General features: G+C 65.2%; 45 protein-coding genes and 1 pseudogene (1 of these 46 running past the window's edge). 26 read left to right on the forward strand and 20 right to left on the reverse strand.

Annotation, left to right across the window (positions count from 1 at the left end; all coding sequences use genetic code 11):
- On the reverse strand, positions 1–163 hold the beginning of the coding sequence (locus tag ACKUB9_RS16595) for a hypothetical protein (RefSeq protein WP_407523789.1). 167 nt of this gene lie to the left of the window's left edge; only the first 163 of its 330 coding nucleotides appear in the window; its start codon is at positions 161–163; its stop codon lies off the left edge, out of view.
- A gap of 1,360 nt (positions 164–1,523) precedes the next feature.
- On the opposite strand from ACKUB9_RS16595, the gene ACKUB9_RS16600 reads away from it, so the two are divergent.
- Positions 1,524–1,796, forward strand: a complete 273-nt coding sequence (locus tag ACKUB9_RS16600) for a hypothetical protein (RefSeq protein WP_407523791.1) — start codon at positions 1,524–1,526, stop codon at positions 1,794–1,796.
- 120 nt (positions 1,797–1,916) lie between these two features.
- Here ACKUB9_RS16600 and ACKUB9_RS16605 read toward each other — a convergent pair whose 3' ends face one another.
- Positions 1,917–3,161 (reverse strand): hypothetical protein, encoded by a 1,245-nt coding sequence (locus tag ACKUB9_RS16605; RefSeq protein ID WP_407523793.1) that lies wholly within the window; start codon positions 3,159–3,161, stop codon positions 1,917–1,919.
- On the opposite strand from ACKUB9_RS16605, the gene ACKUB9_RS16610 reads away from it, so the two are divergent.
- Complete coding sequence (locus ACKUB9_RS16610) at positions 3,147–3,434, forward strand: hypothetical protein (RefSeq protein ID WP_407523795.1); 288 nt, start codon at positions 3,147–3,149, stop codon at positions 3,432–3,434. The two genes, ACKUB9_RS16605 and ACKUB9_RS16610, sit on opposite strands and share 15 nt — an antisense overlap.
- Before the next feature lie 480 nt (positions 3,435–3,914).
- Here the strand turns inward: ACKUB9_RS16610 and ACKUB9_RS16615 are convergent, their stop codons facing one another.
- Positions 3,915–4,976 carry an IS630 family transposase gene (locus ACKUB9_RS16615; RefSeq protein ID WP_407523797.1) on the reverse strand — a complete coding sequence of 354 codons (1,062 nt, stop codon included), beginning with the start codon at positions 4,974–4,976 and terminating at the stop codon, positions 3,915–3,917.
- A gap of 553 nt (positions 4,977–5,529) precedes the next feature.
- On the opposite strand from ACKUB9_RS16615, the gene ACKUB9_RS16620 reads away from it, so the two are divergent.
- From ACKUB9_RS16620 to ACKUB9_RS16640, 5 genes are all read left to right on the forward strand, one after another.
- Positions 5,530–5,877, forward strand: coding sequence for a hypothetical protein (locus ACKUB9_RS16620; protein WP_407523799.1), 348 nt, complete (start codon positions 5,530–5,532; stop codon positions 5,875–5,877).
- Positions 5,878–6,281: 404 nt separating this feature from the next.
- Positions 6,282–6,665, forward strand: a complete 384-nt coding sequence (locus ACKUB9_RS16625) for a hypothetical protein (protein ID WP_407523801.1) — start codon at positions 6,282–6,284, stop codon at positions 6,663–6,665.
- Between the two features lie 164 nt (positions 6,666–6,829).
- Positions 6,830–7,165: a hypothetical protein gene (locus ACKUB9_RS16630; protein ID WP_407523803.1), complete on the forward strand. Its 336-nt coding sequence runs from the start codon at positions 6,830–6,832 to the stop codon at positions 7,163–7,165.
- Between the two features lie 153 nt (positions 7,166–7,318).
- Entirely contained in the window at positions 7,319–7,762 is a 444-nt protein-coding gene (locus ACKUB9_RS16635) for a hypothetical protein (protein WP_407523805.1), read from the forward strand.
- A 141-nt stretch (positions 7,763–7,903) separates the two neighbouring features.
- Positions 7,904–8,443: a hypothetical protein gene (locus ACKUB9_RS16640; RefSeq protein ID WP_407523807.1), complete on the forward strand. Its 540-nt coding sequence runs from the start codon at positions 7,904–7,906 to the stop codon at positions 8,441–8,443.
- A gap of 80 nt (positions 8,444–8,523) precedes the next feature.
- Here ACKUB9_RS16640 and ACKUB9_RS16645 read toward each other — a convergent pair whose 3' ends face one another.
- The 4 genes from ACKUB9_RS16645 to ACKUB9_RS16660 form a co-directional block, all read right to left on the reverse strand.
- Complete coding sequence (locus tag ACKUB9_RS16645) at positions 8,524–9,075, reverse strand: hypothetical protein (RefSeq protein ID WP_407523809.1); 552 nt, start codon at positions 9,073–9,075, stop codon at positions 8,524–8,526.
- Positions 9,076–9,216: 141 nt separating this feature from the next.
- Positions 9,217–9,651, reverse strand: a complete 435-nt coding sequence (locus ACKUB9_RS16650; RefSeq protein WP_407523811.1) for a hypothetical protein — start codon at positions 9,649–9,651, stop codon at positions 9,217–9,219.
- Positions 9,652–9,765: 114 nt separating this feature from the next.
- Positions 9,766–11,070, reverse strand: a complete 1,305-nt coding sequence (locus ACKUB9_RS16655; RefSeq protein WP_410823529.1) for a pilus assembly protein TadG-related protein — start codon at positions 11,068–11,070, stop codon at positions 9,766–9,768.
- Between the two features lie 654 nt (positions 11,071–11,724).
- Entirely contained in the window at positions 11,725–11,868 is a 144-nt protein-coding gene (locus tag ACKUB9_RS16660; RefSeq protein WP_407523815.1) for a hypothetical protein, read from the reverse strand.
- Between the two features lie 361 nt (positions 11,869–12,229).
- On the opposite strand from ACKUB9_RS16660, the gene ACKUB9_RS16665 reads away from it, so the two are divergent.
- The 5 genes from ACKUB9_RS16665 (at position 12,230) to ACKUB9_RS16685 (ending at position 19,956) form a co-directional block, all read left to right on the forward strand.
- Entirely contained in the window at positions 12,230–14,260 is a 2,031-nt protein-coding gene (locus ACKUB9_RS16665; protein WP_407523817.1) for a GAF domain-containing protein, read from the forward strand.
- 18 nt (positions 14,261–14,278) lie between these two features.
- On the forward strand, positions 14,279–14,656 hold the full coding sequence (locus ACKUB9_RS16670) for a response regulator (RefSeq protein WP_407523819.1): 378 nt from the start codon (positions 14,279–14,281) through the stop codon (positions 14,654–14,656).
- A gap of 276 nt (positions 14,657–14,932) precedes the next feature.
- Complete coding sequence (locus tag ACKUB9_RS16675) at positions 14,933–15,250, forward strand: DUF6894 family protein (protein ID WP_407523821.1); 318 nt, start codon at positions 14,933–14,935, stop codon at positions 15,248–15,250.
- A gap of 654 nt (positions 15,251–15,904) precedes the next feature.
- Complete coding sequence (locus ACKUB9_RS16680) at positions 15,905–18,940, forward strand: ATP-binding protein (RefSeq protein WP_407523823.1); 3,036 nt, start codon at positions 15,905–15,907, stop codon at positions 18,938–18,940.
- A gap of 380 nt (positions 18,941–19,320) precedes the next feature.
- The gene (locus ACKUB9_RS16685; RefSeq protein ID WP_407523825.1) at positions 19,321–19,956 is read left to right on the forward strand and encodes an NAD(P)-dependent oxidoreductase; all 636 of its coding nucleotides are present in this window, start codon (positions 19,321–19,323) and stop codon (positions 19,954–19,956) included.
- A gap of 12 nt (positions 19,957–19,968) precedes the next feature.
- On the opposite strand, the gene ACKUB9_RS16690 is transcribed toward ACKUB9_RS16685, so the two are convergent.
- The 6 genes from ACKUB9_RS16690 to ACKUB9_RS16715 form a co-directional block, all read right to left on the reverse strand.
- Positions 19,969–20,235, reverse strand: coding sequence for a hypothetical protein (locus ACKUB9_RS16690; protein WP_407523827.1), 267 nt, complete (start codon positions 20,233–20,235; stop codon positions 19,969–19,971).
- Between the two features lie 148 nt (positions 20,236–20,383).
- Positions 20,384–20,707 carry a hypothetical protein gene (locus ACKUB9_RS16695; RefSeq protein ID WP_407523829.1) on the reverse strand — a complete coding sequence of 108 codons (324 nt, stop codon included), beginning with the start codon at positions 20,705–20,707 and terminating at the stop codon, positions 20,384–20,386.
- Between the two features lie 49 nt (positions 20,708–20,756).
- Positions 20,757–22,514, reverse strand: coding sequence for a methyl-accepting chemotaxis protein (locus ACKUB9_RS16700; protein WP_407523831.1), 1,758 nt, complete (start codon positions 22,512–22,514; stop codon positions 20,757–20,759).
- A gap of 340 nt (positions 22,515–22,854) precedes the next feature.
- Positions 22,855–23,583, reverse strand: coding sequence for a glutathione S-transferase N-terminal domain-containing protein (locus tag ACKUB9_RS16705; RefSeq protein ID WP_407523833.1), 729 nt, complete (start codon positions 23,581–23,583; stop codon positions 22,855–22,857).
- Positions 23,584–23,658: 75 nt separating this feature from the next.
- Complete coding sequence (locus ACKUB9_RS16710; RefSeq protein ID WP_407523835.1) at positions 23,659–23,880, reverse strand: hypothetical protein; 222 nt, start codon at positions 23,878–23,880, stop codon at positions 23,659–23,661.
- 161 nt (positions 23,881–24,041) lie between these two features.
- Entirely contained in the window at positions 24,042–24,269 is a 228-nt protein-coding gene (locus ACKUB9_RS16715; RefSeq protein WP_407523837.1) for a hypothetical protein, read from the reverse strand.
- Between the two features lie 32 nt (positions 24,270–24,301).
- On the opposite strand from ACKUB9_RS16715, the gene ACKUB9_RS16720 reads away from it, so the two are divergent.
- Positions 24,302–24,598, forward strand: a complete 297-nt coding sequence (locus tag ACKUB9_RS16720) for a hypothetical protein (protein WP_407523839.1) — start codon at positions 24,302–24,304, stop codon at positions 24,596–24,598.
- A gap of 584 nt (positions 24,599–25,182) precedes the next feature.
- Here the strand turns inward: ACKUB9_RS16720 and ACKUB9_RS16725 are convergent.
- The 5 genes from ACKUB9_RS16725 to ACKUB9_RS16745 all read right to left on the reverse strand — a co-directional run bounded on the left by ACKUB9_RS16725 (position 25,183) and on the right by ACKUB9_RS16745 (position 29,345).
- A complete protein-coding gene (locus ACKUB9_RS16725) occupies positions 25,183–26,049 on the reverse strand; it encodes a Crp/Fnr family transcriptional regulator (RefSeq protein WP_407523841.1) in 867 nt (288 codons plus the stop codon).
- A gap of 337 nt (positions 26,050–26,386) precedes the next feature.
- Positions 26,387–27,910 (reverse strand): sensor histidine kinase, encoded by a 1,524-nt coding sequence (locus ACKUB9_RS16730; RefSeq protein WP_407523843.1) that lies wholly within the window; start codon positions 27,908–27,910, stop codon positions 26,387–26,389.
- Positions 27,911–28,073: 163 nt separating this feature from the next.
- The gene (locus ACKUB9_RS16735; RefSeq protein WP_407523845.1) at positions 28,074–28,694 is read right to left on the reverse strand and encodes a recombinase family protein; all 621 of its coding nucleotides are present in this window, start codon (positions 28,692–28,694) and stop codon (positions 28,074–28,076) included.
- Positions 28,695–28,704: 10 nt separating this feature from the next.
- Entirely contained in the window at positions 28,705–29,091 is a 387-nt protein-coding gene (locus ACKUB9_RS16740) for a type II toxin-antitoxin system VapC family toxin (protein ID WP_407523847.1), read from the reverse strand.
- Complete coding sequence (locus tag ACKUB9_RS16745; protein WP_407523849.1) at positions 29,088–29,345, reverse strand: AbrB/MazE/SpoVT family DNA-binding domain-containing protein; 258 nt, start codon at positions 29,343–29,345, stop codon at positions 29,088–29,090. The genes ACKUB9_RS16740 and ACKUB9_RS16745 overlap by 4 nt, the downstream gene beginning before the upstream one ends.
- A gap of 593 nt (positions 29,346–29,938) precedes the next feature.
- On the opposite strand from ACKUB9_RS16745, the gene ACKUB9_RS16750 reads away from it, so the two are divergent.
- The 5 genes and pseudogenes from ACKUB9_RS16750 to ACKUB9_RS16770 all read left to right on the forward strand — a co-directional run bounded on the left by ACKUB9_RS16750 (position 29,939) and on the right by ACKUB9_RS16770 (position 36,033).
- Positions 29,939–30,430, forward strand: coding sequence for a Ros/MucR family transcriptional regulator (locus ACKUB9_RS16750; RefSeq protein ID WP_407523889.1), 492 nt, complete (start codon positions 29,939–29,941; stop codon positions 30,428–30,430).
- A 15-nt stretch (positions 30,431–30,445) separates the two neighbouring features.
- Positions 30,446–30,634: pseudogene (locus tag ACKUB9_RS16755) on the forward strand (NAD(P)H-binding protein); the annotation flags it as partial.
- A 571-nt stretch (positions 30,635–31,205) separates the two neighbouring features.
- Positions 31,206–32,399, forward strand: a complete 1,194-nt coding sequence (locus ACKUB9_RS16760; RefSeq protein ID WP_407523851.1) for a sensor histidine kinase — start codon at positions 31,206–31,208, stop codon at positions 32,397–32,399.
- 146 nt (positions 32,400–32,545) lie between these two features.
- Positions 32,546–34,777 (forward strand): ATP-binding protein, encoded by a 2,232-nt coding sequence (locus tag ACKUB9_RS16765; protein ID WP_407523853.1) that lies wholly within the window; start codon positions 32,546–32,548, stop codon positions 34,775–34,777.
- Positions 34,778–34,926: 149 nt separating this feature from the next.
- Positions 34,927–36,033 carry a sensor domain-containing phosphodiesterase gene (locus ACKUB9_RS16770; RefSeq protein WP_407523855.1) on the forward strand — a complete coding sequence of 369 codons (1,107 nt, stop codon included), beginning with the start codon at positions 34,927–34,929 and terminating at the stop codon, positions 36,031–36,033.
- A 20-nt stretch (positions 36,034–36,053) separates the two neighbouring features.
- Here ACKUB9_RS16770 and ACKUB9_RS16775 read toward each other — a convergent pair whose 3' ends face one another.
- Positions 36,054–36,449, reverse strand: a complete 396-nt coding sequence (locus ACKUB9_RS16775) for a response regulator (RefSeq protein WP_407523857.1) — start codon at positions 36,447–36,449, stop codon at positions 36,054–36,056.
- A gap of 480 nt (positions 36,450–36,929) precedes the next feature.
- Between ACKUB9_RS16775 and ACKUB9_RS16780 the strand changes: the two genes are divergently transcribed.
- From ACKUB9_RS16780 to istB, 5 genes are all read left to right on the forward strand, one after another.
- Entirely contained in the window at positions 36,930–37,199 is a 270-nt protein-coding gene (locus ACKUB9_RS16780; RefSeq protein WP_407523859.1) for a hypothetical protein, read from the forward strand.
- Between the two features lie 2,024 nt (positions 37,200–39,223).
- Positions 39,224–39,397 (forward strand): hypothetical protein, encoded by a 174-nt coding sequence (locus tag ACKUB9_RS16785; protein ID WP_407523861.1) that lies wholly within the window; start codon positions 39,224–39,226, stop codon positions 39,395–39,397.
- Positions 39,394–40,221 carry a hypothetical protein gene (locus ACKUB9_RS16790; RefSeq protein WP_407523863.1) on the forward strand — a complete coding sequence of 276 codons (828 nt, stop codon included), beginning with the start codon at positions 39,394–39,396 and terminating at the stop codon, positions 40,219–40,221. Before ACKUB9_RS16785 ends, ACKUB9_RS16790 begins: the two co-directional genes overlap by 4 nt.
- 753 nt (positions 40,222–40,974) lie before the next feature.
- Positions 40,975–42,486 carry an IS21 family transposase gene (gene istA / locus ACKUB9_RS16795; protein WP_432760179.1) on the forward strand — a complete coding sequence of 504 codons (1,512 nt, stop codon included), beginning with the start codon at positions 40,975–40,977 and terminating at the stop codon, positions 42,484–42,486.
- The gene (gene istB, locus ACKUB9_RS16800) at positions 42,486–43,292 is read left to right on the forward strand and encodes an IS21-like element helper ATPase IstB (RefSeq protein ID WP_290366021.1); all 807 of its coding nucleotides are present in this window, start codon (positions 42,486–42,488) and stop codon (positions 43,290–43,292) included. The genes istA and istB overlap by 1 nt, the downstream gene beginning before the upstream one ends.
- A 179-nt stretch (positions 43,293–43,471) precedes the next feature.
- On the opposite strand, the gene tnpC is transcribed toward istB, so the two are convergent.
- Positions 43,472–44,752 (reverse strand): IS66 family transposase, encoded by a 1,281-nt coding sequence (tnpC, locus tag ACKUB9_RS16805; protein WP_407523868.1) that lies wholly within the window; start codon positions 44,750–44,752, stop codon positions 43,472–43,474.
- 211 nt (positions 44,753–44,963) lie between these two features.
- Here tnpC and ACKUB9_RS16810 point away from each other — a divergent pair, with 211 nt between their 5' ends.
- The 3 genes from ACKUB9_RS16810 to ACKUB9_RS16820 all read left to right on the forward strand — a co-directional run bounded on the left by ACKUB9_RS16810 (position 44,964) and on the right by ACKUB9_RS16820 (position 48,865).
- Complete coding sequence (locus tag ACKUB9_RS16810) at positions 44,964–45,605, forward strand: sigma-70 family RNA polymerase sigma factor (RefSeq protein ID WP_407523870.1); 642 nt, start codon at positions 44,964–44,966, stop codon at positions 45,603–45,605.
- A 298-nt stretch (positions 45,606–45,903) separates the two neighbouring features.
- Positions 45,904–46,797, forward strand: coding sequence for a cache domain-containing protein (locus ACKUB9_RS16815; protein ID WP_407523872.1), 894 nt, complete (start codon positions 45,904–45,906; stop codon positions 46,795–46,797).
- A complete protein-coding gene (locus tag ACKUB9_RS16820; RefSeq protein ID WP_407523874.1) occupies positions 46,775–48,865 on the forward strand; it encodes a recombinase family protein in 2,091 nt (696 codons plus the stop codon). Before ACKUB9_RS16815 ends, ACKUB9_RS16820 begins: the two co-directional genes overlap by 23 nt.
- The last annotated feature ends 99 nt before the right edge of the window (positions 48,866–48,964 follow it).

Consider the following 48,964-nt stretch of genomic DNA (forward strand, 5'->3'; position numbering starts at 1 on the left):
CTCCCGCGACTTCGCGCTCGTAGGTGGCCCGGACGTTGAGGAGCGGCAGGTGAGCCTCGCGGCGAAGGGCGTTGCGCTTGAGGACCTCCTCGAAGATGGCGGCCCGGTCGACGGGCTGCGGGGTCGCGGCGACCCGGATCTGCTGATGGTCGGAGACGCCCACGGCTACCTCGTGCAAAGCTACACCCCGGAGTCCAGCACGCGCCGGGATTTCCGCAACTTGTTTCGAGCGCCGGGCGAGCGGGTCTACCGTTACCATCACGTCCTCGCCTTCGCGGCGACGGAGGAAGCCTCCGTTGCGCGGCCGGACTCAGCGGCCACCCGGACGATGGGTCCGATCATAATAACCTTAGGTTGCGCAGCATTTCGAGCCCTTTGCGTGCTGGCCTTCGGCCCGGACCATCGCACAGAGTCCATCCTCTTGTGGGGACAGCACTACTCCAAACTACAGGCTCCAACGGTGGGTCAATGAACAAAATCTTATGATCGTGGAAGAACTGGAGCTCGTAAACGCTTTCATGGGGTACTTCACTCGTCATGCGGTTGTTAGATTTGGAGTCAGGCCGGCCTGGATCGACTGGGTCCATCATTGAAGATCAAGCGATTTGCTTGCAAGATATCCCGGCCGGCCGCATCATCTACGTCAGGTTTACCCCTAATCTCTGCTACTTGAAGTTCTGTCAATATCTACGCGACCCGCATTTCGCGACAGTCCGTCGCGGTCCAGAGTCCACGTAGAACCTCGAGGTCGGCGATTTAGAGGCTCGGGCGAACTCGGATGCAACTGATACACTCGCGGCTGCCCACGGCCCTGTGAATGGATTTAAAGGGCGTCGTGGGAGGGGGCGTCAGCGGCTTTTCGCGAACTCGCTCGACCCTGGGGTGTCGAAGCGCTCCACGGCTGTCCTGGTCCATCTGACGCGATTTGGCGCCCTGCTGCGGGTGGGCCTGATCGCGACTGACACTTCATCTCCTACCAGTAGCTGCTCGCTCATGGCGGGTATGGCGATCCTGGCGGCTCTGAAGGCCTGCTCTCGGGCATGCGTGGGCAGCCGACGCTGCGGTGGGTGCCCTCCGCCTACCGCTTCGCCTTCTCGGCGGCGCGGCGACGCCGACCCCGGTCGCGCACGGCGCCGCGTCCCTGCTCGACCCGGTTCCGCTTGGTGGATACCTCAGTCGGAACCTCCGTAGGCGCCCAAAGTGCTCCAGATGGTTGGTGTGCCGGATCTTCGCCTCTTCGGCGGCGATCAGCTCGGCGACAAGCCGCGGCGTCGGCAGGTGGGAACGGACTGCAAGGTGGTCTCGCTGCGCCAAGTGGTCGAGGTATGCCTGGATGCCCTGCAGCGCGACCAAGTAGTCCGGGCTCATCGGTGATGGCGCGACCACTCCCACGCAGTAACCGCTGCCGAACCAGGGTATGGCGCCTCACGGAAATTTTGGAGCCAAGCTCGCTATCCGTGTACACACTCATTCGGTGGCCGCTGAGACGGCCGCTCCATTGCAAAATCTTAGGGATACTTACAGTGAATTTGTACTATGTGACCGCTTTGTCTCCGGACAATGAGGACATCAAGTCCTACGTCATCGCCGAGGATGAAGACAGCGCGCTCCTGCACTGGAGCGACAAGTTCTTCTTCGGGGACGGAGTCGAGACGGTCAATGATCTCCGTTCCGTCTTCGACGATACAATCGAGGTTGAGCTTCTCCGCGCGGCACCGGGCGAAGCGGTCGGTTTGATTCGAGACCGGCTCATCGAGCAGATCTGCCGGGCGGCGATCATCTCGACGAAGTTCTAGTCCGCCGGAAGGGGTTTGCGGCGATCCCCATCCAGAGCTCGACGTCCTTGACGAGCCTGCCCCCGAAGGGCCGACCAATCCGTCTCACAACGACGGTCGGCCTCGAAGGCGTGGTCGAGCCTATGGCGAGTATGGTGACCCTGCCGGCTCTGACGGCATGCTCTCGGCTTTGCGCGGGCGGCCGACACCGCGGTGCGTGCCCTCGGCCTGCCGCTTGGCCTTCTCGGCGGCGCGGCGAAGCCGACCCCGTTCGCGCTCGGCCACCTTCTTCTCCTCGCTCCTCTCTCGCAACGAGCGGGCGTCAGGAGTGATCGTCGCAGGCGGCGGGGAGGTGCCCAGGCGGGTCGCATCCATGATCCCTGCCTCCTCGACCGCGATCAGCTCGATCCGATCCGTGATGCCGGTCGCCAGGAGCTTGTCGCGCAGCGCTGCGGCCTGGAGCTCATCGTAGACGTAGACGTCGTAGTTGCCGCCGTAGTCGGCGTTCCGGACGGCGCCGCGTAGCACGAACTGCAGGACGTCCTCGTACTCGCGGGTGTGCTTGATCGCCTCGCGGTCAAGGCCGAGCACCTGGAGGATCGGCTCATCGTCCTGCTGCGCCTTGCTGCTGTAGATCAGACAGCAGGAGGTGTGGTGGCGCAGCGCGTTGCTCCCGGCCTGCTTGGGTTCGACCCATTGACCACCGAGGCGGTGCCGGAAGTAGGGGCGCGCCGCCTTGTTCGCCGACCAGTAGCCCTCGAACCCGACGCGCGCGAGGTGCTCGGAGATCCGCACGAGGCAGAGGCTGCCCGCGTCCGTCTCCCACCAGTCGGTCGAGCCCGGATGCCGGGTGAAGAAGTGGACCCTGATGCGCGGCTTCGCGCGGGGTTCTCCCGCACCAACGTCGACGAACTCGAAGCGCAGGGCGCCACCGTGAAGGTGGCGGCTCGCATGGTAGAGCAAGCTGGAGCGGAAGCTGGCGCCCGTGATGGTCACCGAGGCGCAGCCCGCGAGCTCCATCGGCGTCCAGGCCGACCACCAGCGCACCGGGCGCTTGGGGTGGCGAGCTTCCTCCCAGTCGGCGACGTCGACGTAGACCTCGCGGGTCGGGCACTGCGCGGTGGCGTGGAAGGAGGCCAGCTTGGAGTCGCCCGCGGTGATCTCGCGACGGGTGAGCGCCTCGACGTCCGGATGCGGTGCCGCCTGCCACCATCCTGGGTGCTCGGAGGGTAGGAGCACGTAGTGGCGCTCGAGCGAGCTCCAAGTCGTGGTCGCCGAGAACCTGCCCGAGACCACGGCGGCCTCCGGCACCTCGTCGATGCCGACGTGCCAGCCTCGGAGAAGTACGGGATCGAGGCCGAGGAGCATCTCGTGGGTGACCAGCACGATCGCGTGGTCGGTGGGGCCATAGCTCGCGAGGGCATCCCGAATGCGGCGCTCAACGGTGCCGATCGTCGGCTGGCGCGAATGGATGGCGGTGACCGGGATCCCGAGGTCGCGCGCCCGAGCCGATGCCCGAAGTTCTTCCGCGTGCTCGTCGAGGAGCTGCGTGCGAGGCGCAGCGAGGAGATGACGCCCGACGACGTCGAGCGAGGTGGCGCGGAGCAGGGTGGTTTTGCCGCATCCAGGCGGCCCAGAGAGTATTCGGCAAGAGAGTAGTAGAAATTGCGTCCGTTGCATATCTTAGGAAAGAAATAGAGGATGGAATATTCGAGTGTAGTTGATCGAGATCAAGCAGATCAATTCGTTACGTCGGAGAGGTGAACTGGCGAAGCACCTGCCGAAGCAGAGCGGTGCGACCGCTTGCGGGAGCGACCGCTCGCTTCGGCCGCCGGGGTGGTCGGCGAGCAGCCGAACGCCACGGCGTCGGCGCCTGCGGCGAGGAGGTGAAAGGGCAGGGGAGATCACCGGGGGCGATGGCGCAGGTATTGATGAGGCCGCTCGCTCCTCGCGCTGACGCGCGCTCGCGACCGGCTGCCACTCGTGGTTGGTTCGAGGTCGCACACCTGCGGCGAGCGCCCTCTCTCCAACCACTTCGTGGCGAGAAGTGGAGGGCTTGTGGTTCCTGGTTCGACCTCGCGCCTCGAGCACTCATCTCTACCCTATGACGCCGAAGGCGTGATCCCCTAGTGCACTGACTCAAACAGATGGTGCAGCCTGGCTGGTGAGGATTGCGGCCGCGGGCTTGGTCCAGACGAAGGGTCTGGGCCGCTCGTTGTGCTCGGCGATGTAGCGGTTGATCGCTGCCTGCAGATCGACGATCCCCGTGAACGTGCCGCGGCGCAGCCGCCGACGCGAGAGCGCCGAGAAGAAGCCCTCGACCGCGTTGAGCCAGGAGGCGGAGGTCGGGGTGAAGTGAAACACCCAGCGTGGATGGCGGGCCAGCCAGGCCTGCACCTTGGGGTGGGTGTGCGTGCGGTAGTTGTCGAGTACCACATGGATGACCTTGCCGGCGGGCACCGCCGCCTCGACGGCGTTGAGGAAGCGCAGGAACTCCTCGTGGCGGTGGCGCTGCATGCACCGGCCGATCACCGTGCCTTCCAGCACGTTCAGCGCCGCAAACAGCGTCGTGGTGCCGTGGCGAATGTAGTCGTGGGTACGCGTGGCCGGTCGTCCAGGTGTGAGCGGGCGGTCGGGTCGAGTGCGCTCGAGCGCCTGAATCTGAGACTTCTCGTCCACAGACAGCACCACCGCATGGCGGGGCGGATCCAGGTAGAGGCCCACGATGTCCTCCACCTTCTCGGCGAAGGCCGGGTCGGTCGAGCGCTTGAAGGTGCGCACCCGGTGCGGCTGCAGGCGATGCTCCTGCCAGATGCGCTGGACCGAGCGCAGCGAGATGCCGGCTGCCGCGGCGACGGCGCGACCGGTCCAGTGGGTGACCTCGCCGGGCGGCTCGGAGCAGGTGAGCGCCAGCACCTCGGCGACGGTGCTGGTGGCATGGGGTGGCTTGCCGGGCGGGCGGGTCTTGTCGCGCAGCAAGCCCTCGACACCCTCCTCGGCGTAGCGCTGCTGCCAGCGCCAGACGGCGGTTCGGCTGACGCCGGCTTGGTGGGCAACTTCGAGGACGGGCAGGCGGTCGCCCGAGAGCAGAACGATGCGAGCACGCTGGATGTGCTTGAACGAGCGGGCGCGGTCCTGGCTGATTGCGCGCAGCCGCTCCTTCTCAGCTTCAGTGAGGATTACGCAGACAGTCTGAGCCATGCCCCACACTCGCATGGCTCAGCCTCATGGTGAACCTTCCGAATGCGTCACTGCACTAGAGACGCAACGGATGGAGTTTCCAAACCCGAGCCCGCTCCCGAGCTCTGGCGCCTAAGCTCACCCCGACGGTCTCCTTCGGTCATTGACAGTTGCAGAACGAACACGGTCGACGCGTTCGGCAATGGGTGCGTGGCTGAAGCGATTATCGCTTGACTTCCGCGATCGTAGTCCATACCTCGGGGGAGTGCCGCCGGCATCCCAATCATTGCGGGATGCTCAAGTGTACCCCAAGTGATGATTAGAGGCTTTGCGATAGAGCGACACGGCAGCTCATTCGTGCCGCGCGTGTTGTGGCCGTAGTCCTAAGCAGCTAAGGAGCGCCATCGACGACGGCCGGCGCCATGCCTGTGGCTGCATATTCCAACTATTCGGTAGAACGATCAAGGGTGAGCCTTCATACTGGCTGACCCAGATTGTCGCCAGACATTTGCTAGACAGCCAGCCAAGAAGTTTCTTGGATTGAATTAACCATTTGAATGCAGAGATTTTTGTCATGAGTCACATCATTAATTTCGAGACTTTCACCAACTATCGTCGTGAGCGTGCGATCTCCCGCCTGTCGGGTGCTCCCCGGGCCTTGGTCGAGGCGGTCAGGACTGGCCACACCAACTATGTTGCGGCGCATCTGGAGGCCGTGGCTGCCATGCAAAGTGCGCTCGATCTTCTCGACGCGCGTACGTTCCTCACCGCTGACGACCAGCGCTATCGAGACCAATTGATGGCTGATTTGGAGACGCGACGAGCGGAGTATGGTGGCGCGGAGGGCCGGCTCAACGATGTCTTGGATGAATATCTCGAGGCCTTCGAGAAGCTGACCTCGCAAGGCTTGGTTTTCCACTAGCCTAAGTTTCGCCCCAGGACCCGCTTACGGCCTGCTCAACCACATGCCTTTTCATAGATCAGCGGCAACGGTCGACCCTCGACCGATGGTGTTCGGCTGCGGGGCCCCGATCGTCATCGGCTAAATTGGTCGGCTGTGGCCACGAATGAGGTTGCACGCTCAGTACGTTGAGGGCGGTGCCGAAGTGGTTGCCCAAAGATATTAGGGTCGAGAGGCAGGCTGCGGTATCAAGAGATCACCCGAGGCGGACGACCCGCACCGGGTGGTTGAGAGGGTTTGATAAGGAACTTGCCGATCTTCAACAGCGTCGAACAAAAATTTTGACGCTTCGACGTTCATCCCCATATCTAGAGAAAGCCGGCTCCAAGAGATTGCTGAGGGCCGCACGCATTGAAAGAAGCAACATGAAGTTCTATCAGACCTGGTCCCACGATTGGGAAGGCGACGACGCCACGCAGTGCATTGCCGCGAACAGTCATGAGGAGGCTATCGACATCCTGATCGAGGCGTCGGCTCGCGGGTATGTGTCCAGCTGGGAAAGCAGTGTGGAAGGTATCGTGGATGACGATGATGCCCAGACGCTTCTCGAAGAACGCGACTGGCTCTGGGTCTACGATGATCGAGGCGATCCGGTTGAGCATGTGGCGGTGTACGAGCTGCGCATGCCGTCCAAGCCGGAGTACGTCGATTACTGTGATCGGCGGGTCATCGAGCTCGACGTCGAAGAGGTTCTCAAGCGGCGGGGTGTGATCGCTCCCGATTTCGACCTCGACGGCTGCCGAGGATGATCAGGATGTGGACGGCTGACTAAAGCGTCGATCTACATCAGGTGGTCAGGCAGGTTCGCGAGGGGCCTGCCGATCTCCAACATCAGACCGACCAGCTTTTTTGACCTCTCGACGACATGTCTCGTATATTGAGGGTGATCGACTTAGTACCCAAGGAATGCATTTTGACCAACCATACTGACGTGGACCTTATCGAGGCCAGCATTGCGATCGGCGAGATGCTTTCTGCCGATGAACACGTTGAAATGACCCAGCTCAATCAGGAATGCAGGGACACTCACGTCCGCCTGAGCATGGTGGAGGAGATTGAGTGCGAGCTCGTCGCGGTTCTCGGCAAGCGGGCGAAGCACGACAAGGAGCTGCGCTATATCTTGGATCTCGTCGACACGACCGCGAGGGCGCTTCGAGACGAGCTCGAGGCGACGAACGAAGCTATCGGCGAGATCATCAAGCGGGTGATCGACCGCGCGCTTGATATGCAGTCCGTCCAGAACCCGTAGCTCAGATTCCTTCGCTTTACCACGAAGGGCCGATCGAAGCGGACGACTACCGTCGGGTGATCAGGCAGGTTCAGTGAAGAGCCTGCCGATATTCGACGGTGTCTTCGATTAGGCGTATTTAATTATCGCATAAATTTACCAATGAGTATCAACATGACCGGCGTTTATGAAATGTGGACTTGGGACATCGAGGGCGACTCCACTTGCCGAATCGTTCGAGCCGAGAGCCATCAAGATGCTCTTGATAGTGTCATCGAGTACATGCTTGAATTCGATGAAGATATTTCTGTCATCGATGACCTTAAAACTCTTGAGTACGTTCTCGAAGAAATGACGTGGCTCCGTCTGTCTGATGGCTGGTGTAATACTGCGAAGTCCGTTGAGGTCTACGAGCTTGATGCACCGTTGGATTTTGATCCCAGTGAATTTTATCGCAAGAAGAGTTGCATGACGCTTGAAGTTGATATTGAGGCGAGTCTCAGGCGCAGGAAAGTGATTGCTGACCGCTTGGTCAGCGATGAGTGCGATGACGAAGAGGATTATGGGACTCTGAATAGTGTTGAGATGGCCGGGCGCGGCAGCCGGTGGAGATGTTGAGTGGTTCCACTCGCATCTCACATCATGCGGGCGCGCCTCGGATTCCTCAGTGACTTCTCACATCGGAAGTCACGAAACGGAAACGCGAAATCAGTCTTTTATCGCTACGTCCAAATATTATCTACCTGTTGAAGGTCAATTATGCCCACCAATTACGATCAAACTGTCGTTCAACCTTTCATTCCTCTGGAGTTGACGACACCGCTTGAACTCTGGATCTTGATGAAGATTTTTAACTTTGAATATTGTTCGGGCGAAAGCGAGATTTATCTCTTCACGCAAGAGTTCGTCAGCTATGACATCGATACTTCGGACGGCGAGCTCATGGAACTTCTGAAGGAAGATGACTCGCCTCTTGCTGTCACGATGCGCAAGGAATTCGAGGAAGCTGGATCTCCTGAAGATTGGGACCTTGGATCTGTTTCTTACGTTGACGTGTTTCAGGCGATTATCAATCGCCATCCCGATAAGCTGCCGTACGTGCACCTTGAGACTGCGCATACGTGCTCGAGAATGTGTCCGGGTGAATTTGGCGGCTCTGCGGAGATTATCACTGCGACGCAGGTGCAGTTCATCAACACCGCCCGATGGCTGCGTGAAGCGATTTCCTTGGTGGATCGCGGTCTCCCGCTCCAACCAACCCCCGGCGGCGAACTGGTCGGAGAATCTGCCCGCCATTAAACGCCAACATGAACTCGTGAGGCAAGCTCTGCACTACGGTGCAATGGAGCTCGGAGGCGCCGAGGGCCTCCGGGGACAGCCTACCAGCAGGCCCGCGGCAGACGCCGCTTCCACCGCTCGCCTGCCCGCAACGTCGGTTCCGCCTTGCTGCGCACCTTAACGGTACGCGGCTTGGTCGACGGTGCTAGAGCTTGCGCCGCGACTGGCACTGCTGGGGGTTGGAATTGGCTGACAGGCTCTCGAGGCCAGGAGATCGTCTGAGCCGTCGGCTTCTCACTCGCCTCACGCTTCGGCTTGGCCTTCATCCGCTCCGAAACGCGACGCACCCGCTGGAGGCGCGGTTCGCGCACGGGCGCCGGCTCAGGTTCGACGGTGATCGGCTCGGCCACCAGCAGGCTCGGCAGGACGCGGCGCGCCTCGACCTTCTCGACCGACTGTTTGGCAGGGGAGGGGGCAGCGGTGCTCACCGGATCGTCCGCGAGCTGAGCCAGCTCTTGGCTCAGACCTGTGCCGGCCCAGAGCACCGACGGTGGGGGAGAAGACGACTTCGTGGCCTCGTGAAGGTTCAGGCCGGATCGGCCACGTCCTTTGACCTCGACGGTGAACGACCGCCGCACGCGATTGCGTGTCATCGTTGTCCTGGATGGTTGGATAGCTGGGTCAGCTCGCACCAATTTGCGGCTGCATACAAGGTAGGCGTGGCGCTGTGGCCTGTCCAGATCTGCTGGGTAGTTTTCGGTGCCGTGTTCGAGGCAGGAGTGTCGCGACGCACCTCAGTTCGCGGGGTACGGCCCGCGGAACAGGTCGCCCATCGCCTTTCGTCGGAACAGTGTGAACCAGCGTCGGCGCTGGTGCTCGGCTCGATCGTGGAGCATGTGGCAGCGTTGGCAGAGGGCCGCGAGGTTGGCGTCCGAATTGTCGGACGTGTCGTGGTTCCGGTGAGCGGTTGCCAGGACGACCCTGGTCGTGCGGACGCGGTCGAGGAGATCCTCGGTCATCAATCGCCCCCGAAGACGGCGTCCCCTGCCGTCACGCCAGCATTCGAATTCCGGGTCGAACCAACGCCCGTCTCCGAGGTGATGAACTCGCCGAAGATGCGGGCGCCCACACCCCTCGCACCTGCCGCCCGCGCGCCGGAACCGAATGACAACCGACAACTCGCGCCAGTCGATCGGGTAGAAGTAGCGGTGCTCCGGTCGGATCGGCATCCGGGCTCCACGATGTGACCGTCGCGATGAGGCGGGAGAGTAGCCGAACGAACGGTAAAGCCAAGCTTACTCTCGACCGCTCCAGGACGGCGTTCGAACGCGATGCTCATCCTGTCACTTGGCCAGGGAGATGGCGCCTACCCGTGGACCAACCCCCTCCGGCACCGGCACGGTGGTGGCGCCGTAGTTGGTGTTCAGGATGAGGTTGGGTCCCTCGTAGAGGTTGATCACCTGTGCCACGATCACCGTGTAGGCCGACTGGTCCGCCACCGGCTTCTTGGCATCGATCACCAGCCGCCCGGCTGGCAGGTAGATGGTGCCGAGCATGGTGCGGGTGTTGTCGCTGACGATCCGGTACTCGCGCAGCGGCTTGGTGCCGCCCGGAAGCGGTGGCGCGGGCGGCACCAGGAGGTCCAGGGCCGCCACGACCGGGTTGGCAACTGTGCGCTCCTCGGCCATGAGCAGCCCCGCCATTGGGGCCGACGTTCGCGCGGCGAGCGAGACGGTGGTGTCCTTGTCGAACCGCAAGCCGCCCCTGTCGCCGGTAAAGAACAGCCCGACCTCGCTGCCCAACAGGCTGGCCCTCTTCTCGACCACCAGCGGCCCGTCCTTGATGATGTAGATGCCGGGATTGAGAGTGATCTGCGACTTGCCGGTGATCTTCAGGCCGCCGCAGTAGGTGCCCGGACTCAGGGTCGCGGTGACGTCCTTGATCTCGTTCTTGCCCTCGCTCGCGGATTTCGGGCTGATGTAGGCGGGAAGCATGATGCAGGGACCCGCGGTCGGCAGCACCTGATCCTTGAGCGGATCGGGGATCGGGGCACATTGCGGGATCGGCGTCGGCGTGAAGTTCGCCTTCGGGGCCTCGTAGCCGCCCGCCGAGCAGATCGACTGCGCCCTGACGGTCGCGTTGTCGCCCGCCAGCACACCCTGTCCATGCCGCGAGTTCGAGTAGATCGAGCAGTCGAGCGCGGTGACCTGCGCCTCCTTCTCCAAGTAGAGCGTGCCCTTGGCGGATGGGTCGAGCGCCAAGGCACAGAGGCGTAGCTGGTTCATCAGTTGCGCCGTTGCTCGCACGCTCACCGTCATGGAGGGCAGGCTGAGGAGCTTGCCCATGAGGCTCGGCACCGTCTCCTCTACGGCGACCTCGACGCCGCCGCGCTTCTCGGTTACGACGGCGCTCGGCCGCGACACCCGGTCGGGCGGCGTCTGCGCCTGGGTGGCAAACACCTGAAGCGCGGCACTGCGCACGGCGGCATCGTCCGTGTTGACGAGCTTGAGCATGTTGCCACCCGCCAGGGCCGCCGCGTCTGCGGCGGACTGGAGCTGGGCGCGGCGATGGAGCAGGCGGCCGTACTCAATGGCAGCCGAGACAGCGCCGACCAGCATCGGCAGGGCGATGACGAACACGATCGCCACCGCGCCGCGACGGTCGCGGAGGAAGACGGCCGCGCGCGTTCTCGCCGCGATCCCAGCCTGTCGGACATCGCGTGCTGCTGTCATTCTCGGCCGCCCGCGGCCTGCGGGTGTCCTTCAGGCATGATGGTGACAACGACCTCTCGACGGACTGTCTTAAGGTGATCTGCAAGATTGACGCGGAAGGTGTCCGACTCAGCCGCAGAAGGCTTACCTCTGTAGACCAAACTCTGATCGTAAATTCCGCCAGAACTGCTGTTCGACTGAGTTGCGCAGTGAGGAGACAGCACGATTGACTTATCACCTATTTCGACAATCCAATGCACCAGCCGCATTGAGCACGACTCGCCCTGCACAGACGTGAGCACGATATCATCATGCAGTGAGATTAGATTGGCAAGATATATGGCTTGCATCGCTTATATTTGACACTCGCGTGATTCAATACACAATAATTCATACCAGATGCAGCACTACTCACGCAGAATATTTTGATGCTCGTCATGCGCGGCGCACGCCGAAACTGTACCATCGGATCGTTCCGATCGATTGTGCAAGATCTCTGTGCAGCAGTGGCTCACGCGCGAGTTAAGATTTCGCGGAGGGGGTTAGAGATCCATGTGCTCGCCGATCAGCAGGCCGTCGTTCTTCGCCAAGCTACCCCTCACCGTGCCCCAGGATGTCGTCGCGGTCGGCCCAGAGCTTGGTGTCGCCCGTCATGATCTCGTCGACGTGGCGCTCCAGGTTCTCGTCCTTGGGCACGCCCCGTTTCACCAGCGCGGCCCGCACGGCCGCACGCATCCGCTCGACCACGTGGGGCGGAAACTCCCGAGACAGAGCTTTGTGATCCGGGCCTGCGGCCCGTGGGGCTCGTGTCAGCATGGCGATCACTCCTGATTCCATATGTCCGCCACGCGATCACATCCGCCGAGCCCACCCGCATTTGAATTTCGCGTTCGGCCCGCTTGACCCCGTAGCGGCGCGTCCTCCCTCGCAGCGGATCGGGCGGGCGCCAGAATTGTTTGAAGTACGAGGCGTCCCGACCAGACCTAACCCACATGGTTGATTGCGTGCCCCGCTTACCCTGTGCAAGGGACAGGGGTTCAACATATCGCGCCCATTCGAATTTCTGCGACCTGACGATAGGATCCAGATCGTCCCCGTGCTGCCCCCCGACGACACCGCCGCGGCGATCGCCGACCCGAACCGCCTCGCGGCTCTGGCCGAGTACGACATCCTCGACACCCCGCCCGAACCCGGCTTCGACGACATCGTCATGGTCGCAGCCGAACTCTGCAACACGCCTGTGGCGCTGGTCAGCCTCGTCGACCAGGATCGCCAGTGGTTCAAATCCCGCCTCGGCTTCGAAGCCTGTGAGACGCCGCTCGACCAGTCGGTCTGCGCGCACGCGCTGGCGCGGGCCGAGACGCTGGTCATCCCCGATCTGACGGCCGACCCGCGCACACAGGGCAACCCGCTCGTCACGGGCAACCCGCACATCCGGTTCTACGCGGGCGCACCGCTCATCGCCCCGCGCGGGCACGTTCTGGGAACCTTGTGCGTCATTGACACCGTGCCGCGGCCAGATGGCCTCGCGCCGCGGCAGCAGCAGGCGCTGGAGGCCCTGGCGCGGCAGGTTGTGGCGCTCCTCAAATTGCGTCGTGCTGTCCCAGACCGCGACGTCTCCCTCACCGTTCAGCGCGAGAGCGGAGCCGAGGTCCTGGCGCGGGCGATCCACGGCGAGGCGGAACAGGCCCGGATCCGCGCTGCGCAGGAGGCGGGTGCGATCGGCACCTTCGTGGTCGACGTGGCCACCGGTAAGGCCACCGTCTCAGCCGAGATGTGCCGGATCTTCGGCGTGCCTGTGGCTCCAACCTACCCCGCTTCCACTTTCGAGGTCGCCGTCGTGCCGGATGACCGCGCCGTGCCCTCGAATGCCGCTACCCGTCAGGACGGGAGCGCGGTCACCGACGTCGAGTACCGCATTCACCGGGTTGACGACGGCCGCCTCCGCTGGGTCAGCCGCCGCGCCAAGTTCGAGCGGAACGAAGCGGGTCGCACCGTTTGGATGATCGGCACGGTGACCGACATCACTGAGCAGCGGCTCGCGACCGATCGCGTCGGCGCACTGCTCGAACTCGGTGACCGACTGCGCGAGGTGTCTACCAGCGCGGAGGCGGTCGGCGTCGCGGCCGAGATCCTCGGGCGCACGTTGGGCGCGGGACGAGCGAGCTACGCAACCATCGACACGCGCGGCGGCAGGTTCCGGGTGGAACGCGACTGGACGACGCCGGGGGTCGCCAGCATCGCGGGCGATTACCCGCTCGACATGTTCCCGGCGACCATCCGGCGGCTGGAGAGCGGGCGTCCCCTCGTGACTGCGGACGTCCTCGCCGAGGCCGAACTCACTTCCGACGCCGCGAGCTATCGGGCGATCGGCACGCGGGGGCAGATCAAGATCCCTCTCATCATCGCGGACGACCTCGTCGGCGTCCTTTTCGTGCACGCCAGCGCTCCACGGGTCTGGAGCGCGGAGGAGATCACCTTCGCAAAGGGGTTGGCGGACCGCACCTACGCGGCGCTTGCCAAGCTGCGCGCCGAGAGCGAGCAGCAGGTTCTCAACATTGAACTCTCGCATCGCCTCAAGAATACGCTGGCGATGGTGCAGGCGATCGCCATCCAGACCCTGCGGCCCGTCAACGAGCGGGACGCAGTCGAGAGCTTCATGTCACGCCTGCTCGCGCTCTCGAAAGCTCACGACGTCCTACTCCAGCAGAGTTGGAGTGAGGCCCGGATCAGGGCGGTCGTCACGGGCGTGCTGCATGGGTTGGGCCCGCCTGATCGGCTCGACATCGACGGCCCTGACATCAGCTTCGGCCCACGGGCGACGCTGTCACTCTCCCTCCTGCTCCACGAACTCGCCACCAACGCACTGAAGTACGGTGCCCTGTCGAACACGATCGGGCGCGTCTCAGTGAGGTGGCGCGTCGAAAGGTCGAGCGACGAGGCGATCCTCGTTCTCGAATGGCGTGAGCGCGGTGGTCCTCCCGTCGCCGAGCCGAGCCGCCGAGGCTTCGGCTCCCGCCTCATCCGCTTGGGGCTCGTCGGAACGGGTGGGGTGACGATCCGTTACTCTTCATTAGGGTTCGAGGCGGTCATGACGGCCCCAGTCAGCCAAGTTGAGCAATCCTGACCCGATCGAAAGCGTAGCGTGACCTGTCGGCAGCCGGAAAAACGTCAGATCGTCTTGGTCGTCGAAGACGAGCCAATCTTGCGCATGATGGCAGTGGATCTGGTCGAGGATGCTGGTTTCGAGGCCGTGGAGGCCGCGGGTGCGGACGAGGCGATCCGCATCCTGGAGAGCCGCCTGGACATCCGTATCGTGTTCTCGGACATCGACATGCCCCGGGGGATGGATGGGATGCGCTTGGCAGCCTGTATCCGCGAGCGCTGGCCACCGATCGAGATCATCCTGACCTCGGGCTACCATGAGGCCAAGGATGTCGTGCTTCCGACCCGCGGCGTCTTCTTCGCCAAGCCCTACCGGCACAAGGACGTTGTCGCGACGCTGCACCGGATGGCATCCTAAGAGCGTAGCCGAGCGGACGCCTACAGGGTGCTCTCCTCCGTGAGCGCCTCGTCGTACAGGCGTCCAACCTTCACGCACCGCCTCCAGTCGCTCCTGTAGGCCAGCCGCGTGTTCGCTGCGCGGACGGCGAGCGCGTCGAGATCAACGGCTTGAGCGCGAGTGGCGGAACCAGCAACGGGCAGGGCTGTAACGGTCGCTTCATCCTCTTGAACAATTCTTGGCACGCCCATGCAGTTGCAGATTACATCCATTTTTATTTAGCGTGCAACTCAATCGATGGCGAAACAAATTGTCGATTTTTTATTTACCCATGTGATTTGTTCCCCATGCCGTATCCGTTATTTGGCGCTTCCTATGCCTCATTTTTACTTCGATCTCCGAACGCCCGAGGGTCGGCAGCACGATGACATCGGACTGGCTCTGGCCGACGTAGAAACCGCCTATCTGGAAGCGTACCGCGCGGTTCCGGGTGTTGCCGCTGAGCTTATGCGGGACGGCGCTGATCCCTTCCTGAACCACAGCTTCGAAATCAGGGACGCGCAGAACCGTCTCCTGATAGAGGTGCCGTTCTGGGAAGCACTCGAACAGCGTTAGATCTCACCACGGACTTCCACCGCTACTCCTCGTCCACGGCTGTATCCTTATGGATATAGTGGCAGGCGCGCTGTTCCGGCCATCACGCGAAGTGGCCTTGAGTTTTGGCGGCGAGGCATCGAGGTCTGTGTGAGGGCCGCTGTCAGTGTTGACCGAGAAGATGGAGATTGCGCTTCAAGCGCCGTCACTAGGCAGCAATCCTGTACGTTCTCCAGAGTGCGCCGGATCAGGTCATCGCGTTGAGCAACACTCTCGGCGATGAGGTCATCAACCGTGGCGAACATTTTCTCCGTCACCGTCATGGCGGCGGCATCCGGATCAGAATTCCGGATCACGTGAAGCAACTGATCGGTGAAAATTTGGAATTTCAACGGCGAGGACGCATCAACGGACAGGCTCTGCGCGTCTCGGCAGAGTGCAGTACTACTCGCGTCAGGACAACCTCGGCCTACTTTGGATGCCTCTAGCGGGCAGGTTGCAGCGGGGCACGTCGACGATGGCAATGTCGCCAGGATGTCGCGTCCTCTCCGAAGGCACGCGATCTCATCGTTCTCCTCCGGCAGGCTCATGCAAGCTTAAGCCATCTCGCCAACTATACCGCCACAAGGTCGAGGCCGATGGTGCAGCCGGAGCGATCCGCTCCCCGGGATCCCGATGTCGAACTCTCGTGCCCGCTCGCTCTCGACCTACATCGCCGCCCTCGCCCTGGCTTTGCTCCTGCCCGGGGTCGCCGTCACCGCACTGCTGCTCCAGCGCTGGGTGGCTGCCGAACAGACGCGGCTTGAGAACGACACCGCCGCCCTGAACGCCGACGCCCTGGAGCGGGTCGACCGCTTCCTCGCCAGCGAGATCGCTACCCTTCAGGCGCTCGCTACCTCGCCAGCCCTCGACAGCGGTGATCTCCAACGCTTCGACGAACAGGCCCGTGAGCTTCTCAGCCTGCACGGCACCCACGTCGTCCTGCGTGATCTGAGCGGGCAGCAGGTGGTCAACACTCGCCTGTCCTGGGGCGCGGCTCTGCCACGCCTCACGCGTGAGGTTGATCAGGCCGTGCTCGCGACGGGCAAGCCTGTCGTGTCGGATTTCCTGATCGGCGCCGTCTCCAAGGAGGCGATCGTCCGCATCGTCGTCCCGGTCAGTCGCCGAGGCGAGATCCGCTACACGCTCAGCGCAGTGCTCCCGGCCTCGCTGTTCGGCCGCTTACTCACCTCCGCCGGAGTCACCACCCCGTACTCCGGTTCCGTCACCGATCGCACCGGCCTCATCATCAGCCGCTCCGACCACGATGAGGCGACCGCGGGCAGGCGCTTGCCGGGCTTCGAGGCGATCACGGGCGAGCGCGGCACATGGTCGGGCAACAACCCGATCGGCGTGCCGGTCTTCGCCAGCTACCGCCGCTCGCCCCTGTCGGGCTGGACCATCAGCATCGGCATCGCCCGGGCCGCTCTGCACGAACCGCTCGTGGCATCTCTGCGCGTGCTGCTGCCCACCATCGCTGGTCTCGGCCTCGTGGCCGTGATCCTCTCCCTCGTCGTTGGACGCCGCATGCTTGCGGCGCAGCGCCTGCTCGCGCGATCGGCTCGGGCGCTCGGCGAGGGCGAGATCGTCGTCTCTCCTCACACCTCCATCCGCGAAGCCAACGAAGTCGGGGCGGTCCTGGCCGCCGCGTCCACGAAGCTGCGCGAGCAGGCCCACGCCCTCCAGGCCGTCAACAGCGACCTCGAACGCCGCGTCGCGGCGCGCACGCGCGAACTGGCCGAGCAGCAGGCGCTGTTGAGCGCCACGCTCGACAACATGGATCAGGGCCTGATCCTGGTCGATCCGGATCGCCGGGCCAGACTCGTCAGTCAGCGCGCCATCGCGCTGCTTGATCTCGACCCGGAGATGATGCGCCGCCAGCCCACGAGCGAGGAGATCATCGCCTACCAGATCCGCAGCGGCGAGTTCGCACAGGCCAGCGATGCCATGCGGGCGATCGTGTCTCCGGACGGCATCGACGGGCACCGCACGCATATCTACGAGCGCACGCGCCCGAACGGGACGGTGCTGGAGATCCGCACCGTGCTCCTGCCGGACGGCAGCGCGGTGCGCACCTACACCGATGTCACGGCGCGCAAGCAGATCGAGCAGGCTCTCGACGAGAGCAGGCAGCAAGCCAAACGGGCTCAGACCCAGGCGGAGGCGGCCAGTCAGGCCAAGAGCGAGTTCCTGGCGTCCATGAGCCACGAGATCCGCACACCGCTCAACGGGGTGCTCGGCTATGCCGACTTGCTGATGCACGAGGACGGGCTGAGTGAGCGGCAGCGCCGCCACGCCGAATGCATTCAGGGCGCCGGGCAGGCGCTCCTCACGGTCGTCAATGACATCCTGGACTTCTCGAAGATCGAAGCGGGCCAGATCAACCTCGATCCGCAGCCCTTCGCACCCGAGACGTTGGTCGAGGAGGCGGTCGCGATCGTGCGCGCGGCGGCGGACGCCAAGCACCTCGTTCTCGTGGTGAGGATAGACCCTGCACTTCCGGGCCTGTTGGTGGGTGATCAGGACCGGTTGCGGCAGGTGCTGCTCAACCTGCTCAACAACGCGATCAAGTTCACGGCCGTGGGTGGTGTGACGCTCGCGATCATCTGCGACACGGACGTCGAGGAGAGGTGTCGGATCCGTGTCCGTGTCACGGACACTGGGATCGGCATCGCGCAAGACAAGCAAGCGTGCCTGTTCCAACGCTTCAGCCAAGTCGACGGCTCGATCCGGCGCAGGTTCGGCGGCACGGGCCTGGGACTGGCGATCAGCAGGCGGGTGATCGAGGCGATGGGTGGGCAGATCGGCGTCGAGAGCATCCCGGGCGAGGGTTCGACCTTCTGGTTCGCACTCACCCTGCCACGAGCCGCGGGCGAGCGCACCGACGTTGTCCATGCAGACAAGGTGCAGTCTGGTCCTGTGCGGCCTGCGCGCATCCTCCTGGCTGATGACAATGCGATCAACCAGGACATCGCCCGTGCGATGCTTGAGGCAGCAGGCCACACGGTCGATGTCGTCGGCGATGGAGCCGAAGCCCTCATGGCGGTTCAGGCCCGTACCTACGATCTCGTGCTGATGGACGTGCAGATGCCGGGCATGGACGGGCTCACCGCCGCGCGGCGCATCCGTGCGCTCGACCACCCGGTCGACCGCCTGCCGATCATTGCCATGACGGCCAACGTGCTGCCGCAGCAGGTGGCGCAGTTCCTGGAGGCGGGCATGGACGACCATCTCGGCAAGCCATTCCGCCGCGAGGATCTGCACGCCACCGTCGCACGCTGGACGGACCCAAAGAAACCAGACGAGCAGAAGGCAACTCCGGTCCCGCTCGTTCAGGCCGAACCGATACTGGATAGGGCAGTGTTCGAGGAGATGCTGGAGGTCACTGGTCGCGAAGCGATGCTCGGCCTGCTGGTGCGGTTGGCGGCGGACCTGCGCTCCCGGTTCGGCGAGGCAGTCGGACGCGAGCGTCTGACCGCGGACGCGCACGCGATGATGTCGGTGGCGGGCCTGCTCGGGTTCATCGGTCTTGCTCAAGTCTGCCGCGACTTGGAGCAGGCATGCACCGCGCAGCAGGATCTTGAAAGCATCCTAATACGGCTCGCCGAAGCTCGCTGTGCGACCCTGACCGAGATAACGCGCCTAAATGGATGCTATAGCGAGCATCGATAAATTCGAGTGGCAGCGTATATTTTACTTCATGTTTGTCATGTTGTTGCAGAATTAAATGCCCAAAACGACCGCTGACGCTGTGAAAAGGTTATTGTTCATCAGCTTCATCATGGTTATCTCTACCGCTTTGTTCGCCTGCATCTCGCGCGGTAATGCCCCGAACTAGCTGGCTTTCGCGCTCGAAATCTGCACGCACGACAAATCTCACCTTGTCCGTGCCGACAATGTGATTTGCGCACCGCAAGGTGCTGGTTCACGTTCGTCCCAACTCGGACCTCACGATCGCCGCACGCCGCCACGGCGGAGGCTTAGGTTCATGCTGACATGACATGCACGCCGTTCATCAGACCGGGAATATGGGGGCAGGCCCGAGCCGCGGCATGGCCCACGTCCTGATCATCGGGGCCAGCCAGGGCATCGGGCTCGCCACCGTGCGGGCCGCCCTCAAGCAGGGTCACCATGTGCGCGCTCTTGCCCGCACGGCCTCGCGGATCCCGATCACGGACGAGCGGCTGGAGAAGGTCGTTGGCGACACCCTGCGCGAGGGCGACGTTGTGCAGGCACTGAGCGGGGTTGATGCGGTGGTCCAGGCTTTGGGCATTCCGGTGCAGGACCTGTTCCGCCCCGTGACCTTGTTCTCTGAAGCAACACAGGTGCTCGTTCAAGCCATGGAGGCCGCAGGGATCTCACGGCTGATCGCCGTGACGGGTTTCGGGGCGGGTGACAGCCGCGCGGCGATCGGTCTGCTGCAACTCCTGCCGTTTCAGATCGTGTTCGGCCGGGCCTACGACGACAAAGACGTGCAGGAGATGATGATCCGCAAGAGCCGCCTCGCCTGGACCATCGTGCGACCGGGTATCCTGACCGACAGCACGCGGGCGAGCGGGTACACGGTCCTCGACGAGCCCGCCTCGTGGAGGGGTGGGTTCATCTCCCGCTCGGCCGTAGCCGATTTCCTCGTGCGCCAGATTGAGGACCGGCAGTACGTCGGACGGACGCCTGCGCTGATCCAGTGAAGGAGCGGTTGATCAGGTGTCAGGCAGAACGCAGACCGGACCTCCGGGTGCGAGATGGGCCGCGGCCTGCTCACCACCCTGTGCCGACCAGATCACCCGGCCCTCGCTGTCGGCCAGCCACACGGCATAGTCGGGATTAGCAATCAAAGCGGACGGCAACGTGAGTGCCTCGTCAATGGCAGCCGTGCTCGTCGCAGCGTCGATCCGGATGTCGTACAGGAGAGCGAAGCCCACGCCACCCGGGTACGGGCGCGCCGCCCTCAGATGGTAGATCGCCATGCCATCCTCCCGGTTGATCGCCGCCGCGCCTTCACGGGGCCGCGAAGCAGGAGGTCGAGCCTCGACACAATCCGAGTTTCGCGCAACCCCGGACGAAGCAGTCAGCTTTCCAGACCAGGATCGTCCGAGCGCGAGCGGCTCTTCTTTCTTACACCTCGGGCAGATGAAGCATCGCCTGCGCGACGCAGCGCTCGACCCGCGTCGCGAGCCGATCGAGCGTGCGCACGAGTTCCGCCAGTGCCGTGGCCGCCTCCACCTCCGCCTCGGACAGCTTGCCCGGCACGCCGAGCGCCGCCATCGCCCTAGCCGCGATGCCTCTGGTCTCGCGCCGCAACTCCTCCGCCAGCGACGAGAGTGCCGCGAGGTGCTCGGCGCGAGCCGTGGCCAGCACATCAGTGCCGGTCTCGGCCGCGATCCGCTCCACTGCCGCCGCCAGACGGGGCAGCGGCAGTGACAGAAGCTGTGCACTCATCCTGAGGTCTCCCTCCGCTCGACGAACTCTGCAACCGCTTGCTTGCGCGTCACCGCCACGCCGCCAAGCTGCGGGTGATGTTCTCGACGCCCGAGGCAGCCGTCTGCATGCTGGCCGTGATCTCCTGTGTCACCGCGCTCTGCTGCTCGATCGCACTCGCCGCGCCCGTCACGAAGCCCTGCACGGAGCCGATCTGAGTGCTGATCGCTGCCAGCGTCTCCACCACCTCGGTCGAGACCGCCTGCATCGCGCCGATCTGCTCCGAAATCTTGCCCGTGGCCGCCGTGGTCTGATTGGCCAGCGTCTTCACCTCGCTGGCCACCACCGCGAAGCCCTTGCCCGCCTCGCCCGCTCGCATCGACTCGATCGTTGCGTTCAGCGATAGCAAGTTGATCTGCTCGGCCGTCTTGGTGATCAGTTGTACCACTCCGTCCATCGCCTCGGCCGCGCGGCGCAACTGCGCCGTCGAGCGATCGGCGGCCAGGGTGTGGCCGTGGATCAGGTCCACTGCCTGCTTGGAGCGGCTCATCGCTCCGGTGATCTCGCGCACCGAGGCGTTCATCTCCTCGGCCGCCGAGGCCACCGTCTGCACGTTCATCAAGGTTTGCTCGGCTGCCCCGATCGCCTGAGTGCGCGCGCGCATGTTTTCGGTGATGTCGGTGGCGTACTTGACCACCTTGAACGGCCGCCCGCTCATGTCGCAGATCGGGTTGTAGGTAGCCTGGATGAACACCTCGCGCCCGTTCTTGCCGAGGCGCGAGTAGATGGCCGAGTGGAACTCGCCCCGGCGCAGCTTCTGCCAGAACTCTTGGTACTCGCGGCTCGCCGCGTAGGCGCGCTCGACGAACATCTGGTGGTGCTGGCCTTGGATCTCGGCCAACCGATAGCCCATCGCGTCGAGAAAGTTGTCGTTGGCGTCGAGGATGGTGCCGTCCATGGCGAAGTGGATCACCGCCTGCGACTGGTTGATGGCCGAGATCTGACCCGCGTGGTCGGCGTTGCGCAGCTTGTCGGCAGTGACGTCGGTGGCGTACTTGACGACCTTGAACGGCTTGCCGTTGAGGTCGAGGATGGGATTGTAGCTGGCCTGAAGCCAGATCTCGCGCCCGTCCTTTCCATAACGGCGGAACTCGGCGGTCTGGTGCTGGCCCTTGTTCAGCTTCTGCCAGAAGCTGGCGTAATCCCAACCTCGCGCCTCCTCGGGATCAACGAACAGGGCGTGATGCTGGCCGACCACCTCTTCGCGATCGTAGCCGACCGTGCGCAGGAAGTTGTCGTTAACATCCAGAATGGTGCCGTCCATGGCGAAGTGGATGACAGCTTGGCTCTTGTTGATGGCCGCCACTTGCCCGTTGAGGTCAGCCCCGCGCATCTTCTGCGCCGTGATGTCGGTGGCAAATTTGACAACCTTGACGGGCGTGCCTGCGGCATCGAGCACCGGGTTGTAGGTGGCCTGGATCCAAATCTCGCGCCCTCCCTTACCGAAGCGCTTGTACTCGGCGGCTTGGAACTGGCCGCGCTGAAGCGAGGCCCAGAACTCCTTGTAGGTCGTGCTGGCGGCCTCGGCGGGATCGACGAAGAGGGCGTGGTGCTTGCCGCGTATCTCGTCAAGGTCGTAGCCGACCGCCTGAAGAAAGTTGGAATTGGCGTCTAAGATGGTGCCGTCCGTCGCGAACTCGATCGTGGCGAGCGATTTGTCGAGGGCGGCGAGCTTGGCTTCGAGTTCCTGGCGGCTCGCACTTGTCTTGCTGCGCGTTCCGGCTTCTGCGCTGGCCCTGTGTCTGACGACTGCGAACTTGCCGAACATGACTGCTCTTCCCGCTCGTGTTTCGTGCAAGAAATTGGGGCACAATTTACTAAGGAATGATTTACATTTCGCTGGCCATGCTGCATCTGCACAAGATGTCACAGACACGGATTTAGTTCTTTCCGGCGCAACCTGAGTTTGCAGTCCGGGCATTCATCGAAAAAAACAGATGTAGATAAAGTTATTGCAGGGCAATGCGAATTGATATGGACCCAAGAGCGCGGAGTCTATTGAGAGATTAATAACTATCTTCCAGTAAAATTATATTGTGAGAGAAGTAGTACGCACTGTATCGTCGACATGAAATGCACACTTATCTGCCACCTATGCAATTGTGAACCTAAAAAGATGCCTGTTTATCAGAATAACGATGCTTCGTGTACATGCGCTCAACCCAGAGCAGGGACCTGCGCTTCTGCCAGCCGCGCAGCGCATCCTCGACCGCGAACGGTAACCGGATCTGCTGGTACACTGGACAGGCCGCTGGGCGGGCGAGTGGTGCCAGCAGGCTGGCCGCCGTGATGTCGGCCCGGCCGAACCGGCCGCCGACGAGGTAGTGCCGCCCGACCACCTGCGCGTCGAACCAGTCGAGCGCCGCCTCGACCTGCCGCTCCAAACCCGGATGCGCGTCGGCCTGGGCCTCCATGGCCCGGATCATCCGCTGGCGCGTCAACGGCCAGAGCAGCCGCCCGATCAGCGCCTGCGGGCGAGAGACGCCGTCGAACTGAACCTCGCGGAGGTTCGAGGACGGATCGTGAAGCAAAGCGCTGTAGAGGTAGCGCCGCACCAGCGGACCGATCCAGCGCGTGAAACGGCCTTCGAGGTCGGGATCATGGCCCCTGATCCCGGTCCAGTCTAGGATGCGACCGCTGCCTTGGATGACATCGGTGCCCGTGTCGAGGATCGGCAGTGACGTGCCCGTCCCGAGCCGCTTGGCGAGCAGCGCATGCGGTCCGGGTGCCCACCGCACCTCCCTGTAGATCACGCCCGTGTGATCCAGGGCCCATCGTGCCCGTTCGCAGAAGTGCGAGGGTGCGAAAACAACCAGACGGACTTCACGGCGAGCCATGCAGAGGAGGTGGTCCGCCGATCTTCCTTGTCGAGGCCACCCGGCCGCTGCGTACTGCTCAGCAGGACTGATTGCTCACACTGGTGAACTGCGACCAACTTGCCACGCGAGGCGCTCGCGCCAGCCCGCGGGGAGGTCGACGCGTTTGAGGCGCATACGGGCCTCGACGCTGGCCAGCACCCGTTGCCAGTGCTCATCCGGCAGGGTCGTCAATTCGGTGAAGCCCAAGTTGCGTGTCGCCGTCCACACCACCTCCATCCATTCGAGCCCCAGATGGGTTGGCGGGCGCGGGCACATGGGCGGTCATCCCTGATTTCCGTCACAGGATGCCGCGCCCGCTTCTTCCTCGCCAGTCCGCACGGATAAAGACCGTTTTTCGGCGAGCAGAGCCGGTTCTCAGGAGCGCTCCTACGCTTCCATCTGTGTGCGGTCGATGCCGTGCCACGCCCCGAGCGTGGTCAGACTGAGTTCAAGACGATCCCGGTAGGTACGCGCATTGCCGTCAGCACCGCGTCGAGTTCGTTGAGGGCCTGCTCGGCGCGCGCCGTGTTCTGCCCATCCACGATCAGGCCAGCAAGATCATGGATAAGGGCGAGCCGGTGCACCTCGCCATTGACGATCAATCGGGCGAGAATTACGAGGCTATCCTCCCGATCCTTGGTCTGGGCTGCATCGAGCAGCGCCATTCTCATGCTCATGAACGTCTCACGGCGTGCAGGTGAGCGCGATACTGCTGCATGGACGCGAGCGCGTCGTCGATGTCATGCAGCAGGCGACGAGCAGCGTGGCTGCTCTGACCATCCTCGCGCAAGTAATCGACGAGTTGGGTCTGCACGATGCGGCGGGCCTCCCCCTCAATGACAAGGTGATCGAGCAGGTCGATCTCGTCGTCCGGCGTATTCCACACCATCGCCTGACCTATGTCTGGGCTTATTTGCCTTCATGTAGCACGCCTGTTGGTCACCCGGATACGTCGCCTGCATCGGGCATGATTGCCTCAGCGACGTCGATCTAATTGTTCAGGTTCATGACCGCGAGCACGAGCGAGAGAAGTGCAGCCGATCAATACTCCTCTGCGGGTATGGGCGCGTTGTTACCTAGTACGGTGAAGCAGGGAAATCGAGATCATCATGAGCGAGAGAGTTCATCATCGGCATCACGGCGTTGCCACAGTGGGATGACTCGCCCCGGGTTGTGTTCGTGCTATGCTTCTATCGTCATGGGGGTGACGCTGTTGCCGCACAGAGGGCGAGATGCCCACCGATGTTCCTCAACCATCGGAACCGCCCAGCGCCCGGCTTCGTGCGCCGCCCGGGCCTGCTCTGGCCGGGCCGCGTCTCCGCTTTCTCGCAGGGCGCATTCAGCAGGCCCGCACGCGGCACAGGATCACCAGGATCTCCTTTGCCTGACCAGGGTATGGAGTGCGCTGTACGAGAAGGTGCAGCTTGCCTCGGCCGAGGCTCTGCAGGGCGATCAGGCCCGGCTGCTGTACTGTGAGCATGTGCGCCGCATGGAGCCAGCCATCACGCGCGAGGAGCGTCGGATCGTGCGAGCCGTTGCGGCGGCGCGGCGCGCCCAGAGGGATTGGAACATGGACACCTACGCGCGGGCGATCGGGGTCGAAGAGGCCGCCCGCGCTCGCCTCGCCCGGCTCTGGTCGCGCCTCTGAGCCTGAGCGATCACCAAACCATCGAGCGCGATCGGCGATCGGCGTGTACCTGCTTCTCGTTCGTCCCGGCACTGGTCGGCCACTGCTTCTGGCTCGATGCAAAGGTACTTGGGCTGAAAGTTCGCAAACCTCATGAGGTGATCGAGGTCGCGGATCGTCAACCTCTTGCCTTCCAATCTGATCAGGCCGACGCGGCGAAGGGCCTGAAGCATGCGGTTCACGTGCACGACTGACACACCCACCGCATCCGCCAGATCCACTTGCGTCAAGGGAAGTTCGTAGCTGCTCCCAATGGCAAGGCCGACCACCCGCATCCGAACCAGCAATTCGCAGAAGAGATGGGCGATGTGCTGGTCGGTTGAGCGACGACCCATACCGATAAGCCACTCACGCAGGATCGCCTCGTCGACCAGCTTCATTCTGCGCAACGCGTGCTCGATGGCAGGATATTCCGTCATAAGCGCATCGAGGGTCTGGAGCGGGATCGTCGACACCTCACAGGTGGTGAGCGTCGCGACTGAGTAGTCCAGACACCCGAGAACCGACGCGTTCAGGCCGCACAGATCGCCCGGGATGAGATAGGCGATGATCGCGCGTTGGCCATCCGGCAGGATCCTGTATCGGCAGGCGAAGCCGCGCTCGATGATGACGACATGCTTGGGAACCGTGTCTTCCACCAGCAGGTTCTGATGCGCCGGAACCGGCTGCACCCGGGTTCTTGCCTGAACGAGCGCGTCCTGCTCCTCCTGCGAGAGGCAGGACCGGCTGAGGAGCTTTCGAAGGAGAGGGTTTCGCATCGCTTTGCTCGGCTGTCACAGCCAACCCGCCAACGGAGCGGGCACGCGGCAGCAAGGGGATCAGGCAAGCCGCGCGCGACTGCCTCACGGCGCTTGCGCATCTGGTTCCAGGCTCGTGCCGCTCTGCGCAGCGACCATGGCGCCCGGGTCTCAGTAGCCTCACGTTAACAGGATCAAGAAGAATCTCAATGAATGATAATCGAACTCGGCACCGATTTCGCAATTGCTACGCTACTTTCCAAATTATTGGGAGCAGAATAGGCCATTGTACATAGGCCGCTCGGATGAACGGCGAACAAGGAGGAGATGGCGGGCAAAGCATTACCGGCTGAGAGGACTACTCCGCCAGTCTGCTGATCGGTGCCGTGATGCGCATCACCAGCCCCTTGGGCTGCCAGTCATAGGCGATCTCACCGCCAAGCTGCGCGCTCGCGCTCCGTGCCATCATCCGACTGCCGAACCCCTGACGCTCCGGGGCTCCGGCCAGGGCCGGACCGCCCCGCTCCTGCCAGAGCAGCATGAGCCGGTCCTTCTCGCGGCCGATGCGGATCAGCACCTGTCCCCCTTCGACCGAGAGGGCGCCGTACTTCACCGCGTTCGTGGCCTGTTCGTGCAGGATCAGCGCGAAAGCCGCAGCCGCCCGCTCGCCGACCGGCACGTCATCCCCTGTCACCACCACACGGTCACGGCCCTCCTCGGCGTAGGGCGCCAGCAGCGTGCGCAGCAGGCCCTGGACCGTCTGGTTCCCGGTCACCGGCCCGGATCCCGGACCGTGCGGGCGCACGTACTCGTGGGCCAGCGCCAGCGCCTGAAGCCGCGCCTGGAAGTTGCCCGCGTAGGCTTCGGCCGCCGCGTGCCCGCGCGCCGTCAACGTGGCCAGCCCGCCCACCAGCGCGAAGATGTTCTTGATTCGGTGCGATAGTTCCCGGGTGAGAAGCTCGCGCGCCTCCTCGTTGGCCTTGCGCCGCGTGATGTCGCGGTGCGCCCCGATCAGGCGCAGCGCCCGGCCCTGCGCGTCCCGCTCGATGCGCGCGGTCGCGGCGATCCAGCGCACGGCGCCGTCGCTCGGTCGGATGATGCGGTACTCGGCCGCGTAATCGTCTACGCAGCCTCGCACCGCATCGAGGAAACGGCTCTCGGCCTCCCGGCGGTCCTCCGGATGGAGGCGTCGCACCCACTCCTCATGGCCCTCGCGAGCCGCCTCCGGCGGCAGGCCGTGGAGGCGCAGGTACTGCACGGAGCGGTGGCTCCAGAAGCCGTGGCGCAGGTCGATCTCGAAGCCACCGACGCCCGCGAGGTCATGCACCTGCGCCAGTTCCGCCTCTCGCCGCGCGAGGCTGGTTCTCAGGCAGCGGTTCTCAAGCTGCGTCATGACCTGCTGGGCAAGCGTGCGCAGCGCCTCGGCTTGCCGGGCATCGAGGGCCCGAGGGCCCGGACCAGCGTCGAGAACGCACAGCACACCGAGGGGCAGCCCATGCGGGGTTCGCAGCAGCGCCCCCGCGTAGAAGGTCAAATGCGGCCTGCTGACGACGAACGGGTCGGGACCGAAGCGGAGATCGCGCTCCAGGTCGGGGACGACCAGGAGGTCCGTGCTCAGGATCATCTGCTTGCGGGCGGCCGAGGGAGGTGGCGCCTCACGGATGCCCAGCCCGATCTCGGACGCGAAGAACTGGCGTGCCTCGTCGATCAGGCTGATGGCAGCCGCGGGCGTGTGGCAGACCTGGGCGGCGAGGCGGCAGAGGGCGTCGAGCGAGGGCTGCGGCGGCCTGTCGAGGATCTCGTAGGTGCGCAAGGCAGCCAGACGCTGCTGCTCCGACCACGGCGGCGCGACATCCGGCCCGGGCACAACCGTGTCCGTCATGGATCACCTCTCCGGAGATCTGCCTGAGGCTGCGTATGGCTGCGCCTGGATAGCGTGACTGGTCGCGACCTTGCAACGACACGGCTTACGGTCGAGGTCGCCGTGTCGACTTCACGATCTGAACACCAACCAGTAGGTGATCGAGTTCAGATCCTGGTCTCGCTCAGGGCGAGAGATCTGCAAGGACTTTCTCTCCGTCCGGTCGCAAGCCGCCCTTGGCATCCACGTGCCGGTACAGGGTCTGCCGCGTCACGCCGAGGATGCGGCAGAGATCAGCCACCCTCGTCTCCCGTTGGCTCATCGCGGCCTGGGCGAGCCGCACCTTGGCGGGCGTCATCTTCGGCTTACGGCCCCCGCTTCTGCCCCGCGCCCGGGCTGCGGCGAGCCCGGCCCGGGTGCGCTCGACGATCAACTCGCGCTCGAATTCCGCAAGCGCGGCGAAGATCCCGAACACCAGCCGTCCGTTGGCCGTGGTGGTGTCGAGGTGCGCGCCCTGGCCCGCCAGCACCTTCAAGCCGATCTCGCGGTGGGTGAGGTCGTGGACCGTGTTGACGAGGTGGCGCAGGTCGCGACCGAGGCGATCGAGTTTCCAGATCACCAGCGTATCGCCCTCGCGCAGCGCCTTGAGACAGGCGTCGAGCCCGGGACGGGCGTCGCGCTTGCCGGAGGCGTGATCCTCGTACAGGTGCTCGGGCCGGATCCCGGCCGCGAGCAGGGCGTCACGCTGCAAGTTGGTGGTCTGCGAGCCGTCCGCCTTGGACACACGCATGTAGCCGATCAGCATCCGCACGCTCCTACCGGATCACCTCGACCGTGACGCCGACCGCCTCGGCGATCTCGGACCAGCGCCGCTCGGCCGTGACGGCGGGCAGCCCGCGCTCCAGCGCGAGCGCCAGACAGGCCCGGTCGCCGAGAGACAGTCCCGCCGCCCGCGTCGCAGGCCGTAGCGCCGCCGAGGTGCGCGCCTGAGCGTCCGTGAACGGCACGATCTGCATACCAAGGATGGTCACTGCCTGGGCCGCCTCGGCAGGTGGGAGGCCACGGTCGACGAGCTTGGCGAGAGTTTCTGCAAGGTTCGCCACGCCGATCAGCCCTTCGGCGACGTGGGCCCGAACTTGGTCGGCACCCGGCTCATCGAACAGAAGGGCGAGCACGGCCGAAGCGTCGAGCACGCTGGTCACGAACGATCCTCGTGTGCAGCCTCGGTTCGCCGCTCGGCGAGGAACTCGTCGACGACGCCGCTCGCGTCGGGCGCGAAGCGGCGCACGAGGGCCTGGGCGCGACGGACGGCATCGTCGGCACTCTCAAGGACAAAGCGTCCACCGTCGTCCCGGATGATCAGCATGCCACCCCGACCGAGATTGAGGTGGCGCCGCACGGCGGCAGGCAGAACCAGCCTGCCATTCTCGGCCACTGCGACCTTGAAGTCCCGCATGACATGTTTCCACGATTTGCCACACTTCCGTTATGCGCCAGGGAGGGGTGATGGGCAAGCGTCACGCAAACGAGCGTTTGAGGAGCACGCCCGAGGCTGACTTCAACCTAAATGCCAAACTGTCACTTTAAACATCACTTAATCTACAGAACGAAAAACATGTCGTGGGTGCTAAAAGTGACAAACATCAGTGCGGAGGTGTTCGCCGCTCTCGCTAATCCGACGAGGCGGCAGATCATCAACATCCTCCGAGGCGAACCCGCTCGGCGATACCCGCGACTGCACCTAAGCCCTGCGTCGTCCTTTCGTATTCGCATGGAGGCGACTCCCGCCAATGATGACCATTCCAGCCGTCCCGTATGACCCAGGATGGACCCGAGCGCGGTGACCTGAAGAACGCCTGGAGCAGAGGTAATTTTCTCGCTCTGGCGAGCGCATGGCGCGCCTGCTGGACAGTGATCGGCAGATGCGCGCTCCCAGTTCGCAAGGGATTTTGCCGTGATGCTGCGGCAAGCACAGGCAACTGCACGCCGACTGTTGACGTTATAGGCAGCACGTTTCAGATGCGCGAGCGTGCAAACAAAGGGCATACGATGGACGAAAACCCTACCTCCGACTCTGACCTCACGGTGCTCACGGCCGACATCGTCTCGGCTTACGTCTCGAAGAACTCCGTGCCGACCGACGAACTCGCAACCGTCCTGAACTTGGTTCACGAGGCGCTGAGCAGCCTCGGTGCACCGCTTGCGAGCGAGCGTGAGAAGCTCACGCCTCCCGTGCTGATCAAGAAGACGGTGACGGCGGACCACATTGTCAGCCTGGAGGATGGGCGGCCGTACAAGTCGCTCAAGCGCCACCTCACCACCCGCGGCCTTACGCCCGCCGAGTACCGTCAGAAGTGGGGCCTGCCGCCCGACTACCCGATGGTGGCGGCCAACTACGCCGCCCAGCGCTCCGAACTCGCCAAGAGTATCGGTCTCGGTCAGCGCCGTGAACAGGCTGCGGCCGAGAAGCGCGCCGTCCCCGATGCCATGGTAACCAGCCCGCGGAGGGGCTCTGGACGTTCGCGGAAGGAGAAGGGCTGAGCCACGGTCAGACGAGCGCTCACCAGCGGCCACCGTGTTCGTGCCTTCGCCCGCTCCGCTTCGCGCATTCCGATCACCAATGAGAACCTCGATGTCGTCGACGGCGACGCCTTGCAGGTAGGCGACGTGGAGCATGCGCTGTGCACGGTGGATGTCGTGATCCAGACCCTGGGCGTACCGGTCCAGCAGATGTTCGGACTGTGAGCCTGTGCTCGGAGGCGACGTGGATCCTGGTCGCTACGATGGAGCGCGCGGGCGCGTCGCGGCTGATCGCGTTGACCGTCTTTGGAACCGGGGACAGCCACCAATCGGTCGGTCTCCGACGTCGCGGACTTCCTCGTCAAACAGATCTGTCGAACGACGTACCTTCGCAAGACGCCGGTCCTGATTTCTTAGACAGCACTTTCTGCTTACCAATCACATTCTTCGAGCCTGTGCCTGCGAAATCAGGTACGTGACGCCACAGCGTGACCGTGGCTCCGGCACGGCGGCTCGCACGCCAAGTACCGCTCCAGAGCCTTCCGGCTGAGCGCGAACTTGCGTGCGCGATAGCTGAGGGGCCAGTGAACCAATGGACACGCTCGGTCGTTACTGAAGGGATGTATGCCGATCTCCGCAGCCGCGAAGCACCCCGCGGTGAGAACCAGAAACCTTCCCCCCGCCTGCCCCTGATGAAGGTCGGGCGATACAGGGCAGAGACAGCCACACGGTGGCGCAGGACTGAGCGCGGAGCGTCGGTTTGACCAGACCTGACGCCGCACAAACACCTCCGACCGTGCGCGAGGCGGAGCTTGAAGCGGAGATCGCCCGGCTGCGCCGCTCCCTCGACGAGGCGGTCCGCCGTACTGCCGACGAGGTGCCCGCGGCCAAGGCAGGGCACGAACACGAACTCGCTGACGCGCGGGCGACCGTCGTGGTTGCTCAGGCACGCGTGGCCGAGTTGGAGCAGGTCAACGTTGAACTCCTCGCCAGCCGCGGGGCCCTGGCGGCCAGCGAGGCGCGTTACCGCCTCGCCGTCGAGAGCGCACGGGACTACGCCATCTTCACCACCGATCTGGCAGGCCGCATCACCGGCTGGAACGCGGGCGCCGAGCACCTGATGGGCTGGAGCGAGCAGGAGGCGCTCGGTGCTCCCGTCAATCTCATCTTCACGCCCGAGGACGATCGCGCGGCCATCGCCGAGACCGAGATGCGGCTGGCTGTCACCGAGGATCGTGCGGAGGACGACCGTTGGCACCTGAGGAAGGACGGCACCCGCTTCTGGGCCAACGGCCTGATGATGCCGTTGCGCGACGATGACGGCGGGCTGGTCGGCTTCCTCAAGATCCTGCGCGACCGCACCGCCGAGAAGCAGGCCGCCGAGCGCCAGCAGCTTCTCGTCAACGAGTTGAACCACCGGGTGAAGAACACGCTCGCCACCGTCCAGGCATTCACCACCCAGACGCTGCGCACCGCGGGATCGCTGAGCGAGGCGCGCGAGGCGATCACCGCCCGGCTGATCGCCCTGTCCAAGGCGCACGACGTGCTCACGGCCGAGAACTGGGAGGGAGCCGATCTCGCCGAGATCGTCTCGGATGCGCTGCGTCTGCACGGCGGGGATGGCCAGCGCTGCCGCTGGCAGGGCAACCCGATCCGGGTCTCGCCGCGCATCGCGTTGGCGCTCGCGATGATGCTGCACGAACTGGCCACCAACGCCATCAAGTACGGCGCGCTCTCGACCGAGACCGGCAGCGTCGCGGTCATCTGGCGCATCATCGACGAGGGTGGTGAGCCGCCCTGCGCGCGGCTGCGGCTGGCGTTGCGCTGGCAGGAGCACGGCGGGCCACCCGTGACGCCGCCCACGCGGCAGGGCTTCGGCTCGCGCCTGATCGAGCGGGGACTGGCCGGTGAACTCGGTGGTGAGGTGCGGCTGCGCTATGAGCCCGAAGGTGTGGTGTGCGACGTCGACGTTCCGCTGGAGTTCGCCTGACCTCCCGGCCCGACCACGGGCGCGCAGCGTCGCGCCTTCCTGTGCAGACCGTATCGCCCTAGTTGGCAGGTTCCGCTACCGGGAGCGGTCTGCTCCCGCCATCCCCTTCGCCCAAGGATCAAAACCCGTGCCGGGAGTGCCGCTACGTGTCACCAGCGCCGACCGCTGACGCAGGAACTGCTCCCGATCCGCAGCATCCCGCGACCCCGGCCGAACGCACCCTGCGCCTCGTCGTCGTCGCGGCCCTGATCCTGCCGCTGCTGGTGTTCGGCACCGGGGCGGGGCTCTCCTACCAGAGCCACTGGCGCGAGGCTCGCGCCCGCCTTGCCCGCACCCTCGACGTGGTGCGCGAGCACGCCACCAAGGTGTTCGAGACCCACGACCTCGTCGCCCGGCAGGTGCAACAGGCCCTGCACGGCCTCGACGACGCCGACATCCGCGCCCGCGAGGCCGACCTGCACCTCTCCCTCGCGGCCATGACCCGCAAGCTGGCGCAAGTCAGCGACATCTGGGTGTTCGACCGGGAAGCTCACCCGCTCGTCGCCGCCTCGCGGGTGCCGGTCCCGCGCGGGCTCGACGTCTCGGATCGCACCTACTTTCAAGTGCACCGCGACGGCACCGTGCCGCCCGGATCCGACCACATCAGCGAGGTTCTGAGCGGGCGGGTGGGCGGCACCACCTTCTTCCAGGTCAGCATGGCCCGGGCGGGTGCGGGCGAGCCATTCAGCGGCGTGGTGGCGATCTCGGTCGAGCCCGCCTACTTCCGCGACTTCTACGCCCAGGTGCGTGCGGGCGGGCTCGACACCATCACGCTGATCCGCGCGGACGGCGCCATCCTGGCTCGTGCTCCCGAGATCCAGGCATCGGGGCAGCGGCTCCCCGCAGGCAGCGGCTTCCTGACGGCCGTCGCACGCGCTGCGGAGCAGGGCTTCTACGAGGCCCACTCCGCCATCGACGGGCGCGAGCGCCTCTACGCCTACCGCAAGCTGACCGACTACCCGGTCTACGTCACCGCGGGCCTGGATCGCACCACGGTGCTGGCCGAGTGGCGCGCCACGATGATCAGCCACCTCTACTTCGGTGTGCCCGCCACGCTCGGCCTCGTGCTGCTCACGCTCACCGCCCTGCGCCGCACCCGCCGCGAGAGCCTCGCGCTCGCGCACCTGCGGGCGGAAACCGCACGGCGCGAGGCGAGCGAGGAGCAGTTGCGGCAGGCCCAGAAGATGGAAGCGGTCGGCCAACTCACGGGCGGGCTGGCGCACGACTTCAACAACTTGCTCACCATCGTGCTGGGCTCGCTCGAACTGCTCCAGAAGCGCATGCCCGACGCCGACGCGCGCCAGCACCGGCTGATGCAGAACGCCGTCGAGGGCGCGAGGCGCGCGGCAATCCTCACCCAGCGCCTGCTCGCCTTCGCGCGCCGCCAGCCGCTCGATCCCAGGCCGCTCGACGCCAACGCGCTGGTCTCGGGCCTGTCCGACCTGCTGCGCCGCACCTTGGGCGAGACGGTGCGGCTGGAGACCGTGCTGGGCGGCGGCCTGTGGCGCAGCTTCGCCGACCCCAACCAGATGGAGAGCACGCTACTCAACCTCGCCGTCAACGCCCGCGACGCGCTGCCGGAGAGCGGCGGCAGGGTGACGATCGAGACCGCCAACGCGCATCTCGATGAGGTGTACGCGGCCGAGCACGGCGTGGCGGCGGGCCAATACGTGCTGCTGGCGGTCAGCGACAACGGCTCCGGCATGGTGCCCGAGGTGCTGCGGCGCGCCTTCGAGCCGTTCTACACCACCAAGGATCAGGGCAAGGGCACGGGGCTGGGCCTGAGCCAAGTCTACGGCTTCATCAAGCAGTCCGGCGGGCACGTGAAGCTCTACTCCGAGCCCGGTCAGGGCACGACGGTGAAGCTCTACCTGCCGCGCTACACCGGTCTGGAGGACACCCGCATCATCGTGCCCGAGCCGAAGCTCCTGCCGGTGGCGATGGCGAGCGCCACGGTGCTGCTGGTGGAGGACGAGGCGGCGGTGCGGCAGTTCGCGAGCGAGGCACTGGGCGACCTCGGCTACCGGGTGCTGGCGGCGGACAGCGCGGCCTCGGCGCTGGCCTTGCTGGCGCAGCACCCCGAGATCGATCTCCTGCTCACCGACGTGATCATGCCCGAGGTGAACGGGCGCAACCTCGCCGACGAGGCGCTGCGGCGGCGTCCGGACCTGAAGGTGGTGTTCATGACCGGCTACACGCGCAACGCCATCGTGCACAACGGCCTGCTCGACCCGGGCACGCACCTGATCACCAAGCCGTTCACGGTGTCGCAGGTAGCGCTCAAGTTGCAGGCGGTCCTGAGTGGGGATGAGCCGCCAACGGGCGAGCCCTTGCAGTAGGCGCTTGACGCAGGTGCAGCGGGCGGGGCAGTGCGGCACCGATCGGCGTGATCGTGATTCGTTCCAGGCCGCGATGCGCATGACCCTGACGATTGCAGTCTGCTCTCGTACCCTTTGGTGGTCGGTGAACGATCGCGATGTCGAGACGCATGATGGGTCAGCAGGCGCGCGAGGCTGCGCGCCTGCACCAGATCCTCGATGCCGCGGTCGAGCACGCCATCATCGAGATCAACCTCGATCGAACAGTGCGCGGCTGGAACGTGGGCGCGGAGCGGCTGTTCGGCTGGTCCGCGCAAGAGGTGCTCGGGCAGGCGGCCGATCTGATCTTCACGTCCGAGGACCGCGAGGCCGACGTTCCGGCCCGCGAAGCCGCGCAGGCCCTCAGCCAGGGCCGAGCGGAGGACACCCGCTACCACCTGCGGCGCGATGGCAGCCGGTTCTGGGCCAGCGGAGTGATGACGCCGCTCACCTCGCCAGGCGGCGAACCGGATGGGCTGCTCAAGATCGTGCGCGACCAGACCGGCACCCGGGTGGCCGAGGAGGCACTGCTGCGCGCCCTGGAGGTGGCGCACAAGGCCACCGAGGCGCGGGCGCGGCTGATGGCGGTGGCAGGGCATGATCTGCGTCAGCCGCTCCAAGTGATCGGCATGGTGCTGGAGCAGGTGGCGCCGCAGGTCACGGGGGAGCGCAACACGCGCTATCTCGCCTACGCCCAGGAGGCACTGGGCCGCCTCGCGGGTGTGCAGATGCGCCATGCCAGCCTCGTCAAGACCGTGCAGGCTGCCTTGAGCGCGTCCGGGCTTCCCGCCGGGCGCCTCGAACTGGAAATCACCGAGAGCGTGCTGCTGGACGGCGGTGAGCGGGTACACGAGGTGCTACGCAGCCTGCGTGATCTCGGCATGCACGTCGCCCTGGACGATTTCGGCACCGGCTACTCCAGCTTGAGCTACCTGCGCCTGTTCCCGTTCGACAAGATCAAGATCGACCGCTCGTTCATCACCGGGCTGGACGATCCGGGCACGGCCGCGATCGTGCAGGCGATCGTGGATCTCGGCACCCGCCTGGGCATGGCGGTGACGGCCGAGGGGATCGAGACATCCGAGCAGTGGACCAGGGTGCGGGCGATGGGCTGCACGCTGGCGCAAGGCTACCTGCTCGGTCGTCCTCAGCCCCTAGAGGCGGCGCTCGCGGCGGCCCCCGGCGTGGCCGAGGACTTCGAGGTGCGGGAGCCTGATCTGGGCATCCGGAACGCCTGAGCCGCGCGGGTCTCACGTCCTCAGGCCAGAACGGTGAGCAGCTTCTCCTGCAAGGCGGCAGGCGAGAAGGGCTTGACGATGTAGGCGTCGACGCCTGCCTTCTTGGCGTGCACGACCGAGGCGGCGTCCTGGCGCGCGGTCATGAGCAGGAACTTCGTCCCGCTCAGGCGCGGGTCTGTGCGCACCGCACGGAGTAGCTGGATGCCGGTGACCGGCTGCATGTTCCAGTCCGCGATCACGACGGCGTAGAGCTTGTCCTGCACCATCTGCACGGCCTCGACACCATCGCTGGCCACGTCGATCTGTTCACAGCCGAGCTTCTGGCAGATGGTGGTGACGATCTGCCGGACAACGATCTGGTCGTCGACCACCAAGATGCTCAAGGCCGCGAACCGACGCCGTGTTCTCAGGTCCATCGTTTCCTCATCGAACGTCTGATGCTGCCCGAGGCACCCACTAACCGACAATGTAGGGCAGGACAACGAACCTCTAACAGCGTCAGCGACGAACACGAGGGCGCTCAACATTCTCGTCTTGAGCACCGAGCCTCACGAGACGTTCGGAGTAGTCGGACAGCACGATGGGGCGTCTCGCAGCGCCGAACCTGATTGCCCAGGCTCTGGCCCCGCTGGCGGGCGCAACGATCATCACCTCCGGCCGCACGAGCACGATGTTTGGCGTGCTGACGGGGATCGCTGTCGTGAACGTCATCCTGGTCGGCGTCCTCGGCCCGAAGCGGTCGCAAGAGCGATGGATCGACGAGCACCTGGAACGAGTTCGGCGCCTGGATCGGCAACCATCACCTCTTCCGCCACAGCATCAAGCGTATCTACGGCGAGTGCAACACGGCCAACATTACGTTCGACCTTCACTACTTCTACCTCGACATGACCGCGATGAAGTCGCCCGTGCGCTACCTCATCATGCCGCCGTGGCCGATCGTGCTCGCGGACGCGGCGGGCCGCGAATACAGGCTCTCCGGCGTCGAGGCGGGGATCGCCCTGATGGCTCTGGCGTGGCTGGAGACGCTCGACCGGCACGGCAAGACCGGTCTCGCCCTGGAGTGGATCTACGGACCTGCCGCCAAGCGGTACGCGCAGGACGTTCGCAACGACTTTGCCATGGCCGCCATGCAGTTCACGGAGGGTGCCGCGCTGCTCGACTGATCAGAGGCGGGCGTTGAATTCTGGCGAGCGGCGCTGGTGAGAACCGTGCCGCTCGCACACAGCAACGCACGGCAGACAGCGCCTTTCGCGGTCAGCGGCACATAGGCGCCAAAGCAGCGTGATCAGACGCCGCCTCGCAATGATGATGGATTTCATGTAAAGCTCAGTTTGAAACCTGATGCCATGCACCTGCCATAGCCGTTCCCCGGCCGTTCCTTTGCGGCTCGTGGTTGGTGTGTGCTTGACCCCCTTCAGGAGATGGCCATGAGCGAGCGAGCATTGCGTTTCGCCCGAGAGTGGGTCAGCGCTCACGTCCACCCGAACATCCTCATTGATCCCAAGGAGTGTTGAAGAATGTGAAACGCACCCGAGGCGACGCCCGAACTCGCCAGATACCTGTGGACAAAAAGAACTCGAACTTGACGAGCGTCCGCTTGGCGCGCGTGCCCCGCAGGGCACCGCCACGTCAGGAGTGCAGGGGAAGCGGCGACCCAAATCCTGCGTGCGCAGAGAGAGGCACGAGGGACCTCCGGCTTTAACCGTTTGCGCTTTGCGCATCATTCCGTTAACGCTTTGGCTTAAGCGTTAACGGAGCATGAATCCGTTCACGGATCGCCACGAAGGCGTTAACGGTTTTGGAAAGGCCCGGTCATGCCAAGGAGCAGGATCGACGGGAAGCTGACCGGCATCAGGATGCCGCATACCCTTTTACGCGAGGTTGACGCGCTGGCCGGGCCTGGCCGCATGGCAGAGTTCGTGCGCGCTGCTGTGGAAGCCGAGGTTGCCCGCCGGAAGAGTGAAGGTCGGGAGGGAGCACGGCCGCCCGGTCCGTCGAGCCCAGAGGCCCCGCCAGGATATTCGCCCAACTCGTCGCCCACGCCCTGGGGTGCGGCTCCCGACAAGTGGAGCGGCTACGGCATCGCGGGCTCGGCGATGGCCGTCGAGATGCGCTGGACCCTGCCGCCGGTCGCACCAGCCTCCGCCCCTACGCCTGCACCAGCCCCTGCGGGTCGCAAGATCAAGCGGGGTGGACGCGTCAGATCTCCGCGGCACAAGCCGGGGCGACGCGTGAGCGATCATCCGGCCCACAGCGCATGGGCTTCGATGAGGCAGCAATCACGGGTCTCAGGCCAGCCCATCGTGCGCGAGTGGGAGGATTTCTGGGTTTTCGAGAGGGACATGGGATCGAAGCCTCCGGACGCGATACTCATGCGCCGGGATCCCGGGCAAGGGTGGAGTCCGGACAACTGCACCTGGGGGACAAAGGCTGAGGTCATCGCACGTAGACCCACGACACGCTTCTACACATTCAATGGTCAGACCCTGACTTTGACCGGGTGGGCGAAGGAGACCAACATCAATGTGGGTGTCCTCCGGGCACGGGCGAGAGCCGGATGGCCGATCGACGAAATGCTTGGAACTCCTGTAGGTCCAGGACCCGGCAAGCGGGGTAAGCCCCTTGTACCAGCCTCTCCCCACGAGCTTACCACCATATCTTCGCCAGTCTTCGGACGTCAAAGGATCAGGCAGCCCAGCCCTTTGCCTCCTATGCGCAGCGATGATAGATATAGATCCTGGAAAATGATGAGGAAAAAGTGCAATGAAACTGAAAACACACACGTATCCGAATGGAACGACTTCTGGGTGTTTGCGCAGGACCTCGGCAAGAGGCCGCCCGGCACCGTCCTGCTCCGGCACGACATGAGCGTGCCCTACAGTACAAAGAACTGCTTCTGGGGCACAAAGGCTCAGGCGAGCCGCGGGCGTCGGTTCGTCCGCCGATACAGGTACAACGGCCGGGAGATGACTATCCCCGAGATAGCTCAAGCCAGGGGAATCAAGCCCAAAACGCTCGATGCGCGGCTCCGAAAAGGGCTGCCGCTTGAGGAGGCGCTCAACCCTGTAGTTCGGCCAGGACCGGGCCGACCACGTCGGTAGCTGCGTCTTGAGACTTCGAGGTCAGTTACAGAACCCGGGTAAGCCCTAATACTCCGTGCTGTGATCGCCCTTGTGGTTAGCCATACTTGGACGTCGAGATGTGGAACGATGCCTCCGAAGGTCTCATCGATTGGCACGACGAAGCCTTCAACATCGAGATCGCGCAGTTGATTGCCGGGAAAATCGGCTTCGGCGTCGAGACTTGCGTCCAGAATACTGTGCCGATGAGCTTGCGCCGTGAGGCGTCGGCATCCTCATGACGCTCTTACCCGCATGGGCCCTGCTCAGTCCCGCGAGCGTGCTCGGCCTGCTTAGCCAGGGGCGCGAGATGCCGCGAGCCATCTCGGTTTCGTCGACGTTGACGGCGACCGAGGTGATGGGCGGCCCGCTGCTCGGCGCGACGCGGCTGCTGATCGAGCGGGCGATAACGAATGACGGGCTGACCTTAACCGCCGGAGGCGCTCTCTCCCGCGCCGACACCCGCGCCCTCTTCGAGGCCCTGTCCTGGCCCGGTTATGACAAGGCGCAGGTCCTGGCTATGAATAAGGTGCTCAACGAGGCCGATGTATGGCCCGTAGAGGTGACCCGGCTGCTCGCGCAGACCATCAGGTTCCTGCGCCGCCGCGAGCGCCGCCTCCTGGCGACCAAGGCGGCGCGGGCCCGTCTACCCGCGGAGGCGAGCGCGAGCCTGTTTCGGCTGCTGTTCGAGGCAGTGTTCTGGCGCCTCAACCTCGCTTCCCTCGACCGCATTAGCGTTGAGCACTGGCCTCAGGATCACCTTGGTGTCGTGCTCTGGAGCCTCTCGGTTTCAGCCCAGGACTGGTCGACCGCGGCGTCCATGGTGCCGGTCTGCACAATCAGCGACGACGCGCTGGACCGAGTGCCTGCGGACCTCATCGCCTGGATGTTCGAGAGCCGGGTACTTCAGCCGCTGACGTGGTTGGGGCTGATGGAGGACAGACTCGTCGGCGAGGAGGGCCAGCCTGAATGGCGCAAGCAGCGGCAGTATCGCAAGACCGCGCTGTTCGACCGCGCGCTCACCTTCGACGTTGAGGTGGTGCGCTTCGGCGGCTTCTCACACTGATGAAAAGCTCGTCCCCGGCAGATGAAGTGATGCCGAGGTGCAAAGCTTAACCGATGTCGAGTGTGGGGTGCAGGCGCAGCCGGTGATCCCCATCACCTTGATAACACCTTCATGGAAATCGGATGTCTGCAAGCGACGCGGCCAATCTCGACGGGACCGCGATGACGGCAATCAATGCTGTGCTGGGCAAGCATTCGCCTAGTAAGCAGTGACATAAATGGTTGTTACCACAAATGATAATTGGCTGCCCCAACACAGAAAGCAGCTACCATTGATATTACTTATATGGTGTTGCTTCATAGCAACACAACAAAGACGGAATTTTTGAGTCAAAGCGGGATGCAGTCTCTCGCCGAGCCAGCTTCCTCATGGTAGGATCTGCCTCTCTCCGTCAGGAACAGTTTGCAACACTTCGGTGGCGCTGGCGACCTCCACATCCATGAGGGACGGTATCTGAAGCGCTGGAACAGCCGAGTTGGCTTTCATGGGACGAGATCAGCGACACTGTTCAGGCGCCTTCGGCGATGAGTGCAGAGATGCGACAACCCTCAGAAGGTGCACAGCGCGACACCTCCGTGGTAATTACCCACGTGGTTCGGCCTGGTGCATGGGCCGACTGTAGCGCGGCAATCAGGGTGATTTGAGCGCGTCAATCAGGATGAGAGCGGCGGGCCCTTGAGGGCGTGCAGCGTCTGGTGATCTCGGCCGGCTGGTCGTGCGGAATGGGTCATCTCGCTTGAGAGGACCACCCGCGTGCCTGGCCGCCACGTGACCGATCACCAGATGAGGCTCTTCATGCAGTACCGTCGTACCGACACGGTTGCGGTGGCCGCCGCCAAGGCGTCCCTCAGCCCCGCCACCGGCTATCGGCTCGCCCGCGATCCGCGCCTCCCGTCGATGAAGAAGGGCGTGCGCGGCCGCCGCCGGCCCGATCCTCTAGGCGACCTCTTCGAGACCGAGATCGTGCCCCTGATCCAGGCTGCGCCCGGCCTGAGACCGGTAGCAATCTTCGAGGAGATCCTGCGCCGCCATCCCGAGCTCGGCGCCGGCATCCGCCGCACCCTTGAGCGGCGCATCCGCGCCTGGCGCGCCCTCCACGGCGCCGAGCAGGATGTCATCTTCCGTCAGACCCACGAGCCGGGGCGGACCGGGCTCTCGGACTTCACCGACATGGCCGACCTCGGCGTCACCGTGGCCGGTCAGCCTCTTGAGCACCGGCTTTACCACTTCCGGCTCGCCTACTCGGGCTTCGAGCACGCCCACGTCGTGCTCGGCGGCGAGAGCTTCGTGGCGCTGGCCGAAGGCCTGCAGAACGCGCTCTGGTCCCTTGGCGGCGTCCCCCGCGAGCACCGCACCGACAGCCTCTCGGCCGCCTTCCGCAACCTCGATCAGCCCGCCGAGGACGACCTGACCCGGCGCTACGAGGCGCTGTGTGCCCACTACGGCATGACGCCCACCCGCAACAACGCCGGTCTCGCCCACGAGAACGGTGCGGTGGAGGGCCCGCACGGCCATCTCAAGCGCGCGATCGCCGACGCGCTCCTCTTGCGGGCCACCTCGGCGTTCCCCGACCTGCCGGCCTATCGCGCCTTCATCGATGAGCTGGTGGGCCGCCGCAACGCCCGCAATGCCAAGCGGATCGACAGCGAGCGGGCGGTCCTGCAGCCGCTCCCGCCGCGGCGCTCCTGCGACTACGAAGAGGTCAGCGTGCGCGTCACCTCCGCCGGCGGCTTCCGGGTGCGCAAGGTGTTCTACACCGTTCCCTCGCGTCTCATCGGCCATCGCCTGCGCGTGCGGCTCTACGACGATCGGCTCGACGTGCTGATCGGCGGCACGCACCTCTTCACTCTGCCACGCGGACGGGCCCGGCCGAACGGCCAGCACGATCAGGTCGTGGACTACCGCCACGTGATCCACGCACTGCGCCGCAAGCCGATGGCGCTCCTCAACCTCGTCTATCGGGACCGGCTCTTCCCGCGCGAAGCCTACCGGCAGGCCTTCGAGGCCATGCGCGCCGCGCTGCCGGAGCGGCAGGCCTGCCGCCTCACCGTCGACCTGCTCGCGCTCGCCCATGAGCGGGGCTGCGAGGCCGAACTGGCCGCCTGCCTGGCCGCCGATCATGCCGCCGGACGGCTCCCGGACATCGCGGCCCTGCGCGCACGCTTCGCGCCGGATCCGGCCGCGATCCCGCACGTCACGGTCGCGCTGGGCTCGCTGAGCCACTACGAGGACCTGCTCGGCGCCGCCGCGACGGGGGCCGCGTGATGGCCCCCGCGCCCATCGACACCGCCCGCCTCGGCGTCATGCTGAGCGAGCTGCGCCTGCCCACGATCAAGACCGTGTGGCCACGCTTTGCCGAGCAGGCCGACAAGGAGGGCTGGCCCGCCGCCCGCTTCCTCGCGGCCATCGCCGAGCATGAACTGGCCGAGCGCGATCGCCGGCGCATCGAGCGGCACCTCGCCGAAGCCCGCCTGCCCCCCGGCAAGACCCTCGACAACTTCGACTTCGCGGCGGTGCCGATGCTCTCCAAGGCCCAGGTCATGGCGGTCGCGGCTGGCGACGCCTGGCTCGCGCAGGGGGCCAACCTGCTCCTGTTCGGCCCGCCCGGCGGCGGCAAGAGCCATCTCGCCGCGGCGATCGGGTTGGCGCTGGTGGAGGGCGGCTGGAAGGTGCTGTTCACCCGCACGACCGACCTGGTGCAGAAGCTGCAGGTGGCGCGACGCGAGCTGAGCCTGGAAGCGGCGCTTGGCCGGCTGGACCGCTTCGATCTCCTGATCCTCGACGACTTGGCCTACGTCAGCAAGGATCAGGCGGAGACGAGCGTGCTGTTCGAGCTGATCAGCGCCCGCTACGAGCGCCGCTCGCTGCTGATCACGGCCAATCAGCCCTTCGGTGCGTGGGGCAAGGTCTTCCCCGATCCGGCCATGACGCTGGCGGCGGTCGACCGACTGGTGCACCACGCCACGATCTTCGAGATGAACGTGGAGAGCTATCGCCGTCGCGTGGCTCTGGAGCGGAAACGCGGTCCCGGCCGGCCACCAACCCGCGCGACAACCAAGGATCTGGCCTGAGTGACGCACCGCGACACGACGCGGCCCAGGATCACCTTGCGCACGTCAAGCAACCCGACCATCATCCCTGCGCCGCGACATCAGACGGTCATTCTGATTGACGCGCCGCTCTCATCCAGATCGCCGCGCTACAGCCGACTGACATCGTCTGCGATGGGGTGGGGCGGCGCGGGACGCGATCAGGCACGGATGGTGTTGAGGAGAGTGCCGAAGGTGTCGGCCCCCGAGAGCCGCGCCGTGTCAACGACGGTGCGCACGTCCGCCTCACCCGCGGCCGCCCACATGGCCCGGTAGCCGTTCGTCACCTTCCGCTGCACCACCGCCGGGCGCAGGGCGCGCTCGCAGGCGTTGTTCGTGACCGCCACGCGGCCGGGATGGTCGAGGAAGACCAGGAGCTGGTCGCGGGCTCGCCCGATCTTGGCTTGCAGAGCGCGGGTCAGATCGCACCGGCTTGGGGCGGACAGGATCTCCGCCAGCCGCCGCTCCAGCGCCCGGCGCTTGGCCGAGAGCGTCGCGGCGGCCAGATCGCTGACGCGCTCGGCCAGGCTGAACACGGACCCCAGCCAGAGCTGCAGGCGCAGCGGCACGGGGTCATCGCTGACCTCGACCGCGTAGGCGACGTCACGGGCCAAATGCGCCAGGCAGGTCTGGTGCTGCACGCCGTGCCCCTGCTGGGCGGTGTAGCGGTCCGACAGCCACACCGCGGGCCGGTGGCCGTCCATCATTGCGTGCACCACCGCGGCGGCCCGCGTCGGGGCGGCGTGGTGAACGACCGCCGCGTCCGAGCGGAAGACCCAATGGTACGAGTTGCTGCCTTCGATGCGCACCCCGGTTTCGTCCGAGGCCACCACCGCGGCCCGGCGCAGCGCCGACACGGCCGCCTCGCGACCGGCGCGGAACTGCCCTTGGGCCCGGCGCAGCAGGTTCATCACACCGCCCTGGCTCAAGGTGAGCCCGAATAGGTCGGCCAGCGCGGCCTGCAGCCGCTCGTAGGACAAGGCCTGAAAGGTCTTCAGGTAGGTCGCCACCGCGTGCAGGCGCGGGCCGAACGGCGTGCCGCGTGCGGCCTCCGGTACCGCGGCCACGACCCGAGTTCCGCAGGACGGGCAACGCACCGAAAGCCGCTGATGCTGAGTGACGATCGGCGCCACCTCCGGCAGTTCGATCCGCTCGCACACGCTGACGATCTCGGCCGGGAGGTCGGCCGCCAGGGCACCGCCGCAGCAGGGGCACTGACCCGGGCGATGCGCGACGACTTCGTTGGGATCTTGGCTGAGCGTCCGGCTGTGGCCCTCATGACCCGGCTTGGCGCCGCCGGGCTTGGCCTGCTCGCGCCGCTCCCTGCGGTCGGTGGAAGGCGGCTTGGAGGAGGTGCGCGAGGTCTTCTCCGGGCGCTGCAGGCGCAGCACCAGCTCGATCAGCTCCTCCTTGCTCAAACGCTCAAGATCGCTGCGGCTCATCTCACGAGGGAATCAGCGAAATCACCTCTCGGCAAGAGGTGCCGCGAGCACTCCGCATCCGCTCCTCGTCGGAGTCACGCCACGACCGAGCGCACCCCCTGAGTAATTACCCTCCGTGTGTCCGCCGATCTCAGCGTCGTCCATGGTCATACAGCCCAGCCCATTGGTGGACCTACGCGAATACCTCGGTGCAGGTTTGCGGACCCTCTATGTGGCCATATTGACGGACGACCTGCCTGCTCGGCTTCAGGATCTTGTCGCCCGCTACGATGCCGCCATCGCGAACTTGCAGACTCCCGCTACGACGTTCTGCGATGAACTCCTCGGAAACATTCCGGCGCTGCACTCCTACGCCCATGCGCTCACCAGAAATGAGGAACGAGCCAACGACCTCGTCCAGGAGACACTGCTGCGCGCATGGCAGGCGCAAGCCCAGTTCGGACCGGGCACCAACCTGAGCGCGTGGCTGACCACCGTCCTGCGCAACCAGTTCTACACGACCTGCCGCAAGCGCCGACGCGAGGTCGAGGATGTCGATGGGGTGGTGGCCGGGCGCATGACGGCGCAGCCGAACCAGACCGACTGGATCGAGATGAAGGAGGCGTGGATTGCCATGTCCATCCTGCCCGTCGCGCAGCGTGAGGCGCTGCTGCTGGTAGGGTGGCACAACTGCACCTACGAGGATGCGGCCCTGCTCCTCGGCTGTCGAACCGGAACGGTGAAGAGCCGGGTTTCTCGGGCCCGCGTCGCCCTGGCGGCGCGGTTGGGGCGTGACCCTGGAGCGAACGCCCGGTCGTCGTTGACCGCGGCCACAGACGATCCGAACAGCCTGCGTTGTCACCACACGCCGTGACGATCACCGGTCGTTGGCTCTCCGTCGTAGCCAAAAGCTAGTTGATCTAGCCAATATGAAACATTGGTAGCATCAATTCTACTCATGCTCTATTGCCCTGGCGCAACACTGCGAGAACACACTTCCGCTGCAATCTGTGAAGTAAGTTGATGACCAGCCAGCTTCCTTCTGGTACACACGAATCACACCAGACACGAAGCGTTGGCCACGCTCCAGTGACGCTGGCAAGCCGTTGTGCCTGCCGCCTGCACGAGGGACTGCGATGCTCAGGCTGCCGATGCGGTGGCTCGTGGCAGGCGTGCTCGGCGCCTTCGGGCTGCTGGCCACCCTGCTGCTCGCCCTCCTGGTCGGGCGCGATGCCTCCGCCCGCTTCAGCGACCAGATCGGCCAAGGGCTGGCCGAGACTGCTGTCCAGACCCGTGACCGCCTCGACCGCACCCTTTGGGAGCGCTGGCTCGCCGTGCGGATCCTGGCCGACCTCCCGGTGATGCGGGATCCACGCGCCAGCCCCGAGACGAAGCGCGCGATCCTGAACACCGTCCGGCAGGTGTCCAGCAATTACGCCTGGATCGCCTTCATCGACGCCTCAGGCCGCGTCGTGGCGGCAACAGACGGCCTTCTGGAGCACGAGGCTCTGGGCGCGCTCCCGTGGTTCCAGGCCGCCCTGCACGCCCCTTACGTCGGCGACGTGCACGAGATGACCACCGCGACCGCCACCCTGGCAGCGACAGCGGACGCGCCGCAGCGCGTCGTCGATCTCGCTCATCCCGTTCGCGACGAGGCAGGCCGCCCCCTCGGCGTGCTCGCCGCACACGTGCATTGGCACTATGCGCGTGAGATCGAGCAGGCCATGCACGACCTCGTGCGCCATCCGAGTGCCACCGAGATCCTGGTGCTATCGCGCCAGGGTACGGTCTGGCTCGGTTCGCAAGCCCAGGTCGAGAGGCCGCTCGCCCTGCCGCCCGCCTTGCAGCCCACGGCGGACGAGCCCGTCAGGGCCGCACTCTTCACCTGGGTGAGCCTCGCACCGGAGCCGGATCCGGCTCCGCTCCTGGCGGCCGACGCACCGACGCTCGTGCAGGCGTTGGCCGACCTGCTTCTCTCCGCGCTCGGCCAGACCGCATCGGCCCCTCAGATCACAGCGGCGATCGCGACGAGGGAGGGCGGCCATGAGCCCGAAGATCAGCCCTGATCACCTCGCCCGCGCCGCCGTCGTCTACGTGCGCCAGTCCACGCTCGCGCAGGTGCTCGGCAACCTGGAGAGCCAACGACGCCAGTATGCCCTGGCGGACGCGGCCAAAACGGCGGGGTTCGCCGCCGTCGTCACCATCGACGACGACCTGGGCCGCTCGGGGTCGGGCCTCACCCTCCGACCCGGCTTTCAGAAGCTCGTCGCCGCGATCTGCGAAGGCGGGGTCGGCGCCGTCTACTGCCTAGAAGCGTCGCGGCTGGCTCGCAACGGGCAAGATTGGCATCACCTCATCGACCTGTGTGCGTTGGCCGGTGCGCTCGTCATCGACCTCGATGGCGTCTACGATCCGCGTCACGTCAACGACCGCCTCTTGCTGGGGCTCAAGGGCAGCATGTCCGAGTACGAGCTCAGCCTCATGCGCCAGCGCGGCCTCGCGGCTCGCGACGCCAAGGCCGGGCGCGGCGAGCTGCGCTTCACGCTGCCGCCCGGCTACTGCTGGAGCGAGGCGGGGCGGATCGAGATCGACCCGGACGAGCACGTGGTCGAGGCGATCCGGCTGGTCCTGCACAAGTTCCGAGAGCTGGGCAGCGCGCGCCAGGTCTTCCTCTGGGCGCGCGAGGTCGGGATGAAGCTGCCCGTCGTGCGACGCAACCTCACCCTCTGCCGCATCACCTGGCGGGCGGCGGCCTACCACAGCGTCGTGCAGATCGTGCAGAACCCGATCTACGCCGGCGCCTATGCGTTCGGGCGTCGGGGCGACCGCACCAGCGTGGTCGAGGGTCGAGCGCGCAAGACGAGCGGCCATCGCCGCGAGCGGGCTGACTGGACCATGCTGATCCGCCGCCACCACGAGGGCTGCCTGACCTGGGCCGAGTTCGAGGAGAACCAGACACTCCTGAGGGAGAACGCGCATATGCAGAAGCGCGCTGAGCGCAAGGCGGCCCGCGGCGGACGAGCACTGCTGACGGGCCTCGCCCGCTGCGGCCAGTGCGGGCGCATGATGCGCGTCTTCTACGGAACGCGTTCCGGTCACGCGCATCGCTACCAGTGCCGAGGCGACGACGGCCATGTGGGTTCGGGGCTGTGCATTGGCATCGGAGGCGGTCGGGTCGATCGTGCGGTGGTGGCTGCGATCTTGGACGCGGTGTCGGACCGGGCGATCGAAGCGGCGATGCTGGCAGCCGATCAGGCGTCACGCACGACCGACGAGGTTCGGAAGGGGCTGTCGCGCGAGCTTGAGGCGGCGCGCTACGAGGCAGGGCTCGCGGCTCGTCGCTATGACCTCGTCGATCCGGCCAAACGTCACGTGGCGCGCGAGCTCGAGGCGCGCTGGAACGTGGCCTTGGAGCGGGTCGCCGGGCTGGAGCACCGCTTGGCGGAGCTGACGACGAAGGCGGCGTCGTCGCCCGGCATCGACCGGGCTGCGCTGATGCGGCTCGCCCACGACCTTCCAGCTGCCTGGAATGCGCCCACCACCGATCCGCGGACAAAGCAGCGCCTGATCCACGTGCTGGTCCAGGAGGTCGTTGTCGGCCTGGACGAGGCCGCCAACGAAGCGGTGCTCGTCGTGCACTGGACCGGCGGCCGTCACACGGAGCTGCGGGTGGCCCGCGTGCGCACCGGCCGGTATCCGTCAGACCGGGCTCCGAACGCGGTCGAGGTGCTGCGCAAGCTGAGCGGGCACTGGCCGGATCGTGAGCTGGCCGTCACGCTCAACCGGATGCGCTGCCGCGGCACCGACGGGCAGAGCTGGACAACGGTCCGGGTCAAGGCGCTGCGTGAGCGGTTGGGGATCCCGCCCTTTGATCCCGCCGCTGCCCGGGAGGAGACGATCAGCGTCGACGCCACCGCCCAGCGGCTCGGGATCTGCGTCGGCTCCGTTCAGCGGCTGATCCGCATGCACGTGCTGCCCGCGCGTCAGCTCATGCCGTCGGCGCCCTGGCAGGTGCCTGTCTCCGCGCTTGCCACCGAGACCGTCCAGATAGGCGTCCGGGCTGTGATCGCGCGAAGGCCCAAGAACCTCAAGCATCTACAAGACGATAAGGCATCAAGGCTGCCAGGGATCTGAGAGGAGGAGCGCACTATGACGCGTGGTTGCCGCGCCGGCCACGGAAGCAGAAGACGTGGCCGCTCAGGGGATCGCGCTTGAGCACCTCCTGCACCTGCA

It is taken from the genome of Methylobacterium oryzisoli (assembly GCF_046557895.1).
GTDB classification, from domain to species: domain Bacteria; phylum Pseudomonadota; class Alphaproteobacteria; order Rhizobiales; family Beijerinckiaceae; genus Methylobacterium; species Methylobacterium oryzisoli.

Coding starts and splice junctions, on each gene's coding strand:
- ACKUB9_RS16615 (WP_407523797.1), bottom strand. CDS start 4,976: ATGGCTCAGACTGTCTGCGTAATCCTCACTGAAGCTGAGAAGGAGCGG.
- ACKUB9_RS16620 (WP_407523799.1), top strand. CDS start 5,530: ATGAGTCACATCATTAATTTCGAGACTTTCACCAACTATCGTCGTGAG.
- ACKUB9_RS16625 (WP_407523801.1), top strand. CDS start 6,282: ATGAAGTTCTATCAGACCTGGTCCCACGATTGGGAAGGCGACGACGCC.
- ACKUB9_RS16635 (WP_407523805.1), top strand. CDS start 7,319: ATGACCGGCGTTTATGAAATGTGGACTTGGGACATCGAGGGCGACTCC.
- ACKUB9_RS16640 (WP_407523807.1), top strand. CDS start 7,904: ATGCCCACCAATTACGATCAAACTGTCGTTCAACCTTTCATTCCTCTG.
- ACKUB9_RS16645 (WP_407523809.1), bottom strand. CDS start 9,075: ATGACACGCAATCGCGTGCGGCGGTCGTTCACCGTCGAGGTCAAAGGA.
- ACKUB9_RS16650 (WP_407523811.1), bottom strand. CDS start 9,651: ATGCCGATCCGACCGGAGCACCGCTACTTCTACCCGATCGACTGGCGC.
- ACKUB9_RS16660 (WP_407523815.1), bottom strand. CDS start 11,868: ATGCGTGCGGCCGTGCGGGCCGCGCTGGTGAAACGGGGCGTGCCCAAG.
- ACKUB9_RS16675 (WP_407523821.1), top strand. CDS start 14,933: ATGGCGAAACAAATTGTCGATTTTTTATTTACCCATGTGATTTGTTCC.
- ACKUB9_RS16680 (WP_407523823.1), top strand. CDS start 15,905: ATGTCGAACTCTCGTGCCCGCTCGCTCTCGACCTACATCGCCGCCCTC.
- ACKUB9_RS16685 (WP_407523825.1), top strand. CDS start 19,321: ATGGCCCACGTCCTGATCATCGGGGCCAGCCAGGGCATCGGGCTCGCC.
- ACKUB9_RS16690 (WP_407523827.1), bottom strand. CDS start 20,235: ATGGCGATCTACCATCTGAGGGCGGCGCGCCCGTACCCGGGTGGCGTG.
- ACKUB9_RS16695 (WP_407523829.1), bottom strand. CDS start 20,707: ATGAGTGCACAGCTTCTGTCACTGCCGCTGCCCCGTCTGGCGGCGGCA.
- ACKUB9_RS16700 (WP_407523831.1), bottom strand. CDS start 22,514: ATGTTCGGCAAGTTCGCAGTCGTCAGACACAGGGCCAGCGCAGAAGCC.
- ACKUB9_RS16705 (WP_407523833.1), bottom strand. CDS start 23,583: ATGGCTCGCCGTGAAGTCCGTCTGGTTGTTTTCGCACCCTCGCACTTC.
- ACKUB9_RS16710 (WP_407523835.1), bottom strand. CDS start 23,880: ATGTGCCCGCGCCCGCCAACCCATCTGGGGCTCGAATGGATGGAGGTG.
- ACKUB9_RS16715 (WP_407523837.1), bottom strand. CDS start 24,269: ATGGCGCTGCTCGATGCAGCCCAGACCAAGGATCGGGAGGATAGCCTC.
- ACKUB9_RS16725 (WP_407523841.1), bottom strand. CDS start 26,049: ATGCGAAACCCTCTCCTTCGAAAGCTCCTCAGCCGGTCCTGCCTCTCG.
- ACKUB9_RS16730 (WP_407523843.1), bottom strand. CDS start 27,910: ATGACGGACACGGTTGTGCCCGGGCCGGATGTCGCGCCGCCGTGGTCG.
- ACKUB9_RS16735 (WP_407523845.1), bottom strand. CDS start 28,694: ATGCTGATCGGCTACATGCGTGTGTCCAAGGCGGACGGCTCGCAGACC.
- ACKUB9_RS16745 (WP_407523849.1), bottom strand. CDS start 29,345: ATGCGGGACTTCAAGGTCGCAGTGGCCGAGAATGGCAGGCTGGTTCTG.
- ACKUB9_RS16750 (WP_407523889.1), top strand. CDS start 29,939: ATGGACGAAAACCCTACCTCCGACTCTGACCTCACGGTGCTCACGGCC.
- ACKUB9_RS16770 (WP_407523855.1), top strand. CDS start 34,927: ATGATGGGTCAGCAGGCGCGCGAGGCTGCGCGCCTGCACCAGATCCTC.
- ACKUB9_RS16775 (WP_407523857.1), bottom strand. CDS start 36,449: ATGGACCTGAGAACACGGCGTCGGTTCGCGGCCTTGAGCATCTTGGTG.
- ACKUB9_RS16780 (WP_407523859.1), top strand. CDS start 36,930: ATGAAGTCGCCCGTGCGCTACCTCATCATGCCGCCGTGGCCGATCGTG.
- ACKUB9_RS16790 (WP_407523863.1), top strand. CDS start 39,394: ATGACGCTCTTACCCGCATGGGCCCTGCTCAGTCCCGCGAGCGTGCTC.
- istB (WP_290366021.1), top strand. CDS start 42,486: ATGGCCCCCGCGCCCATCGACACCGCCCGCCTCGGCGTCATGCTGAGC.
- tnpC (WP_407523868.1), bottom strand. CDS start 44,752: ATGAGCCGCAGCGATCTTGAGCGTTTGAGCAAGGAGGAGCTGATCGAG.
- ACKUB9_RS16820 (WP_407523874.1), top strand. CDS start 46,775: ATGAGCCCGAAGATCAGCCCTGATCACCTCGCCCGCGCCGCCGTCGTC.